This window comes from Streptomyces sp. BRA346 (genome assembly GCF_052851135.1).
On sequence record NZ_JAIWIH010000026.1, the window covers coordinates 1 to 56750 of the forward strand.

At 71.1% G+C, this 56750-nt stretch carries 50 protein-coding genes, 4 tRNA genes and 2 pseudogenes; 28 read left to right on the forward strand and 28 right to left on the reverse strand.

The annotated features are described in order from the left end of the window. The 4 genes from LCH29_RS28360 to LCH29_RS28375 all read left to right on the forward strand — a co-directional run. The coding region (locus LCH29_RS28360) for an NUDIX hydrolase (RefSeq protein ID WP_446464544.1) at window positions 1–379 on the forward strand (379 nt) is incomplete at its 5' end. 57 nt (window positions 380–436) lie between these two features. After that, window positions 437–841, forward strand: coding sequence for an ATP-binding protein (locus tag LCH29_RS28365; protein WP_446464545.1), 405 nt, complete (start codon window positions 437–439; stop codon window positions 839–841). Continuing rightward, entirely contained in the window at window positions 838–1128 is a 291-nt protein-coding gene (locus tag LCH29_RS28370) for a hypothetical protein (protein WP_446464546.1), read from the forward strand. The genes LCH29_RS28365 and LCH29_RS28370 overlap by 4 nt, the downstream gene beginning before the upstream one ends. A gap of 894 nt (window positions 1129–2022) precedes the next feature. Then, window positions 2023–2484, forward strand: coding sequence for a lactococcin 972 family bacteriocin (locus tag LCH29_RS28375; protein ID WP_446464547.1), 462 nt, complete (start codon window positions 2023–2025; stop codon window positions 2482–2484). A gap of 1047 nt (window positions 2485–3531) precedes the next feature. Here LCH29_RS28375 and LCH29_RS28380 read toward each other — a convergent pair. From LCH29_RS28380 to LCH29_RS28390, 3 genes are all read right to left on the reverse strand, one after another. After that, the gene (locus LCH29_RS28380) at window positions 3532–3663 is read right to left on the reverse strand and encodes a hypothetical protein (RefSeq protein ID WP_446464548.1); all 132 of its coding nucleotides are present in this window, start codon (window positions 3661–3663) and stop codon (window positions 3532–3534) included. Between the two features lie 1000 nt (window positions 3664–4663). Next, complete coding sequence (locus LCH29_RS28385) at window positions 4664–5914, reverse strand: helix-turn-helix domain-containing protein (RefSeq protein ID WP_446464549.1); 1251 nt, start codon at window positions 5912–5914, stop codon at window positions 4664–4666. A gap of 298 nt (window positions 5915–6212) precedes the next feature. Beyond that, on the reverse strand, window positions 6213–6581 hold the full coding sequence (locus LCH29_RS28390; protein ID WP_446464550.1) for a hypothetical protein: 369 nt from the start codon (window positions 6579–6581) through the stop codon (window positions 6213–6215). A 262-nt stretch (window positions 6582–6843) separates the two neighbouring features. On the opposite strand from LCH29_RS28390, the pseudogene LCH29_RS28395 reads away from it, so the two are divergent. Both LCH29_RS28395 and LCH29_RS28400 read left to right on the forward strand, forming a co-directional pair. Further along, a pseudogene (locus LCH29_RS28395) lies at window positions 6844–7251 on the forward strand (DUF817 family protein); the annotation flags it as partial. Between the two features lie 8 nt (window positions 7252–7259). Next, window positions 7260–7874, forward strand: a complete 615-nt coding sequence (locus LCH29_RS28400) for a LysE family translocator (protein WP_446464551.1) — start codon at window positions 7260–7262, stop codon at window positions 7872–7874. Between the two features lie 405 nt (window positions 7875–8279). Here the strand turns inward: LCH29_RS28400 and LCH29_RS28405 are convergent, their stop codons facing one another. The 3 genes from LCH29_RS28405 to LCH29_RS28415 all read right to left on the reverse strand — a co-directional run bounded on the left by LCH29_RS28405 (window position 8280) and on the right by LCH29_RS28415 (window position 9605). Further along, window positions 8280–8690 (reverse strand): PIN domain-containing protein, encoded by a 411-nt coding sequence (locus tag LCH29_RS28405; protein WP_446464552.1) that lies wholly within the window; start codon window positions 8688–8690, stop codon window positions 8280–8282. Further along, complete coding sequence (locus LCH29_RS28410; protein ID WP_446464553.1) at window positions 8687–8908, reverse strand: type II toxin-antitoxin system VapB family antitoxin; 222 nt, start codon at window positions 8906–8908, stop codon at window positions 8687–8689. The genes LCH29_RS28405 and LCH29_RS28410 overlap by 4 nt, the downstream gene beginning before the upstream one ends. A gap of 76 nt (window positions 8909–8984) precedes the next feature. Then, window positions 8985–9605, reverse strand: coding sequence for a TetR/AcrR family transcriptional regulator C-terminal ligand-binding domain-containing protein (locus LCH29_RS28415; RefSeq protein ID WP_446464554.1), 621 nt, complete (start codon window positions 9603–9605; stop codon window positions 8985–8987). Window positions 9606–9686: 81 nt separating this feature from the next. Here LCH29_RS28415 and LCH29_RS28420 point away from each other — a divergent pair, with 81 nt between their 5' ends. After that, a complete protein-coding gene (locus LCH29_RS28420) occupies window positions 9687–10721 on the forward strand; it encodes an aldo/keto reductase (RefSeq protein ID WP_446464555.1) in 1035 nt (344 codons plus the stop codon). A gap of 120 nt (window positions 10722–10841) precedes the next feature. Beyond that, window positions 10842–11063 (forward strand): annotated as a pseudogene (locus LCH29_RS28425) (LysR substrate-binding domain-containing protein); the annotation flags it as partial. Between the two features lie 430 nt (window positions 11064–11493). On the opposite strand, the gene LCH29_RS28430 reads toward LCH29_RS28425, so the two are convergent. After that, window positions 11494–11901, reverse strand: a complete 408-nt coding sequence (locus tag LCH29_RS28430) for an ATP-binding protein (protein ID WP_446464556.1) — start codon at window positions 11899–11901, stop codon at window positions 11494–11496. 427 nt (window positions 11902–12328) lie between these two features. On the opposite strand from LCH29_RS28430, the gene LCH29_RS28435 reads away from it, so the two are divergent. Continuing rightward, a complete protein-coding gene (locus tag LCH29_RS28435) occupies window positions 12329–12706 on the forward strand; it encodes a MerR family transcriptional regulator (RefSeq protein ID WP_446464557.1) in 378 nt (125 codons plus the stop codon). A gap of 164 nt (window positions 12707–12870) precedes the next feature. On the opposite strand, the gene LCH29_RS28440 is transcribed toward LCH29_RS28435, so the two are convergent. Next, a complete protein-coding gene (locus tag LCH29_RS28440) occupies window positions 12871–13917 on the reverse strand; it encodes an ABC transporter permease (RefSeq protein ID WP_446464558.1) in 1047 nt (348 codons plus the stop codon). 110 nt (window positions 13918–14027) lie between these two features. Between LCH29_RS28440 and hrpA the strand changes: the two genes are divergently transcribed. From hrpA to LCH29_RS28455, 3 genes are all read left to right on the forward strand, one after another. Beyond that, window positions 14028–17978: an ATP-dependent RNA helicase HrpA gene (hrpA, locus tag LCH29_RS28445; protein ID WP_446464559.1), complete on the forward strand. Its 3951-nt coding sequence runs from the start codon at window positions 14028–14030 to the stop codon at window positions 17976–17978. A gap of 121 nt (window positions 17979–18099) precedes the next feature. Continuing rightward, window positions 18100–18174 (forward strand) — tRNA-Asp (locus LCH29_RS28450). A 122-nt stretch (window positions 18175–18296) separates the two neighbouring features. Beyond that, window positions 18297–18521, forward strand: a complete 225-nt coding sequence (locus tag LCH29_RS28455) for a DUF6274 family protein (RefSeq protein WP_446464560.1) — start codon at window positions 18297–18299, stop codon at window positions 18519–18521. A 413-nt stretch (window positions 18522–18934) separates the two neighbouring features. On the opposite strand, the gene bldC is transcribed toward LCH29_RS28455, so the two are convergent. Both bldC and LCH29_RS28465 read right to left on the reverse strand, forming a co-directional pair. Beyond that, entirely contained in the window at window positions 18935–19141 is a 207-nt protein-coding gene (gene bldC / locus LCH29_RS28460) for a developmental transcriptional regulator BldC (protein WP_003949541.1), read from the reverse strand. Window positions 19142–19703: 562 nt separating this feature from the next. After that, window positions 19704–20540, reverse strand: a complete 837-nt coding sequence (locus LCH29_RS28465) for a hypothetical protein (RefSeq protein ID WP_446464561.1) — start codon at window positions 20538–20540, stop codon at window positions 19704–19706. Between the two features lie 176 nt (window positions 20541–20716). Here LCH29_RS28465 and LCH29_RS28470 point away from each other — a divergent pair, with 176 nt between their 5' ends. Together LCH29_RS28470 and LCH29_RS28475 are read left to right on the forward strand one after the other, a co-directional pair. Further along, window positions 20717–21874 carry a Leu/Phe/Val dehydrogenase gene (locus LCH29_RS28470; protein ID WP_039938210.1) on the forward strand — a complete coding sequence of 386 codons (1158 nt, stop codon included), beginning with the start codon at window positions 20717–20719 and terminating at the stop codon, window positions 21872–21874. 466 nt (window positions 21875–22340) lie between these two features. Then, the gene (locus LCH29_RS28475) at window positions 22341–22595 is read left to right on the forward strand and encodes a DUF3073 domain-containing protein (RefSeq protein ID WP_123100176.1); all 255 of its coding nucleotides are present in this window, start codon (window positions 22341–22343) and stop codon (window positions 22593–22595) included. 101 nt (window positions 22596–22696) lie between these two features. Here LCH29_RS28475 and purM read toward each other — a convergent pair whose 3' ends face one another. From purM to LCH29_RS28490, 3 genes are all read right to left on the reverse strand, one after another. Continuing rightward, a complete protein-coding gene (purM, locus tag LCH29_RS28480) occupies window positions 22697–23767 on the reverse strand; it encodes a phosphoribosylformylglycinamidine cyclo-ligase (RefSeq protein WP_446464562.1) in 1071 nt (356 codons plus the stop codon). A 63-nt stretch (window positions 23768–23830) separates the two neighbouring features. Then, the gene (gene purF / locus LCH29_RS28485; protein WP_446464563.1) at window positions 23831–25390 is read right to left on the reverse strand and encodes an amidophosphoribosyltransferase; all 1560 of its coding nucleotides are present in this window, start codon (window positions 25388–25390) and stop codon (window positions 23831–23833) included. Window positions 25391–25553: 163 nt separating this feature from the next. Next, window positions 25554–26144: a sterol carrier family protein gene (locus LCH29_RS28490; protein ID WP_446464564.1), complete on the reverse strand. Its 591-nt coding sequence runs from the start codon at window positions 26142–26144 to the stop codon at window positions 25554–25556. A gap of 93 nt (window positions 26145–26237) precedes the next feature. Here LCH29_RS28490 and LCH29_RS28495 point away from each other — a divergent pair, with 93 nt between their 5' ends. Next, window positions 26238–26636 (forward strand): nuclear transport factor 2 family protein, encoded by a 399-nt coding sequence (locus LCH29_RS28495; RefSeq protein WP_446464565.1) that lies wholly within the window; start codon window positions 26238–26240, stop codon window positions 26634–26636. 54 nt (window positions 26637–26690) lie between these two features. On the opposite strand, the gene purL is transcribed toward LCH29_RS28495, so the two are convergent. Genes purL through purS form a run of 3 tightly spaced genes read right to left on the reverse strand, consistent with a single transcriptional unit; the run spans window position 26691 to window position 29892 of the window. Continuing rightward, window positions 26691–28940, reverse strand: coding sequence for a phosphoribosylformylglycinamidine synthase subunit PurL (purL, locus tag LCH29_RS28500; RefSeq protein WP_446464566.1), 2250 nt, complete (start codon window positions 28938–28940; stop codon window positions 26691–26693). Continuing rightward, the gene (purQ, locus tag LCH29_RS28505) at window positions 28937–29617 is read right to left on the reverse strand and encodes a phosphoribosylformylglycinamidine synthase subunit PurQ (RefSeq protein ID WP_446464567.1); all 681 of its coding nucleotides are present in this window, start codon (window positions 29615–29617) and stop codon (window positions 28937–28939) included. Before purQ ends, purL begins: the two co-directional genes overlap by 4 nt. Then, on the reverse strand, window positions 29614–29892 hold the full coding sequence (gene purS, locus LCH29_RS28510; protein ID WP_039938212.1) for a phosphoribosylformylglycinamidine synthase subunit PurS: 279 nt from the start codon (window positions 29890–29892) through the stop codon (window positions 29614–29616). Before purS ends, purQ begins: the two co-directional genes overlap by 4 nt. Before the next feature lie 314 nt (window positions 29893–30206). Between purS and LCH29_RS28515 the strand changes: the two genes are divergently transcribed. The 8 genes from LCH29_RS28515 (at window position 30207) to LCH29_RS28550 (ending at window position 34861) form a co-directional block, all read left to right on the forward strand. Continuing rightward, window positions 30207–30524, forward strand: a complete 318-nt coding sequence (locus LCH29_RS28515; RefSeq protein ID WP_123100182.1) for a histone-like nucleoid-structuring protein Lsr2 — start codon at window positions 30207–30209, stop codon at window positions 30522–30524. Between the two features lie 115 nt (window positions 30525–30639). Continuing rightward, a tRNA-Gly gene (locus tag LCH29_RS28520) sits at window positions 30640–30711 on the forward strand. 78 nt (window positions 30712–30789) lie between these two features. Next, a tRNA-Gly gene (locus LCH29_RS28525) sits at window positions 30790–30865 on the forward strand. A gap of 140 nt (window positions 30866–31005) precedes the next feature. Further along, on the forward strand, window positions 31006–31992 hold the full coding sequence (locus LCH29_RS28530; RefSeq protein WP_446464568.1) for an ABC transporter ATP-binding protein: 987 nt from the start codon (window positions 31006–31008) through the stop codon (window positions 31990–31992). Further along, on the forward strand, window positions 31989–32795 hold the full coding sequence (locus tag LCH29_RS28535; RefSeq protein ID WP_446464569.1) for an ABC transporter permease: 807 nt from the start codon (window positions 31989–31991) through the stop codon (window positions 32793–32795). Before LCH29_RS28530 ends, LCH29_RS28535 begins: the two co-directional genes overlap by 4 nt. Window positions 32796–32856: 61 nt before the next feature. After that, the gene (locus LCH29_RS28540) at window positions 32857–34077 is read left to right on the forward strand and encodes a sensor histidine kinase (protein WP_446464570.1); all 1221 of its coding nucleotides are present in this window, start codon (window positions 32857–32859) and stop codon (window positions 34075–34077) included. Then, entirely contained in the window at window positions 34074–34694 is a 621-nt protein-coding gene (locus LCH29_RS28545; RefSeq protein WP_446464571.1) for a response regulator, read from the forward strand. Before LCH29_RS28540 ends, LCH29_RS28545 begins: the two co-directional genes overlap by 4 nt. A 94-nt stretch (window positions 34695–34788) precedes the next feature. Then, window positions 34789–34861: transfer RNA gene (locus LCH29_RS28550), tRNA-Gly, on the forward strand. A gap of 50 nt (window positions 34862–34911) precedes the next feature. Here LCH29_RS28550 and LCH29_RS28555 read toward each other — a convergent pair. The 4 genes from LCH29_RS28555 to purD all read right to left on the reverse strand — a co-directional run bounded on the left by LCH29_RS28555 (window position 34912) and on the right by purD (window position 40955). Beyond that, window positions 34912–35829 carry a phosphoribosylaminoimidazolesuccinocarboxamide synthase gene (locus LCH29_RS28555; protein WP_446464572.1) on the reverse strand — a complete coding sequence of 306 codons (918 nt, stop codon included), beginning with the start codon at window positions 35827–35829 and terminating at the stop codon, window positions 34912–34914. A gap of 64 nt (window positions 35830–35893) precedes the next feature. Beyond that, window positions 35894–37357 (reverse strand): N,N-dimethylformamidase beta subunit family domain-containing protein, encoded by a 1464-nt coding sequence (locus LCH29_RS28560; RefSeq protein ID WP_446464573.1) that lies wholly within the window; start codon window positions 37355–37357, stop codon window positions 35894–35896. Window positions 37358–37614: 257 nt separating this feature from the next. Beyond that, window positions 37615–39441, reverse strand: a complete 1827-nt coding sequence (locus LCH29_RS28565) for a hypothetical protein (RefSeq protein ID WP_446464574.1) — start codon at window positions 39439–39441, stop codon at window positions 37615–37617. A 224-nt stretch (window positions 39442–39665) separates the two neighbouring features. Further along, window positions 39666–40955 (reverse strand): phosphoribosylamine--glycine ligase, encoded by a 1290-nt coding sequence (gene purD / locus LCH29_RS28570; RefSeq protein WP_446464630.1) that lies wholly within the window; start codon window positions 40953–40955, stop codon window positions 39666–39668. 266 nt (window positions 40956–41221) lie between these two features. Here purD and LCH29_RS28575 point away from each other — a divergent pair, with 266 nt between their 5' ends. Next, entirely contained in the window at window positions 41222–41971 is a 750-nt protein-coding gene (locus tag LCH29_RS28575) for an SLATT domain-containing protein (protein ID WP_446464575.1), read from the forward strand. A 27-nt stretch (window positions 41972–41998) separates the two neighbouring features. Here the strand turns inward: LCH29_RS28575 and LCH29_RS28580 are convergent, their stop codons facing one another. The 3 genes from LCH29_RS28580 to LCH29_RS28590 form a co-directional block, all read right to left on the reverse strand. Continuing rightward, window positions 41999–42649, reverse strand: a complete 651-nt coding sequence (locus tag LCH29_RS28580; RefSeq protein ID WP_446464576.1) for a hypothetical protein — start codon at window positions 42647–42649, stop codon at window positions 41999–42001. 104 nt (window positions 42650–42753) lie between these two features. After that, window positions 42754–43440 carry a GntR family transcriptional regulator gene (locus LCH29_RS28585; RefSeq protein ID WP_446464577.1) on the reverse strand — a complete coding sequence of 229 codons (687 nt, stop codon included), beginning with the start codon at window positions 43438–43440 and terminating at the stop codon, window positions 42754–42756. Between the two features lie 177 nt (window positions 43441–43617). Continuing rightward, window positions 43618–44988 (reverse strand): aminotransferase class III-fold pyridoxal phosphate-dependent enzyme, encoded by a 1371-nt coding sequence (locus tag LCH29_RS28590; RefSeq protein ID WP_446464578.1) that lies wholly within the window; start codon window positions 44986–44988, stop codon window positions 43618–43620. A gap of 337 nt (window positions 44989–45325) precedes the next feature. Here LCH29_RS28590 and LCH29_RS28595 point away from each other — a divergent pair, with 337 nt between their 5' ends. Further along, complete coding sequence (locus LCH29_RS28595) at window positions 45326–47146, forward strand: protein kinase domain-containing protein (RefSeq protein ID WP_446464579.1); 1821 nt, start codon at window positions 45326–45328, stop codon at window positions 47144–47146. Between the two features lie 88 nt (window positions 47147–47234). Here the strand turns inward: LCH29_RS28595 and LCH29_RS28600 are convergent, their stop codons facing one another. Beyond that, window positions 47235–48518 (reverse strand): adenylosuccinate synthase, encoded by a 1284-nt coding sequence (locus LCH29_RS28600; RefSeq protein WP_446464580.1) that lies wholly within the window; start codon window positions 48516–48518, stop codon window positions 47235–47237. 214 nt (window positions 48519–48732) lie between these two features. On the opposite strand from LCH29_RS28600, the gene LCH29_RS28605 reads away from it, so the two are divergent. Then, window positions 48733–49776: a hypothetical protein gene (locus tag LCH29_RS28605; protein WP_446464631.1), complete on the forward strand. Its 1044-nt coding sequence runs from the start codon at window positions 48733–48735 to the stop codon at window positions 49774–49776. Window positions 49777–49780: 4 nt separating this feature from the next. Here the strand turns inward: LCH29_RS28605 and LCH29_RS28610 are convergent, their stop codons facing one another. After that, entirely contained in the window at window positions 49781–50344 is a 564-nt protein-coding gene (locus LCH29_RS28610) for a GbsR/MarR family transcriptional regulator (RefSeq protein ID WP_446464632.1), read from the reverse strand. A 101-nt stretch (window positions 50345–50445) separates the two neighbouring features. Between LCH29_RS28610 and LCH29_RS28615 the strand changes: the two genes are divergently transcribed. Then, the gene (locus LCH29_RS28615; RefSeq protein ID WP_446464581.1) at window positions 50446–51414 is read left to right on the forward strand and encodes an ABC transporter ATP-binding protein; all 969 of its coding nucleotides are present in this window, start codon (window positions 50446–50448) and stop codon (window positions 51412–51414) included. Next, window positions 51411–53060, forward strand: a complete 1650-nt coding sequence (locus tag LCH29_RS28620; protein ID WP_446464582.1) for an ABC transporter permease — start codon at window positions 51411–51413, stop codon at window positions 53058–53060. The genes LCH29_RS28615 and LCH29_RS28620 overlap by 4 nt, the downstream gene beginning before the upstream one ends. 138 nt (window positions 53061–53198) lie before the next feature. On the opposite strand, the gene LCH29_RS28625 is transcribed toward LCH29_RS28620, so the two are convergent. The 3 genes from LCH29_RS28625 to LCH29_RS28635 all read right to left on the reverse strand — a co-directional run bounded on the left by LCH29_RS28625 (window position 53199) and on the right by LCH29_RS28635 (window position 56607). After that, window positions 53199–54416: a cytochrome P450 gene (locus tag LCH29_RS28625; protein WP_446464583.1), complete on the reverse strand. Its 1218-nt coding sequence runs from the start codon at window positions 54414–54416 to the stop codon at window positions 53199–53201. A gap of 110 nt (window positions 54417–54526) precedes the next feature. Further along, window positions 54527–55207, reverse strand: a complete 681-nt coding sequence (locus LCH29_RS28630; RefSeq protein ID WP_446464584.1) for a response regulator — start codon at window positions 55205–55207, stop codon at window positions 54527–54529. Next, entirely contained in the window at window positions 55204–56607 is a 1404-nt protein-coding gene (locus LCH29_RS28635; RefSeq protein WP_446464585.1) for a sensor histidine kinase, read from the reverse strand. The genes LCH29_RS28630 and LCH29_RS28635 overlap by 4 nt, the downstream gene beginning before the upstream one ends. Window positions 56608–56750 lie beyond the last annotated feature (143 nt).

Consider the following 56750-nt stretch of genomic DNA (forward strand, 5'->3'; position numbering starts at 1 on the left):
CGCTGGCCGTGCGTTGCTGATCAAGCGACGGGACAACGGTAAGTGGGAACCGCCCGGCGGCGTGCTCGAACGCGAGGAAACCATCCCGGACGCCCTGCAACGGGAAGTCCTCGAAGAGACCGGAATCAAGATCGCGCTTCCCGCGACCCTCACCGGCGTCTACAAGAACATGACCGGCCTGATCGTCTCCATGGTCTTCCGCTGCGAAGCCATCGACGGCGCCCCGACCACCGGAGCGGAAACCCGCGCCCTGCGCTGGGTCACCCGCGACGAGGTCACCGAGCTTGCCGACGAGGCGTACGCCATCCGCGTCCTGGACGCGCTCGATAACGCCAGCCCGCCAGCCGTCCGCGCCCACGACGGCGTGCGACTCATCTAGCACTAACCCACGATCCATAGCCTCTACCAGCACGAAGGAACTTGTATGCACGAGTATATGAGTAGTCCGCGAGTCTGGGGGCTGATGTGCCCAGGATTCCGGGAAGAGGTCACTCGCGCCCGCCGCTGGACCCGTGACATCCTCAGCGGCCACCCCTGCGTGGACGACGCCGAGCTGATCGTCAGCGAACTCGGAAGCAACGCCGTCAACCACACCGCCAGCGGCACGGACTTCGGCACCTTCAACCTCACGCTGACGCTGTCCCCTCGGACCGTCGCGATCTCCGTCAGCGATTCCGGCGGGAGCCCCGAACCCCACCCGACCGAGGCCGACCCATACGACACCCACGGCCGCGGATTAAGCATCGTCATGGCTCTGGCCTGCCGCGTGGACATCACCGGCAACCAGCACGGCCGCACCGTCACCGCCCAGCTCGTAGCCCAACAGAAGGCGGATCGATGACTCATCGCCCCGAGCGCAACGACGGCTGGGACCTGGACCAGCTCCACCGCGACGAGATAACCGTGGCGATGAACTGGGTGATCCGCACGTGCCAGGACATCATCCGCGAGTGCAGCCACAAGACGTTCTGGACCCCCACCGGAACCAGCACCGGCACCGCCCCCACCACGGACCACCTCATCCAGTCAGCCCGCACCGACGTGCTCAACAAGCTCCAACACCAGATCAACGGCGCCGAGACCATCATCAGCATCGCCGAGCAAGAACGCGCCAAGCGCAAGCACTGAGTTACAACCTTCTTTACGGGTTCAAGGCGGCTCGCTCCGCTCACCGCGCGCGGCCCGGCCCCCGGCCGGGCCTGCGCTCATGTCTCCGCCCCGCTCCAGCCCGGCCGGTGCCCGTACCGCGCACACAGCAATCAGCCGCTTGACCCTAGGGATTGATGCCTCCGGCGGGGGCGCTCAGGCTCCGGGATGGCGGGGACACCGTTTGCGCCTGCGGGTCCATCGTTGCGAGCGCGGGGAGCTCCCATCCCGTCGCCGTCGTCCCAGGCAGAGCCGAGCGGACGCGGCCCAGGGCGTCAAGGTCGTTCGTACAGTAGCGCGCTCCACCTTGACGCCCTGAACCACGCCCGCTCCACGGTGTGTGGGACGACGGCGACGGGATGGGAGCTAAGGAGGCGGGGCAATGCGGTCAAGGGATCACTGCGGCACGTGCGCCCCGCTGGGTGGGCCCCTGAGGCTCGTTGGAGGACTACGAGGAAGTTATGGATCAGATTTATCTCGTCAACCGAACCGACACGCGGAAGCGCGTGAAGAGACAAGGGACCTACGCCATCTCACCCATGAAGCACTTGCATACCTGGACTCTGCGGGCGCGTTTTCTCCACAAAGAAAAGATCAAGCCATCTAGTACAGCGCCTGCTGGTGGAGATAGTGACATCAAGGTCACTACAGTCGAGCGGCAAACTAGGACAGTGCGCACCAAAATGCGTGACGGAATGCGAACTTCCCCATTAGGTCCATGAACCAGGCAGGGGTGCTTTTCGGGCAGCTCTCATCGCGGCTGTTGACTGCCACCATTACCCAGTCGAAAATCTTTGCGGAACCCCCACAGGAGGGGTTGAGGAGGGGAATATCGTGAGGATATCCGGTAGATCCATAGCTCTCGGCTTTGCGGGCGTGGCGCTCGCAGTAGGTAGCCTCGCTACGCCGGCCGCCGCAGACAGCCCTCAAGCTGCGACGGTTACCGCGAACGGCACTGTCGTCGCCGCAAACGGTTCCGAGATCGGTCAGGTCACCATCCACAAGCGTGGTGACGGCACGGAGCCGCCCGCAGAGCTGGGTAACCCCTCTGAATGGGGTGTAGTGAAGATCAAAATGGACGCTTCGGCGGACTCCGTCAGACCGATGTCGGAGGCCTGCGTCAATGCCAGTGGCGGAAACTGGTGTTATGGCTGGTACACCACCACGGGCGGTAAGTACTGCTACTCGAACTACTACCACCGCACGAAGGACCACAAGTCCTCGGTGAAAATCGCTGGCACCTTGTACTCCAGCGGTTGGGTGGACGCGGGCGACACCTCCAATGCCAACGCCACGGCGGGCCTGGCCTACACCTGCTACACCTACTACAGCATCTAGTAGATCCTGATACCCACGTCAAGAGGTGACTCCTCGGCAGGTGGGGTAGGTTGGTGCGCCACTCGGAGGCTACTCGGTCACCCGTGCAGCCTCGGAGTGGCGCCACCTCCAAGTCTGACTCAATAGCGGAAATGGGGAAGAGAAATCGCACACTTTCCGCGCACTCGCGTTGCGCCGCTTGCAGGGTCCCTCGGGGCGGGTTTGCTGCTTGGCATACTGGGCCCCGTCGCCGGAAAATGGAACAATGGCGTTTGCGTCGCCCTGAATCTTATATTTTCCGGTGGATGGTCGTGGGCCTGTTATGCATTCTTCGTGGGCTATTTCCGCCGATCCAAAATTGAGTCAGCGTTGCTGTCGTCTTTGGGGTTGGCTATCGGCGTGGTTACATACTACCTATTTAAGGATGCAAGCCCCACCGCCCCGGCCGGGCTGGAATCTGGCGCCTCTGGTGAGGGTCTCCCCTCTAGAATTCTCGTGTGGGGAATAGCAGCTTTCGCCCTTGGAGCACCTGTGGGACTCTTGGGAAATCTGGCGCGAGTGCCAGGCGTTGGCGGCCTCCCATTCCGATTGATTGTTCCGCTCGTAGCCTTTTTCGAGACCTCCATGCGGCTGACCACAGAGGCGGATGGGCAAGGTCCGGTTGTCGGAATGACTTGGAACGTGATTCGGTTCGTCGCAGGAGCTGTTGCGTTGGCTCTAGTGGGTCACACAATCTGGAGTTGGTGGCACGCTCGGCGCACGCGTTCCTCGGGGTCTGACGAGCACCGTGCCAGAGGAGGCACTACGTCTGTGTGACCTTATGAAGCCCCGTACCCCAGTCGCACTTCGTGAATAGCGAGTCGTTGGGGCTGCGGGATTCAGCCGACGTCGGTCGCCTGACGCCAGCCGTGACACCAACGGGCGCGTACGCCGACGCCAGCAGCGGACGTCAGCGGACCGCCGGGCCAGGCGAAACGGGCCGTGGCGGTCAGCGCACCCCGCCTGAAAAGCGGAAGGTCGCCGGTTCGACCCCGGCCCCAGCCACCGCCGAGAAAGCCCCCGACGAGATCACTCGCCGGGGGCTTCTTCGTTGCCGGTGACGCCTACGGCTGACACCAACGCAACGTGCGCGGGGACGCCAAGATCCAGCAGCAGCGTGATGCAGGTGTGGCGCAGATCGTGAAGGCGCAGCTTCCGCACCGGACCCGGCTCCGCCGAAGGTTGCCCGGCTCATGCAGCGTCCCTATCCGAGGTGGGAAGGCCAGCCCGTTTTCCAGCCACGTCGTGCCGACCGCCGCTCGCTCCTGCGCCTGCCGCTCCTGGCTCGGAGCGCGGAGATCGCGAGGGCGGGAGAGGGATGTCCCCGTCCGGCTACAGCTCGTCGTCCTCTTCGACGCCCCGAAGGGGCCTGATCTTCATGCCAACCTCCGACGGATCAAGACGGCGGCCACGAGCCTCGCGGGCGCTCACCGTCAGCGAGTCCGGCAAGGCGGACGGGACCGTCATCGGCCGCGCTCGACGCGGTGGTAGGAGGCGAGGGGCTGCCGTCGAACGGGGCCCGCTGCTGCGGAAAAGTGGGCGCGCAATCGGGGCAGGCGTAGACCGTGCCGCCTCCGGCGCTCGCGCCGTGCCCGAGCGCGACCACGACTGGTTGCCTGGTGGTCGTTTGGCAACGGGCGCAGACCTGGACGCTCACCGGGCCGTCGCCTCCTCGGCAGGCTCAGCGGCAATCGCCCGCGCCAGGGCCTCGCGGAGCCGTTCTGGGGCGGTGAGGTACCGGTCCGGCCCCACAGGGACGCGCCAGTGCAGGCGCGGACCAGACCTCCAGCTCGCGGGCGGCACGCCGACGTACGTGACCTCGGCGCCGTGCGCACCGAGTGCCTGTACATGCGGCAAATCCCGCCAGTGCTGGGCATGGCCCGCTGGGACGAGCCAGTGCATGAGGCCGTAGTCGGCGATGACGGCGCCGGACGCGTCGCCGAGTAACTCCAGCGCCCGTTCACCGATCTCAGCGGGGGCACGCAGGACGTCCCAGTACGGGCCTGACCATCTCGACGTCGCTGCCGCGCGGCGGCGTCCACGGAGTGGGTGTTCTGGGGTGGGTCTGCACGCGGTCTCCCGGCATCATCGGTGAGCAGGTGATGACCGACCGTAAGAGCGCCGGGAGCGGGGTAGGGCAGGATTCCTGCCCCTCGAACATTCAGGCGGCCAATACCCCGATCTTCACCGCGAGTTCGGCGGCGCGACGGCGATGCACCTGAGACTTCGACTCGGTCTCTTCCAGGACGATGCGGCGGGCGTAGCCGTTGTAGCGGATCGTCTCCGGTGCGGCCTCGTACGCCTTGTCCAACGTCGCCAGCGCGGCCTCCGGCTGCCCGTCCAACTGGTAGCCCCTGGCCTCCTCGATCCGGTGCCGGGCTCGCCGCGGCCGCGACGGAATCGTCCTGGCGTCCGCCTTCGCGGCCTGCCGTACGGACTCCCCGCCCGCGTGCAGTTCGACGGCGACCGTGACCGCGTGCGCGCCCATGACGGCCCGGGAGAACGACGTCGCCGGGTGGAAGTAGTCGGCGGGCAGCCGCTTGGCCATCTTGCGGGCGGTGTCCCAGTAGCGCCAGGCGATGCCGGTGTCCCCGCGGCGGGCCGCGGTGTATCCGGCCTCGAACTGCAAGGCACCGGCGATGGCGCGTACGTCGTCCGACGCGTCCGGCAGCAACGGGTCCAGGTAGCGCAGCGTCTTGAGGGTGACCGCGTCGGCCGCGTCGAAACGGGCGGGCCCGCTGTCGCGGTGGGCCTGGGCGGTGAGCCAGGCGGCGACGCCGATCGCGTGCGGGTCCTCGCTCTCCTGAGCGGCCACCATGCCGCGCTCGGCCGCGCGCCACAGCAGGGCGGAGTCGGGCTGGTAGGCGAGGAAGAACTGGCTCAGGCCGTAGACCTCGGCGAGCACGGCCTGCGCCGCTCGCCGCTCGGGGGCACGGTCGGCCTGACGCACGACGAGCTGCGCATCCCGGATGAGGTCCGGGAGGAGACCGCCGATCACCTCGCGGTGATTGGGCGCGGAATGGCGTGCGGACCAGGCGCTCGCGAGGCGAGCGCTCAGGTGTGCGGCCGACGGCGCCTCGCGGTCGGTGGCCAAGGGGAACGCGTCGATCGCATCTCGCACGGCGGGCAGCTTGGCGTGGCCGGGGCCGATGAAGAGGTCCACGGGCATGGTCTGATCGCCCGTGAGTTCACCGAGGTTGCGCACGCGCAGCACCTCGGCGACCCGCAAGATCATGGGCAGTCCCGGAGTGTGGAGCGTGCCGTTCTCCACCTGCTTCACCCAGCTCGGGGACTTGCCGAGCAGACCTGCGAGGACGGTACGGCTCATGCCTCGGCGTGTGCGGAGGACCTGCATGCGCTGGCCGAAGACCAACGGGTGGTTCATCGGGTCCGGAGTGACATCAGATGGCATGGCCTTGCCCCTCTCTGTCCAGCTCGTCGCTGCCAGGGTATGGGGCAAGGCCCTTGTCATGTGAGGCCGTTCACCCGCCGGGCCGACGAAAGCCCCGAAGGCAGCGAGGCAGCGGACGCCGGCGGACCGCCCAGCCAGGCGAAGCGGGTACCGGCGGCGGCCTTACTCGGCCTGAAAAGCGGAAGTCGGCGGTTCGGCGCCGGGCTCGGCCGTCGGCGCTGAACAGCGGAAAAGGCCCTGGCGGTTTTGTCCGTCGGGGCCTTTTGTGCGCGCTGATGCGCGGCTCGCGCCGGGGCGGTCAGACGTCGGCGCAGATGACGAAGACGCTGATGCCCACGTTGTCGGTGGCGGTCTGGCGGCCCAGGCCGATCCAGCCGGTTCCGTCGTCGGTGGGGAAGCTGCCGAGGAGGATCGCGGTGTCGCCGCGGGCCTCGGCGCCGCCGCCGAGGGCCTTCTTGCCGTGGGGGCAGTAGACCGTGCGCCGCTGGAAGTTCGGGACGTTCGCATTGGGCAGGGTGACCAGCTCGTAGCCGGGCACCCCCTCGCCGGGGCGGGGGTCTCCCTGGGAAACGGACCCCTGGCCGCCGCTGCCGTGCGCCGCCCAGGCGGCGCCTGGCGTCAGGGCCATGGCCAATGCTCCGGCAGCGATGACGAGCCTTCCACGCATGCGTGTCTTCCTTTCGTCACGGGCCCCTGGACGGGACCGGCACCGTGAAGAGCGTGACCAGGCAAAGTGGAAAATAAGGCGTAAAAGTGTGTAAATCCTACGTACGAGGGAAGCGTGACGGGGCGTACGGGTGCTCCGGGGCGGAACCGGGCCGGGTCGCCCTGTGGGTGGCGTCGTACGGTGCATGGACGATGGCATCCGGGTTCGCGTGGCCTCTGCCGGGGAGGCGGAGGCGATGGCGGACCTTCACACTCGGGCTCGCTTGTGCCGGGCCTGGCGGCTGCACGACCTGGAGCTGGTGCGTTACCGGCCGTGGCCCACCGCGGTGGTGGCCGCGGGCGTCTATGTGAACTTCTTCAGCCACCACTGGCTGCCCGATGTCCGACGGGTCCTCGCCGTGCTGCTCGTGGCGGTCACCGCCGGTACGTCGGTGCGGTTCACCGTGGGGAGCGTGCGCTACCGCATGCCGCTTCCGCTGTCGTTCGCGCTGATCGGCTTCTTCCTGTGGCTGGCCGAAAACATCGCCACGTACGTGGGGGCCTGGCGCTACCCGAATCAGATGCACGGCTGGCAGCCGGTGGCGGTGGAGAAGTTCGGGGCCTGGGCGCTGCTGGTCAGCGTCACGGTGGTGCTGGTGGCCGCCGTACAGCGGCCCGGAGCAGTGCGATGATGCGACACATGTTCGTCCAGTTTTTCGCCGCCGCCGGTGTGCTCGCCGTCCTGACCGTGGTTCCCGGGCCGGATATGGCCGTGGTGACGAAGCGGGCCGTCTCGTGCGGCTGGCGGGACGGCTTGCGGACGGCCGCCGGGATCACCACCGGGCTGCTGGTGTGGGGTGTGCTCACGCTGGTCGGGCTGGCGGCCGTGCTGGCCGCGTCCGCCGTGGCGTACACGGTGGTGAAGCTGGCGGGGGCCGCGTATCTGGTCGTGCTCGGGGTGCAGTCGTTGCTGCGCAGTCGGCGCGGGCATGCGACCGGGGCACCAGCGGCCGCTCCGGCGGGGAACGCCTGGCGTACGGGGCTGGTCAGCAATGTCTTCAACCCCAAGATCGCCGTCTTCTATACGGGACTGCTGCCGACGCTCGCCCCGGCCGGACTCTCTCCCCACCTGGGGATGGCGATCCTGGTGCTGCTGCATGCGTCGATCACCGCCGTCTATCTCGCCGGCTACGTGATGCTGCTGGCCAAGGCCCGTGGCTTCTTCGAACGGCCCGCCGTGCAGCGGGTCCTGGACCGGGTGACCGGTGTCGTGCTGATCGGGTTCGGGGTCAAGGTGGCCGCGACGCGGCACTGACGGGCATGCGCCCGGAGTTACCGGGGGGAACTCTGTTTCAAACGGAGTCGCTGCCACAGAATCGGAAGCCGCGGGCCGTCAGAGGGAGAAGTGGTATGTCGCGGGGATGGAAGATCGCGCTCATCGTGCTGGTGGCAGGGGTCGTCGGCTGGTTCCTGTGGCCCTGGTTCCTCTACTCCTGGGCGCGCAGGGAGTGAGGTCCCAGCCGCAGCGCAGCGACAGGTCGCCACTACGCGGCCCTGCCCGGTGCTGCTGGTGGCCTTGCGGGTCGTGCAGGGCATCGCGGTGGGCGGCGAGTGGGGCGGGGACCAACCCCAACGTCCGAAAGGGCCGTGAGGACTCGCCGCAGGAGGCCGAGACGGAAACCCAGGCCCTTTGACCGGGCGTCCCGGCCGCACTCCCGCCTCAGGCCAGATCGTGGACGTTGTGTTCACGCAGGTCAGGTGCGTGCCGGGCGACGGCTCGGTAGTCGGCGTCGTCGTGGAGGACGGTCAGGCCGTGGTGGGCGGCGGTCGCGGCGATGATGAGATCCACCGCCGAGGCACTGCGATGCTCGCCGGCTTGGGCCATGCGGTGCTGTACAGAACCGACCCAGCGGCCTGCGTTCTTCGGCACCGACGCGTCGGGGTACAGGTCCGTGAACATCTCCGCGATCTCGTCGTACTCGCGGCGGTTCCGAGCGCTGTACTGGAACTCGGCGCGCTGTGGATAGCAGGACGCCACAACCTGGGCGTCGATCGCGTCGTACCAGGCTGACTGCAGCTTGGGGTCGCGAAGCAATCGGACGAGGCCGGAGGTGTCGAGCAGGTACATCACCGGGTGTGCTTCTCCGCCTGGTGAAGCTGTTCGGCGTCCTCGACGGCGCCCCAGTTCTGCGCACGCTCGAAGTGCCGACTGATGCGTGCCGCCCGCTCCTGCTGCTCGGCATAGAAGTGAAGCGCGAGATTGACCGCTTCCTTCTTGGTCCTGACCTTGGACAGGGCCATGACCCGTTCCAGTGCGTCATCGTCGATATCGATCTGGGTCACGGACATCTGCCCTCCAGGCGATGTTGGTTATGTACATAGGAGCATACGCTGCCAACATCCAGCGGGCAGGGGCGCTCCAGTGCTACGCGTACGCCCCCGCCCGCGCCGCCGCGGCCGCGGCCGCGGCGGCGCGGTCCGCGGCCGCCTCGTCCAGCGGGATGCCGCTGGTCAGCAGGCGGTAGTAGAGGGGCGCGGAGACGGCCCGGATCACCTCGTACGGATCGGTGCCCTCGGGGACTTCCCCGCGGTCGATGGCCTGCTGGACGCAGGGCGCCCACTCCTGGATCCGCAGTTCGTAGAAGCGGTGCAGGGCCTCGGCCGTCCTCGGGTCGCAGGTGGCGGCCGCGATCACCGCCTTGAAAAGGGCGCCCTGCCGCGGATCGGCCAGGGTCCGCCGTACGAGCCGGGCGTTGGCCGTCAGGTCGCCGAGCAGCGAGCCGGTCTCGGTGCGCGGGAGCGACTGCTCGGCCATGTCCATCAGCAGGTCGGCCACCAGACCGGTCACGGTGCCCCAGCGGCGGTAGACGGTCGTCTTGCCCACCTCGGCGCGGCGCGCGATGTCCGCGAGGTCGAGGTGGGCGAAGCCGTGCTCGGCCAGGGTGTCCCCGGTCGCCCGTAGCACCGCCGCCCTGACCCTGGCCGTGCGTCCGCCCGGGCGGACCGTTCCCGGATCCGTGCCACCGTCACCGCCACCGTCCGCCATAACGGGACTCCTGTTCCGTTAGTCGCCTTCCTCTGCTACGTTCAGCTTAACGGAACCACAGAACCGTTAGAGGGGTCGGTCATGGAACACAGACGGCTGGGCGCATCCGGACTCCAGGTCCCGGTGCTGAGCTTCGGAGCGGGCACCTTCGGCGGCCGGGGGCCGCTGTTCGGCGCCTGGGGCAGCACCGACGCGCACGAGGCACGGCGCCTCGTGGACATCTGCCTCGACGCGGGGCTCACGATGTTCGACACCGCCGACGTCTACTCCGACGGCGCCTCCGAGGAGGTGCTGGGCGAAGCGATCAAGGGCCGCAGGGACCGGGTGATCGTGTCCACCAAGACCGGCCTGCCGACGGGCGACGGGCCGGGGGACGCCGGGACCTCCCGTTCGCGGCTGATCGCCGCGTGCGAGAACGCCCTGCGGCGGCTCGGCACCGACTACCTCGACCTGTTCCAGCTGCATGCCTTCGACGCCGGGACGCCCGTCGAGGAAGTCCTGTCCACGCTCGACGATCTCGTCCGGGCCGGAAAGGTCCGTTACACCGGGATCTCCAACTTCTCCGGCTGGCAGGCGATGAAGTCGCTCGCCCTCGCCGACGAGCGCGGCCACCAGCGCTACGTGGCACACCAGGTCTACTACTCCCTCATCGGCCGCGACTACGAATGGGAGCTGATGCCCCTCGGGCTCGACCAGGGGCTCGGGGCGCTCGTCTGGAGCCCGTTGGGCTGGGGGCGGCTCACCGGCAAGGTCCGGCGGGGCGCACCGCTGCCGGAGCACAGCCGACTGCACCGGACGGCCGACTACGGACCGCCCGTCGACGACGACCACCTCTACCGCGTGGTCGACGCCCTCGACGAGATCGCCGAGGAGACCGGCAGGGCCGTCCCGCAGATCGCCCTCAACTGGCTGCTGCGGCGGCCGACCGTCGCCTCCGTCATCATCGGCGCCCGCACCGAGGAGCAGCTCCGCCAGAACCTCGGCGCCGTCGGCTGGGCGCTCACGCCCGACCAGGTGGCGAAGCTCGACGCGGCGAGCGCCGGGACGGCCCCGTACCCGTACTTCCCCTACCAGCGGCAGGAAGGCTTCGCCCGGCTCAACCCACCAGTGTGGTGATCGCCCTGGTATGCGACGGGCGCAGGGGTACGGGCGGCCCGGGTGGGTACGGGCCGCGCAGGAGTCCGGGGCTGACGGAAAAGCGGCCCCGGCGGGCCCACAACGCTCCGGGAGAGACATGGTGTGCCGCTCCCGGTCGACCACCCGCTGACGGATCTGCGGACGATCCCCCTCAGCGCGCTGGCCGACGAGTCCTGGGTGCTGGACGAGGACCGCGACGAGTTCACCGCCGCCTGCGCCCGGGCGGGCTTCGAGCCACGTACCGTCGCCCTCACCAACGACCCCGCCACCGCCCACGACCTGGTCGCCACGGCGTGGGCGCGGCCGTCGCGGAGGGCCTGACCCTGCGCCGCGGCCCGACCCGCGGGTGGTGGCCCGCCCGCTCCGCGGCCGGCCGCCGCGCCGCCTGCACGCCCTGCTGAGGGCGGGGCGACACGGGCCCCCGCGGTGGAGGCGCTGCTCACGGCGCTGCGGGAGGCGGTGGAGGACCATCGCGCGGCGAACGGGGACCCCGCCCCGTTACGGCCGGCGCGGGCGGCGGAGGCCGCGGGGTGACGGCGGGGGCGCCGGGATGGGGTAGAGTAGATCTTGCAACGCCGCCCCGAGGGGCGGAAGTTGATGCGTCGGTCGTCTAAGGAAAGATGCTCGTCTCCAAACGAGAGATGTAGGTGCAAGGCCTGCTCGGCGCTCCATGAAAGATCCCTCTCCTGAGGTCAGGGGAGGGATTTTTTGCGTGTGCGCTGTGCGTCTGCGCGCCGGACGGGGTGTGGGGTCAGCGGGAGAGGGTGGCGTAGATCGTCTTGCCGCGGCCGCGGGTGATGGTCACCTCCCGGGCCAGACGCTGCACCATGTGCCAGCCGAAGCCGCCGGTGCCGGTGTTCAGGTCGGGCGGACGGGCCCGGGGCGCCGCCGGGTTCGGGTCGCTGACGGCGACGGTCACCGTGTCGGGACCGGCGGAGAGTTCGAGGGTGTACCGGCCGCCGCCGTGGCGCAGCGCGTTGGTGACGAGCTCGGACACCACCAGGAGGATGGCGTCGGTCGCGTCGGACCCCGGGGGCGGAGTGAGCCCCCTGGTGAAGGCCTTGGTGACGGCGCGGGCACGGTGAATGCCGCCAGGGCTGTCACCCCGCACCACGGTCGAGGCCGTGGGCCGAGTGTTGGCGATCTTCGTGCCGTTCATACGCGTACACCCCAGGTCGGATCGGATATGCCGCTTTGCAGAGGCTCTTGTGCCCGCTCTGTCGCTCCGCACGCTTGCCTGGCCCGGGAACGCCAGCTCTTCGATCTTGACCGGTCAGGAAAATCTGTCGTGGCGACTGTAGACATGGGCCGCGTCCCGGAGTTAGATTCCCTGTCGTAGTCACGGCGCCCAGTGAGGCGCGGCGGACACACCGACGACAAGGAGGCGGACAGCATCAGGATCCCCCGGGCGAGGAGTTGAGTCCGCTCGGGTACCGCACGCCCCGGAAGGGAAGGTGGTCCCCGGTCAGATATCCGCGATCCCCGCACACCTGTCGTCTCAGACGGGTACGCGGACAATGGTGTTGAACCCCTCGGGGCCCTGGAGCCGATGCGGCGCCAGGGCCCCTCGACGCGCGACCGACGAGATGACGGATGAGGTGTCAGTGGCCGAAGACAAGCAGCACAGCCGACTCGACGATGACGACTACCCCGCGTACACCATGGGCCGTGCCGCCGACCTCCTCGGCACCACACCGGCCTTCCTGCGGGCCATCGGCGAAGCCGGTCTGATAGCGCCGCTGCGCTCGGAGGGCGGCCACCGCCGCTACTCGCGCCATCAGCTGCGCATCGCCGCCCGCGCCCGAGAGCTCGTCGACCAGGGCACCCCGGTCGAGGCCGCGTGCCGCATCGTCGCTCTGGAGGATCAGCTCGAAGAAGCCCAGCGCATCAACGACGAACTGCGGCGCGACGTCCCGGCGCCCCGGCGTGACGGGGATTGCGCGGCAGGCCCCCGGATGGGGTAATGTAGATCTTGCAACGCCGCCCCGAGGGGCGGAAGTTGATGCGTCGGTCGTCTAAGGAAAGATACTCGTCTCCAAACGAGGGATGTAGGTGCAAGGCCTGCTCGGCGCTCCATGAAAGATCCCCCTCCTGATGCCAGGAGGGGGATCTTTTGCGTCCGCTGGGCCTAAGAGGACGGGGTCGCCGCGCCCGGGCGGCCGCCCGGGTGGCGGTGGCGCCAGGTCCAGAAGACGACGACGGAGACGAGCGACCATCCGGCCAGCACCAGGAACGGGAAGCCGTGCTGGTGTCCGCCGAAGTAGACGGCGGTGTGCTGGGCGTTGACCGAGGCGCCCGGCGGCAGCCAGCGGCCGATGGCGCCGAGCAGGGACGGGAGCAGCGGCCAGGAGACCGCGCCGCCCGACGACGGGTTGCCGAGGAGGACCATCAGCCCCCAGGTGGGGATGAGCGCCCAGCGCCCGAACAGGACGTTGAACATGGAGAACACCATCCCCGACGTGAACATCGTCAGGGCGAGGATCGCCCAGGACCCGGCGAAGGGGAGGTCCAGCGCGCCGAGCCCCCAGTCGACGATCGCGGCGATGACGAAGCCGCCGAGCAGCGCGTACGCCACGGTGAAGGCGATCCGCTCGGCCGGGTTCAGCTCGCCCGCGTTGACGCTCAGCTGGACGGCGCCGAGAAAGCCCATGATCACGGCGGCCAGCGAGATGTAGAAGACCGCCAGACCCCGCGGATCGCCCGGCTGGAGCGGCTTCAGGTCCCGTACGGCGACGGGCACGCCCACCGCCCGGCCCACCTTCGCACCGGCCGAGGCGAGCACCTGGGCGACGCCGGCGCCCGCGGCCGAGGACAGATCCAGCTCGACGCCGCGGCCGCGCGTGCGCAGGATCCCGAAGACCTGCTGCTCCTCGACGGCCCGGGCGGCGCGGCCGTACGACGGCTCGTGGTGCAGCCGCAGCGAGGCGTCCAGGGCCTTCTCCATCCCGGCGACGAAGCGCTGCGGCGGGGCGGCGCCCTGCTGGGTGATCACGACGGCGACGGGGATCCGGCGCGGGGTGGGATTGGCGAAGGCGAAGGTGTACGAGCCCGCGAAGAGCCCCGCGCCCGCCGAGATGATCAGCACGATGACCGTGGCCGGGAAGAACGGGCTGTGCTTGAACCGGGTCCACGGGGACCGGGCCCCCGGGGGCTCCGGGGAGTCGTCGTCCGCCATGCGCTCACGCTAGAGGGGACACTCCCGGCATATCGCACGACGTGGCCCGGACAACACCCGGCGGAAATGGTTCGCCAGTCGTTTTGCCGAGGTGAGATCCTGGGGTCCGTATGTCCACGACTCCTGCCCCCGCCCTGTCCGCCCTCCTGGAGCGGCTCCCCGAGCTGATGCTGCGCGACCAGCAGCGGCTGGGGCGCCGGCTCGACGGCGTCCGCCGGATCCGCAAGCCCGAGGCCCGCGCGGCCGTGCTCGGCGAGATCGCCGAGGACGTCGAGCGGGCCGAGCTGAGGGTCGCGAACCGCCGCGCCGCCGTCCCGGACGTCACCTATCCGGAAGAGCTGCCGGTCAGCCAGAAGAAGGACGACATCCTCGCGGCCGTCCGCGATCACCAAGTGGTGATCGTCGCGGGCGAGACCGGCTCCGGGAAGACCACGCAGATCCCCAAGATCTGCCTGGAGCTGGGCCGCGGCGTCAGGGGACTGATCGGGCATACGCAGCCCCGCCGGATCGCGGCGCGCACCGTGGCCGAGCGCATCGCGGACGAGATCGGGACGCCGCTCGGCGAGTCCGTCGGCTGGAAGGTCCGCTTCACCGATCAGGTGAGCCAGGACACCCACGTCAAGCTGATGACGGACGGCATCCTGCTGGCCGAGATCCAGACCGACCGCGAGCTGCGCCAGTACGACACGATCATCATCGACGAGGCCCATGAGCGCAGCCTCAACATCGACTTCCTGCTCGGCTACCTGGCCCAGCTCCTCCCCCGCCGCCCCGACCTCAAGGTCGTGATCACCTCCGCGACCATCGACCCGGAGCGCTTCTCCCGCCACTTCGGCGACGCGCCGATCGTCGAGGTCAGCGGGCGTACGTACCCGGTCGAGGTGCGCTACCGGCCGCTGCTGGAGGAGGGCGGCGAGGACAGCGACCGGGACCAGATCACCGCGATCTGCGACGCGGTGGACGAGCTCCAGGCCGAGGGTCCTGGCGACATCCTGGTCTTCCTCTCCGGCGAGCGGGAGATCCGCGACACGGCCGACGCGCTGAACAAGAAGCAGCTGCGGTCCACCGACGTGCTGCCGCTGTACGCCCGGCTGTCGCACGCCGAGCAGCACCGGGTCTTCCAGAGACACAGCGGCCGCCGGATCGTCCTCGCCACGAACGTCGCGGAGACCTCGCTGACCGTCCCCGGCATCCGGTACGTGATCGACCCGGGCACGGCCCGGATCTCCCGCTACAGCCATCGCACCAAGGTCCAGCGGCTGCCCATCGAGCCGGTCTCCCAGGCCAGCGCCAACCAGCGCAAGGGCCGCTGCGGCCGGACCAGCGACGGCATCTGCGTCCGGCTGTACTCCGAGGACGACTTCCTCACCCGCCCGGAGTTCACGGAGGCCGAGATCCTCCGTACCAACCTGGCCTCCGTCATCCTCCAGATGACCGCGGCGGGGCTCGGCGACATCGAGAAGTTCCCGTTCATCGATCCGCCGGACCGGCGCAACATCAAGGACGGCATCCAGCTCCTGGAGGAGCTGCACGCGCTGGACGGCAAGCAGAAGGACCCGCGCAAGCGGCTCACCCCGATGGGCCGGAAGCTGGCCCAGCTGCCGGTGGACCCGCGGCTGGCCCGGATGGTGCTGGAGGCGGACCGCAACGGCTGCGTCCGCGAGGTCATGGTGATCGCGGCGGCGCTGTCCATCCAGGACCCGCGCGAGCGCCCCTCCGACAAGCAGCAGCAGGCGGATCAGCAGCACGCCCGGTTCAAGGACGAGTCGAGCGACTTCCTGGCCTTCCTCAACCTGTGGACATACATCCGGGAGCGGCAGAAGGAGCTGTCCTCGTCCGCGTTCCGCCGCATGTGCCGCAATGAGTACCTCAACTACCTGCGCATACGCGAGTGGCAGGACATCTACAGCCAGCTGCGCACGGTCGCGAAGACCATGGACATCCAGCTGTCCGAGCAGGACGCGGCGCCGGACCATGTCCACCAGTCGCTGCTGTCCGGGCTGCTCTCGCACGTGGGCCTCAAGAACGCCGGGGGGGAGGGTGGGAAGGACAGCGCGAAGAACGAGTACCTCGGCGCACGCAGCGCCAAGTTCGCCGTCTTCCCCGGGTCGGCGCTGTTCAAGAAGCCGCCGCGCTGGGTGATGTCGGCGGAGCTGGTCGAGACCTCCCGGCTGTGGGCACGGGTCAACGCGAAGGTCGAGCCGGAGTGGATCGAGCCGCTGGCCCAGCACCTGGTCAAGCGCACCTACAGCGAGCCGCACTGGGAGCAGAAGCAGGCCGCGGTGATGGCGTACGAGCGGGTCACGCTCTACGGCATCCCGATCGTCGCCCAGCGGAAGGTCAACTACGGCCGGATCGACCCGGAGACCAGCCGCGACCTGTTCATCCGCAACGCCCTGGTCGAGGGCGACTGGCGCACCCACCACCAGTTCTTCCACGACAACCGGAAGCTGCTGGGCGAGGTGGAGGAGCTGGAGCACCGCGCCCGGCGCCGCGACATCCTGGTGGACGACGAGACGCTGTTCGACTTCTACGACCAGCGGATCCCCGAGCACGTGGTGTCGGGGGCCCACTTCGACTCCTGGTGGAAGCACAAGCGCCGGGACGAGCCGGAGCTTCTCAACTTCGAGAAGTCGATGCTCATCAACGAGCGGGCGCAGGGCGTCTCCAAGGACGCGTATCCGGACTCCTGGCGCCAGGGGAAGCTCAAGTTCAGGGTGACGTACCAGTTCGAGCCGGGGGCGGACGCGGACGGCGTGACCGTCCACATCCCGCTCCAGGTGCTCAACCAGGTCACCCCGGACGGCTTCGACTGGCAGATCCCCGGGCTGCGCGAGGACCTGGTCACCGAGCTGATCCGGTCGCTGCCCAAGCCGGTGCGCCGCCACTACGTCCCGGCGCCGAACTACGCCCAGCGCTTCCTGGACGGCGCCGTACCGCTCCAGGAGCCGCTGACGGCGGCGCTGGGCCGGGAGCTGCACCGGATGGTGGGGGTGCGGATCGAGCCGGAGGACTGGGACCCGGCCAAGGTCCCCGAGCATTTGAAGATCACCTTCCGGGTGGTCGACGAGCGGCGCCGCAAGCTCGCCGAGGACAAGGACCTGGAGGCGCTCAAGCAGCGGCTGAAGCCGAAGACCCGGGCCGCGATCTCCAAGGCGTTCGAGTCCTCGAAGGAGTCCGCCGGCATCGAGCAGCGCGGCGGGCTGACCTCGTGGACCGTAGGCTCCCTGCCGCGCACCTTCGAGACCCGCCGCGGCGGCCAGCCGGTCAAGGCGTACCCGGCGCTGGTGGACGAGGGCGCGTCGGTGGCGTTGCGGCTCTTCGACACCGAGCCCGAGCAGCGGCAGGCGATGTGGCGGGGCACCCGGCGGCTGATCCTGCTCCAGCTGCCGTCCAACCCGGCGAAGTTCGCGCAGGGGAAGCTGACCAACCAGGCCAAGCTGGCGCTCTCCAGCAGCCCGCACGGCAGCATCGCGGCGCTCTTCGAGGACTGCGTCTCCGCGGCCGCCGACCGGCTCATCGCGGCGCGCGGCGGCCCGGTGTGGGACGAGGAATCGTTCCGCAAGCTCTTCGACGCGGTGCGGGCCGACATCGCGGACGCCACGCTGGACACCGTCCGGAAGGTCCAGGAGGTGCTGGCGGCCTGGCAGGCGTGCGAGCGGCGGCTGAAGGGCATCAAGAGCCCGGTGCTGCTGCCGTCCCTCACGGACGTCCGGGAGCAGCTCTCGGAGCTGATGACGCCGGGCTTCGTGACCGCGCACGGCGTACGCCGCCTCCCGGACCTCATGCGCTATCTGGTGGCCGTGGACCGGCGGCTCCAGCAGCTCCCCACCAACGCCGAGCGGGACCGCACCCGGATGGCGAAGGTGAAGGAGATGCGGGACGAGTACGCCTGGCTGCTGGAGCAGTTCCCGGCGGGCCGCCCGGTGCCCGCGGAGGCGCTGGAGATCCGCTGGATGATCGAGGAGCTGCGGGTCAGCTACTTCGCGCACGCCCTGGGCACGGCCTATCCGGTCTCCGACAAGCGCATCGTGAAGGCCATCGACGCGGTGGCGCCATAGCCATCGGCACCGCCGGACGGGCCGGGCGGGCGCGAGTTCGACCGCACCCCCTGACCTGCTGTAGAGTCTGTGACGCACAGCAGCGAGGCACACAGTGAACAGGCTGTGGGGCGTCACTGATGGTCCTGTGGAGCAGTTTGGAGTGCTCGCCACCCTGTCAAGGTGGAGGCCGCGGGTTCAAATCCCGTCAGGACCGCAGAAACGACCGAAGGCCCGGATCCGCACAAGGATCCGGGCCTTCGGTCGTCTTGACGGCACCCGCGCCCGGCGGTACCCAGACTAAAAGGTGGCGTGGGGGTGGCCGGGAGGTGCGGGCACATGACGACGACCGCGAAACATGAGACCAGGGCGCTCCTGAGGGCCCATCTGGCGGCCGCCTCGGGCTACCGCCACTTCACCCGGCACTGCCCCGTCTGCCATCGCCTGCTGCGGCTGGCGATGGAGCCCGCGCCGCCCGCGGAGCAAGCGCCCGCCGGGCCGTCGGCCGGGCCACCGGCCGGGGAGGCTCCACGGGCGGACTCCGACGGATCATCAACTCGGTAAGCCCTTACCGCAGTTCCGGGGAAATCGACAAGCGTTGAACTATGTGACGGGAGTCACCGGCGGTGATCCGGGAGTGGGGTAACTTACACCCGCCTCACAACAGGTCAATTTAATATGTGCAATTGCACCCTCTGTCCGGGCCATTCGCGGACCACCTGATCGCCCCCTGTCCCCTACCCCTCGCGGGCCGTCAAGACGCTCCTCGGCCCCGTCCGGATCCGTCCCGAACACCCCGCGGGGGACCCGTCACGCGGGCATAAAAAAGATCGCGCTGGACCCGGCGGAGTCCAGCGCGATCGACGACGCACCCATGTCGAGCGGTGATGGCCTGTTGGGGCAGGCACCCGTCGTGGTGGAGCCATACAGGCGAAAGCCGGGCTGGGGGGCCCGGATATGCCCGGTTATGCGGTTGTTCAGGCCTCGCTGCGCTGCTGCGGGATGCCCGCCAGAAGTGCGCGGACCTCCGCTTCGCGGTAGCGCCGGTGCCCTCCGAGCGTGCGGATGGACGTGAGCTTGCCAGCCTTGGCCCAGCGCGTGACCGTCTTCGGGTCCACACGGAACATGGTGGCAACCTCAGCCGGGGTCAGCAGCGGCTCGGCATCAGGGGTGCGAGCGGTCATGAGCGGCCTCCTCGGGAGAACCGAACCATCACGGTTCTTTCCTCTAAATTCTGCACCTTGACCCACGTTGCCCGAAATGGCGGACGCGGGCCGAGTCGGTTATAGGACGAACGGCTTGTCCTCGGCACTACAACTACACCATCTGTCCAGCCCCGTCGGCCAAACCGATGGAATTGCCCTCTCAGGTGTCCAACCTCGACGGAAGCCGATGGACCATGCCATAACGGACAGTCACGCGGCCGTGACGATCAGTCACAACAGGATCAGGGGTATCAGATCCGCCAAGGAGTGCAATACCGATGAATCCGCCCATACTTGGGCGGAAGGAGAACTTCCCGGACTCCTTGTCCTATTTTGACACGAGGATGGGGGATTGCCGCAAGACCCGAAGTCAGTGCTTTAGATCACCATTGACGCAATGGCCCGGATCGGGACCTACGTCCCCCACTCCGGCTCTGACGCGCCCGGCCGCCCGATGGATCCGCTTTCCCCGGATCTTCCCCGGATCTTCCCCGGATTTTCCCGGGATCTTCTCCCGGACCTTCACCGGCCCCGGCCCGCCTCAGCTGGCGTTCTGCCGACCCCGGACCTCGCTCCACCGATCGGTCAGCCGCTCGTACGCGCTGCCAGCGCGCTCCCCGTCCCCGTCCTTCAGTGCCGCAAGCCCTTCCGCCACATCCGCCGCCGAGCGGTCGTCCTCCAGCTGCCCGGCGGGCAGCACGTGCACCAGACCGCCGTAGTCCAGCTCGACCAGCGACCGCGGATGGAATTCCTCGAGCCACCGGCCCACGTCCACCAGGCCGTCGATGAGCGGGCCCTCGCCGAGAGCCTCCTTGAGCACCTTAAGCCCGCGCGCGACCCGCCGCCTGGCCTGGACCATCGGGGTGCGGTAGCGCAGGATGAGGCTCTCGTCACCCTTGGTGTACTCGCGCTCCTCGTCCGCGAAGAGGACGAACCAGCGGACCGGGACGTGCCAGGTCGCCGAGCGGATCCACGGCCGGGCGTCCGGGTTGCGCTCCAGCCACTGCTCGTAGTCCGAGGCGGCCTGCCGGCGCACCACGGGGGGCAGCGCGGCGTCCAGGAGAGGGCCGGGAAGGCTCTCGGGCAGCTCTTCCAGGGCCAACCAGCCGCGCAGCCGCGTCCGCCACGGACAGACGCACGTGACGCCGTCCACGACCGCCACAAAGGCGTCCGCGCTCTCGTGCACCGGAACCGGCACCGGCGGCACCGGCAGCAGGTCGGCCAGGGAGCGCCGCAGCTCGTCCTGGGCGCTGGGGAGGTCGTCGCGCTTGGCATAGGTCGCCCAGTGCGTGCGCTCCGGCTCGGGAAAAGCGGCCAGAGGCTCATAGACGCGGAGATACGCCGTATATGGGACAATCACCGAAGACGCCAAGGTCACACGCGCTCCCTCAAGGCCGAAACCACCGCCAGGAGTTGCCTACCCCCTGCTCACGGCATCGTCCCACGACCACCATGCGGACTCGGCGGGGACATGGCCGCTCCCGCGCCCTCCCAGGGCTTACGCTCGTGCCCACCGGCCCTCCCCACCAGCACGGAGGGCGCCTTACCCGACCTATGGGAGTCACCACCGTGACCGACGTACGTCACACCGTCAGCGTCGACGGTCCGACGGAGAGTCGCGTGCCGAACCCTCTCTCACCCCTCTCGATACTGTTCCGCACCGATCTGGGCGGCCATGAGCAGGTCCTGCTGTGCCAGGACCGGGAGAGCGGCCTGAAGGCCGTCATCGCGATCCACTCGACCGCCCTGGGCCCCGCGCTCGGCGGCACCCGTTTCCACGCCTACAGCGCCGAGGAGCACCCCGAGGAAGCGGCGGTCCTCGACGCGCTCAACCTCGCCCGCGGCATGTCCTACAAGAACGCGCTGGCCGGGCTCGACCACGGCGGCGGCAAGGCCGTGATCCTCGGCGATCCCGAAGAGATCAAGACCGAAGCGCTGCTGCTCGCCTACGGCCGTTTCGTGGCCTCCCTGGGCGGCCGCTACGTCACCGCCTGCGACGTGGGCACCTACGTCGCCGACATGGACGTGGTCGCCCGCGAGTGCCCCTGGACCACCGGCCGCTCCCCCGAGAACGGCGGCGCCGGCGACTCCTCGGTGCTGACCGCCTACGGAGTCTTCCAGGGCATGCGGGCCAGCGCCCAGGCCTCCTGGGGCGCGCCCACGCTGCGCGGCCGCCGGGTCGGCATCGCGGGCGTCGGCAAGGTCGGCCACCACCTGGTGGAGCACCTGCTGGAGGACGGCGCCGAGGTCGTCGTCACCGATGTGCGCGCCGAGTCGGTCGACCGGGTGCTCGCCCGCCACCCCCGGATCGAGGCGGTCCGGGACACCGGTGCGCTGATCCGCGCGGACCTCGACGTGTACGCGCCGTGCGCGCTCGGCGGCGCGCTGGACGACGACACGGTGCCCGCCCTCACCGCGAAGGTGGTGTGCGGCGCGGCCAACAACCAGCTCGCCCACCCGGGCGTCGAGAAGGACCTCGCCGACCGCGGGATCCTCTACGCGCCGGACTACGTGGTGAACGCGGGCGGAGTGATCCAGGTCGCGGACGAACTGCACGGGTTCGACTTCGAGCGGGCCAAGGCCAAGGCGTCAAAGATCTTTGACACGACCTTGGCCATTTTTGATCGGGCACGGACCGATGGCATTCCGCCCGCGGCCGCCGCCGACCGGCTCGCCGAACACCGGATGGCGGAGGGTCACGACGCCGCATGAGTGTCATCTGAGTGCCGCCTGAGCACTGCCTGAGCGCCGCCCGGGGGACACCCGGGCGTCGCTCGGGCGCCGCCCGGGCGACGCTCGTCCGATGCCGGAACGGCGCCGGACCGACCCCGGATCGACGCGGAGAGCCCCCGCGACAGGCCGTTCGGGGGCCGCAAATCCCCTTCGGAGCGGGCCGTACCGGCCGGTGAGGGGCACCTCGGCGAGAGATCCCTCACGGCCCGTCGGCGGGTCGGCCCCTGAGACAGGTTAAAATCGCAGCTGACCAGCGGGGACGGGGCGCCCCGCGGGTTCTGCCTCGTGGCACGTCGTGTGGGCGACGTACCGTATGGCCACAGAAGCAGGTACCGTTGAAGCCCTACGGACCGGGTTCTCTTTGGGGAGTCCGCTCCGATTCATGAACGTGAACGCGTGTCAAGACTCTGGGGCCGTCGAGCCCCGTCGTTGAGGGGGTCGAGCCATGGGGCGCGGCCGGGCCAAGGCCAAGCAGACGAAGGTCGCCCGCCAGCTGAAGTACAACAGCGGTGGGACGGACCTCTCACGCCTGGCCGAGGAGCTGGGCGCATCGACATCGAGCCAGCCGCCGAATGGCGAGCCGTTCGAGGACGATGAGCTGGACGATGACCCGTACGCACAGTACGCGGATCTGTACAACGACGATGACGACGAGGACGACGACCGGTCCGATCCGTCCGCGCAGCGTCGCCGCGCCTGAACGACCCGTTCAAGGCGCTCGGCAATCGCCGCACCTCTGCCGGTCCGGGGCACCCGCCTCGGACCGGCTTCTGTGCTGTCCGCGCGCCGGGCGCGGCCGACTCAGCTCGCGTAGTCACCGGTCAGCGTCACCGCTTCCGTGTCACCTGCCTTGACGTCGGTGATCTCACCGCTGACCCAGGCGTGCACCCCGCGGTCCGCCAGGGTCGTGAGGGCGGCGTCCACCGACTCGCCCGGCACGACGGCCATCATGCCGACGCCCATGTTGAGGGTCTTCTCCAGCTCCAGCCGCTCGACCGAGCCGAGCTTCCCCACCAGGTCGAAGATCGCGCCGGGGGTCCAGGTCGAGCGGTCCACCACCGCCCGCAAGTCCTCCGGGACGACCCGGGCCAGGTTGTTGGCGAGCCCGCCGCCGGTGATGTGCGAGAAGGCGTGCACCTCGGTCGTCCGGGTGAGCGCGAGGCAGTCCAGCGAGTAGATCCGGGTCGGCTCCAGCAGCTCCTCCCCCACCGTCCGGCCCAGCTCCGGCACCTCGCGGTCCAGCGCCCAGCCGGCCCGGTCGAAGAGCACATGGCGGACGAGCGAGTACCCGTTCGAGTGAAGTCCGGACGAGGCCATGGCGATCACCGCGTCCCCCGTACGGATGCGGTCCGCGCCCAGCACCTGGTCCGCCTCGACCACGCCCGTACCGGCCCCGGCGACGTCGAAGTCATCGGCGCCCAGCAGGCCCGGGTGCTCGGCGGTCTCGCCGCCGACCAGCGCGCAGCCCGCGAGGGAACAGCCCTCGGCGATGCCCTTGACGAGGGCGGCGACCCGCTCCGGGTGGACCTTGCCGACGCAGATGTAGTCGGTCATGAACAGCGGCTCGGCGCCGCACACCACCAGGTCGTCCACGACCATGCCGACCAGGTCGTGGCCGACCGTGTCGTACACGCCCATCCGCCGGGCGATGTCCACCTTGGTGCCCACGCCGTCGGTCGCGGACGCCAGCAGCGGGCGCCGGTAGCGGGCGAGCGCGGAGGCGTCGAAGAGGCCCGCGAAACCGCCGAGGCCGCCCACGACCTCGGGGCGGGACGCCTTCTTGACCCACTCCTTCATCAGCTCGACGGCGCGGTCGCCCGCCTCGATGTCGACGCCCGCGGCGGCGTAGCTGGCACCAGTGGACTCAGACATGACCTTGAGTTCTTTCGTTTCGGGTAGCGCGTACGAGGGCCGGGTGCCCCGGGGGCTACGGGCCTACGGGCGGCGGAGCGCGTCCGCGCCGCCGACACCGGCGGTCAGCGTCCGCACGCCGTCGGCGTCGGCACTGCTCGGGGCCTGCGTCTCCGACTCCAGCAGATGCTTGCCCAGCAGCTCCGGGTCCGGCAGGTCCATCGGGTACTCGCCGTCGAAGCAGGCGCGGCACAGATTCGGCTTGGCGATCGTGGTCGCCTCGATCATGCCGTCCGTGGAGATGTACGCCAGGGAGTCGGCGCCCAGCGACTTGCCGATCTCCTCGGTCGACAGCCCGTTGGCGATCAGCTCGGCGCGGGTCGCGAAGTCGATGCCGAAGAAGCAGGGCCACTTGATGGGCGGGCTGCTGATCCGGATGTGCACCTCGAGCGCACCGGCCTCGCGGAGCATCCGCACCAGGGCCCGCTGGGTGTTGCCGCGGACGATCGAGTCGTCCACGACCACCAGCCGCTTGCCCCGGATGACCTCCTTGAGGGGGTTCAGCTTGAGCCGGATGCCGAGCTGCCGGATGGTCTGCGAGGGCTGGATGAAGGTCCGGCCGACGTAGCTGTTCTTGACCAGCCCGGAGCCGTACGGGATCCCGCTCGCCTCGGCGTACCCGACGGCGGCCGGGGTGCCGGACTCCGGTGTCGCTATGACGAGGTCGGCGTCGGCCGGGGACTCCTTGGCCAGCCGGCGGCCCATCTCGACGCGGGAGAGGTAGACGTTGCGGCCCGCGATGTCGGTGTCGGGGCGCGCCAGGTACACGTACTCGAAGACGCAGCCCTTGGGCCGGGCGGCGGCGAACGTCGTGGACCGCAGGCCGTTCTCGTCGATCGCGACCATCTCGCCGGGCTCGATCTCCCGGATGAAGGACGCGCCCACGATGTCGAGGGCCGCCGTCTCCGACGCCACCACCCAGCCGCGCTCCAGGCGGCCGAGCACCAGCGGGCGGACGCCCTGGGGGTCCCGGGCGGCGTACAGCGTGTGCTCGTCCATGAAGCAGAGGCTGAAAGCGCCCTTGACCTTCGGCAGCACGATCGGAGCGGCCTGCTCGACGGTCAGCGGCTTGCCGTCCTCGTCGACCTGCCCCGCGAGGAGGGCGGTGATCAGGTCGGTGTCGTTGGTCGCCGCGACCTGGGTGGCGCGGCCCTTGTCCCTGGGCAGGGCCTCGACCAGCTCCGCCAGCTCGGCGGTGTTGACCAGGTTCCCGTTGTGGCCCAGCGCGATCGAGCCATGGGCGGTCGCCCGGAAGGTCGGCTGCGCGTTCTCCCACACCGAGGCTCCGGTGGTGGAGTAGCGGGCATGACCGACCGCGATGTGGCCCAGCAGGGAGCCGAGGGAGGTCTCGTCGAAGACTTGTGAGACCAGGCCCATGTCCTTGAAGACGAGGATCTGGGAGCCGTTGCTCACTGCGATGCCCGCGGATTCCTGACCGCGGTGCTGCAGCGCGTACAGCCCGAAATAGGTGAGTTTGGCGACCTCTTCGCCCGGCGCCCAGACTCCGAAGACGCCACAAGCGTCCTGGGGGCCCTTCTCGCCGGGGAGCAGGTCGTGGCTGAGTCGTCCGTCACCACGTGGCACGGCATCGAGTCTAGGCCAGTTCCGCGGTGCGTCCGAACGAGGGACCCGATGGGGGGCGTATGTCACATCTCGCGACGCCCGCTCCCGGCCGCCCCCGATCCCGGATCCGGCCTGCGTACGGCGACTTCCGGCCAGTCATGGACATGCATGGCTGGGGCATGGATCACACCTGGCGCAGCGCCGTGTCGCCACGGCTCCCGCCGAGCACGGGGAGGTGCGCGGCGAGGTCGGCGCGCTCGCCGCTCGCCGTCACCTCACCGGCCTCCAGCGCCTCGGCCCAGCCGATCCGTCCGGTGGCCAGCCGGACCCAGGTCAGCGGGTCCGTCTCGACGACGTTCGGCGGCGTGCCGCGGGTGTGCCGCGGCCCCTCCACGCACTGCACGACGGCGAACGGCGGGATGCGCAGCTCGACCGACCCGCCGGGCGCCTTCGCCGCGAGCCCGTCGGCCAGCGACCGGACGGCGGTGGCCAGCGCCTGGCGGTCGTACGGCACGGCCACTCCCGTGGCCGCCGCCAGATCGTCGCTGTGGACGACCAGCTCGACGCAGCGGGTGACCAGGACGTCGTCCTCGTCGGCCGCGGTCGGCAGCTGCGCGATCAGCTCGCGGACCGACCGGCCGCCGACCCGGGTGGGCGCCCCGAGCCGCTCCTCGTCCAGCCCTCGCACCGCCTCCTGGACGTGCCGCTGCTGCGCGGTCACGGCGGCGCGGGTCTTGGCGGGGTCGTAACGACGGGCGCGGGCACGGGGCGGCATGGCGCCGAGCCTATCGACAGCCGGACGGGCTGGACGGAGGATGGGAGAAAGAGGATAGAGAGTTATCTATTGGCACGAAAGGTGTGAATGACCATGGGCGAGCACCCCGATGCCGCCGTGGTGCGCCGTGCGTGCACCGCGTTCCAGCAAGGTGACCTGGACACCCTCGCCACGCTGCTGACGGCGGACGTCGTCCAGCATGTGCCCGGTGACAACATGCTCTCCGGACACCACAAGGGCCGGGACGCGTGTATGCAGCTGTACCGCACCGAGTACGAGGAGACCGGCGGCACGCTGCGGGTCGATGTGGAGTCGGTGATGCCCGACGGGCGCGGGCATGTGATCTCCGGTCACCGCTGCCGTGCCGAGCGCGGCAACCGCACGATGGACATGAAGACCGGGCTGTTCTTCACCATCGTCGGCGGGAAGATCACCGACATCGACCAGTGCGTCGAGGACATCGACGCCGCCGACGCCTTCTGGGGGAAGTGACCCCGGAGCATGCGCGTGGCCCCGCCCACCGGGGCGGGGCCACGCGACGTGCGCTCAGGCCAGCAGGCCCGGGATGGTCGCCTCGTAGGACTCCCGCAGCTCCGCCAGCGGGATCGAGAACTGGCCCTGGACGTCGATCGTCTCGCCGTCCACGACACCGATCCGGGTCGCGGGAAGCCCGCGCGCCCCGCACATGTCGTTGAAGCGGATCTCCTCGCTGCGCGGGACGGACACCACGGCCCGGCCGGCGGACTCGGAGAACAGCAGCACGAAGGGGTCCGTGCCGTCGGGGACGACGATCCGGGCGCCCTTGCCGCCGCGCAGGCACGACTCCGTCACGGCCTGGATCAGGCCGCCGTCGGACAGGTCGTGGGCCGCGTCCACCATGCCGTCGCGGGAGGCCGAGATCAGGATCTCGGCGAGCAGCCGCTCACGCTCCAGGTCCACCTTGGGCGGCAGCCCGCCCAGGTGGTCGTGGACGACCTGCGACCAGGCCGAGCCGCCCAGTTCCTCGGCGGTGTCGCCGAGCAGGTACAGCAGCTGGCCCTCCTCGGCGAACGCCATCGGCGTGCGCCGCGCGACGTCGTCGATCACGCCGAGCACGGCGACGACGGGCGTCGGGTGGATGGCGGTCTCCCCGGTCTGGTTGTAGAGGGAGACATTGCCGCCGGTCACCGGGGTGCCCAGGGTCTGGCAGCCGTCGGCCAGGCCGCGGGTGGCCTCCGCGAACTGCCACATGACCGCGGGGTCCTCCGGCGAGCCGAAGTTGAGGCAGTTGGAGATCGCGAGCGGCTTGGCGCCGGACGCGGCGACGTTGCGGTACGACTCGGCGAGGGCGAGCTGCGCGCCCGCGTACGGGTCGAGCTTGGCGTAGCGGCCGTTGCCGTCGGTGGCGACGGCGACGCCGAGCCCGGTCTCCTCGTCGACCCGCACCATGCCGGAGTCCTCGGGCTGGGCGAGGACCGTGTTGCCCTGCACGAAGCGGTCGTACTGGTCGGTGACCCAGGACTTGGACGCCTGGTTCGGGGCGGAGATCACGCGCAGCACCTGCTCGCGCAGCTCGTCCGCGGTGGCCGGACGGGGCAGCTTGCCCGCGTCGTCGGCCTGGAGGGTGTCCTGCCAGTCGGGGCGGGCGTAGGGGCGCTCGTACACCGGGCCCTCATGGGCGACGGTGCGCGGCGGCACGTCCACGATCTGCTCGCCGTGCCAGAAGATCTCCAGCCGCTCCCCGTCGGTGACCTCACCGATCACGGTGGCGATGACGTCCCACTTCTCGCAGATCTCCAGGAAGCGGTCGGCCTTCTCCGGCGTCACGATCGCGCACATGCGCTCCTGCGACTCGCTCATCAGGATCTCCTCGGGGGAGAGCGAGGAGTCGCGCAGCGGCACGGTGTCGAGTTCGACGCGCATACCGCCGGAGCCGGCGCTGGCCAGCTCGCTGGTGGCGCAGGAAAGACCGGCGCCGCCGAGGTCCTGGATGCCCTCGACCAGGTCTTCCTTGAAGATCTCCAGGGTGCACTCGATGAGCAGCTTCTCCTGGAACGGGTCGCCGACCTGGACGGCGGGGCGCTTCGCGGGCTTCGAGTCATCGAACGTCTCGGAGGCGAGCACGGAGACGCCGCCGATGCCGTCGCCGCCGGTGCGGGCGCCGTAGAGGATGACCTTGTTGCCCGTGCCGGACGCCTTGGCCAGGTGGATGTCCTCGTGCTTCATGACGCCCACGCACAGGGCGTTGACCAGCGGGTTCCCCTGGTAGCAGGCGTCGAAGACGACCTCGCCGCCGATGTTGGGCAGGCCCAGGCAGTTGCCGTAGCCGCCGATGCCCGCGACGACACCGGGCAGCACCCGCTTGGTGTCGGGGTGGTCGGCGGCGCCGAAGCGCAGCGGGTCCATGACGGCGACCGGGCGGGCGCCCATCGCGAGGATGTCGCGGACGATGCCGCCGACGCCGGTGGCCGCGCCCTGGTAGGGCTCGACGTACGACGGGTGGTTGTGCGACTCGACCTTGAAGGTGACCGCGTACCCCTGGCCGACGTCGACCACGCCCGCGTTCTCGCCTATGCCGACGAGCAGGGCGTCGGTCTCCGGGGCCTTCTCGCCGAACTGCCGCAGATGGACCTTGCTCGACTTGTACGAGCAGTGCTCGGACCACATGACGGAGTACATGGCCAGCTCGGCGCCGGTGGGCCGGCGGCCCAGGATGGCGCGGATGCGCTCGTACTCGTCCTGCTTCAGTCCCAGCTCGGCCCAGGGCTGCGCGGTGTCCGGGGTCTGGGCGGCGTGCTTCGTGGTGTCCAGGGTCATGCGCTGACCAGCCTCTTGAGGATCGAGGTGAAGAAGCCGAGCCCATCGGTGCGACCGGTGCCGATCAGCGGCTCGACGGCGTGCTCGGGGTGCGGCATGAGGCCGACGACATTGCCCTCCGCATTGGAGATCCCGGCGATGTCGCGCAGGGAGCCGTTGGGGTTCAGCTCCTGATAGCGGAAGACGACGCGCCCCTCGGCCTCGAGTTCATCGAGGACGCGCTCGTCGGCGACATAGCGGCCGTCGATGTTCTTCAGCGGGATGCTGATCTCCTGGCCCTGCTCGTACGAGCGGGTCCAGGCCGTCTCCGCGTTTTCCACTCGCAACTTCTGGTCGCGGCAGATGAAGTGCAGATGGTTGTTGCGCAGCATCGCACCGGGGAGCAGATGGGTCTCGGTGAGAACCTGGAACCCATTGCAGATGCCAAGCACCGGCATACCCGCCTTCGCCTGGGCGATGACGGTCTCCATTACCGGGGAGAAGCGGGAGATCGCTCCGGCTCGCAGATAGTCGCCGTAGGAGAAGCCGCCCGGCAGGATCACCGCGTCGACCTGCTTGAGGTCCTTGTCGCGGTGCCACAGCGGTACGGCTTCGAGACCGGCGGTACGGACCGCGCGCTGGGTGTCGCGGTCGTCGAGGGTTCCCGGGAAAGTGACGACTCCGACGCGTGCGGTCACGACTCCGCCTTTGCGGCGGCGTCGGCCTCGGCGGCCTCGACCTTCACATCGAAGTCCTCGATCACGGTGTTCGCGAGGAAGGTTTCGGCGATCTCGTGGATACGGGCGAGGGCGGCGTCGTCGACGGGGCCCTCCACTTCGAGTTCAAAGCGCTTGCCCTGACGGACGTCGGCGATGCCCTCGAAACCAAGACGGGGCAGTGCGCGCTGCACCGCCTGGCCCTGGGGGTCGAGGATCTCCGGCTTGAGCATGACGTCGACTACGACGCGTGCCACTGGCACTCCCGATGGTGTGGTGCTGGTGCGTAAGGCGGTGGCCCAAGCCTACCCCGAGCAAAAATCTACGCGAGTAGATATCTCTTCGAGGGCACGCGCGCGCATCATCCGCGACTCATCCGCGACAACCACCAGGGAAAGATCCAGCAAAAACGCATGGTCCGGATTGTGATGTGACACGCTGACGGAATTACCGGGGCTTCACAATGCAATGCCGGTCGCTGTACAAATGAAAAAGCATTGTTCGCTAACAACTGGACAGCTGACATCTTTGCACGTCAACGCAACGATGCAGCCCGAAAGGACCGATATCCGTGGCACAGCGCGTAGTAGTCACGCTCTCCGACGACCTCGACGGAGGGGCGGCCGAGGAGACGGTCACGTTCGGTCTGGACGGCAAGTCGTACGAGATCGACCTCACCGCCTCCAATGCATCGAAACTTCGCGACGCCCTCGCCCCGTATGTCGAGGCGGGCCGCAAGCGCGCCCGCTCCGGCAAGACCTACCGCCGCACCTCCGTGGCCCCGGACCCGGCCGCGGTGCGCGCCTGGGCCCGGTCGCACGGCATGGAGGTGCCGCCGCGCGGGCGCATCCCCAAGAAGGTCTACGAGGCCTTCAACGAGTCGCGCTGAACCCCTCGTTCAGGCGGCGTTCAGCCGAGTTGCACAACACCCCGGGTGGTCCGCTAGAGTCTGGAGCACGCCGAGGGGCGAGGCGAGAAGGCCAAAACCCCGAGGAACACACCATGCGGGTGTAGCTCAGTAGTAGAGCGCCCCCTTTCCAAGGGGGAGGCGCAGTGTGCGATCCCTGTCACCCGCTCTCATCACTCCCCATTCACCTTCGGGCGATCCGGTAGAGTGATGCGCGCGCCGATCGGTGAAAGCCGGTCGGAGGCATGCGGACGTAGCTCAGTTGGTAGAGCGCAACCTTGCCAAGGTTGAGGTCGCGAGTTCGAGCCTCGTCGTCCGCTCCACAGAGGCTTGAGGCGCCGGTCGAATCGACCGGCGCCTCAAGCCTTTTCGGTGTCCGACCCGCCGCCCCGATGACATTTGTCATCGGGGCTCATGACAGCGCGCACTACAAGGCTCCCCCGGGCGGCGAAAGCCTGGAGCCATGGATCTGAAAGAGAGCGCGATCGCGGTCGACGGGCTGCGGCGGAGATACGGGCCGAGCGGGAGCCGGGGGTACGACGCGGTACGGGGCATCTCGTTCTCGGTGGCGCGCGGCGAGCTGTTCGCGCTGCTGGGCACGAACGGCGCGGGCAAGACCTCCACCGTCGAACTGCTGGAGGGGCTCGCCGCCCCGACCGGCGGCGCGGTGCGGGTCCTCGGCCACGACCCGTACAAGGAGCGGGGCGAGGTGCGGCCGCGGATCGGGATGATGCTCCAGGAAGGCGGCCTCCCGCCCGAGCTGACGGTCGCCGAAACCGCGCGGATGTGGGCGGGGTGCACCAGCGGCGCCATGCCCGTCCGGGAGAGCCTGGGCCTGGTGGGGCTGGCCGGACGGGCGGACGTACGGGTCAAGATGCTCTCCGGCGGCGAGCGGCGCCGGCTGGACCTGGCGCTCGCCCTGCTCGGCCGCCCCGAGGTGCTGTTCCTCGACGAGCCGACGACCGGTCTGGACGCCGAGGGACGGCGGGACACCTGGGAGCTGGTGCGGGCGCTGCGCGACCAGGGCACCACGGTCCTGCTGACCACCCACTACCTGGAGGAGGCCGAGGCGCTGGCCGACCGGCTCGCGATCATGCACGCGGGGCGGATCGCCACCTCCGGCCGGGTCGCGGACATCGTCGCAGCGCGCCCCTCGAACCTCTCCTTCACCCTGCCCGACGGCGTCTCCGCCGACGACCTGCCCCCGCCCGCCGCACTGGGCGCCCTCGAACGGGACTCGCTGGGCCAGACCGTACGGCTGCGCACCCGCCACCTCCAGCACACCGCGACCGAGGTACTGCTGTGGGCGCGGGAGCGGCGGATCGGGCTCGAGGGGCTCGACGCCCGGTCGGCCTCGCTGGAGGAGGCGTTCCTGCACATCGCGAGCACCGTCGACACGGCACAGGTCGGCACGCCACACATCGGCACGGCACAGGGGGAGACACGGTGAGCACGACGACCACCACGGCACCGGCCACCACGGCGCCGACCACCGCCGCACGGGGGCGGGTGTTGGCCCTGGCGCGCGCCGAACTGACCCTGCTGGCCCGTAACAAGGCCGCGCTGACGTACGCGCTGCTGCTGCCCGGCATGCTCACGTACAGCATGAAGACGGCGGTCGAGGGCGTCGATCTGAAGGGGACCGGGCTGGACCTGGGCACCCTGCTGCTGCCCGGTTCGATCGGCATGGCGCTGGTGCTGGCCGTCTACATGAACCTCGTCGGCGTCTATGTGATCCGCCGTGAGGACCTGGTCCTCAAGCGGCTGCGCGCCGGGGAGCTGACCGATCCGGAGATCCTGTCCGGGGCCGCGCTCCCCGCCGTCCTGCTCGGGCTCGCGCAATGCGTGCTGCTGGTGGCGGGAGTGAGCCTCGCGCTCGACGTGTCCGCGCCGGAAGCCCCGTACCTGGCCGTCGTCGGGTTCGCGGTCGGCGTGGTGCAGATGGTGATGCTGGCGGCCGCGACCGCCGCGTTCACCAAGACCTCGGAGTCCGCGCAGCTGACCCCGGTGCCGATGATGATGATCTCGATGGTGGGCTCCGGTCTGTTCGTGCCGCTGGAGGTGATGCCGGACCAGGTCGCCTCGGTGTGCGGGCTGTTGCCGCTGACCCCGGTGGTCGACCTCGTACGGGCCGGCTGGACCGGGGACATGAGCGCGGTCGACGCCCTGGGCACCCTGGCGACGGCGCTGGCCTGGACGGTGCTGGCATGGTGGGCCGTGCGCAAGCGGTTCCCCTGGGAACCGCGGCGCTGACCGGACGAGGGGGTACGGGACCGTGATACGGCGATGGCGCGGGGCGGCGCGGCTGACGCGGGTGGAACTGTTCAGCCGGTGGACGCTGTACGCGGTGCCGTGGTTCGTGACCATCTCGGTGGTCGGCGAGCTGACCCTGGGGCTGCGGAACGCACCAACCGCGCTGGTGTGGTCGCTGTTCGGGCTGACCGTCGCCCAGAACGTGGTCGCCATCCCGCTGTTGTGGCGGGGGCTCGACCTCTATCTGCGCGGCCGCCCGACGGGCCGTCGGCTGCCCGCGCTCGCCACCGCGCTGGCGGTGGCGGGGCTGGCCGCCGGGATCGTGCTCCAGGGGATCGGCGGGCCGTACGGGACGGGGACGGCCGTCCGGGCCGCCGTGCTCACCGTGTCGCCGTTCGCCATGGTGTACGCGCTGCTGGTGCCGGTCCGTACCTTCTTCGCCCTCCACACGGGGCTCGGGGCGGTGCTGGCCGTGGCGGAGGCGGCGGTCCATCCGGGGGCCGCGGCCTCGGTGTGGACGTTCATCGCGGTCCTCGGCACCAGTGCGCTGTGCCTGTTCTCGATCCGCTGCTCGGGATGGATGCTCCAGGTGATGTACGAGGTGGACGCCAACCGGGAGGTGCAGGCGCGGCTGGCGGTCGCGGAGGAACGGCTGCGGTTCGGCCGCGATCTGCACGATGTGATGGGACGGAACCTGGCGGTGATCGCCCTCAAGAGCGAGCTGGCGGTGCAGCTGGCCCGGCGGGAGCGGCCCGAGGCCGTGACGCAGATGGTGGAGGTGCAGCGGATCGCGCACGAGACCCAGATGGAGGTCCGGGGCGTGGTGCGCGGCTACCGGGAAGCGGACCTCCAGGTGGAGCTGGCCGGGGCGCGTTCGGTGCTGCGCGCCGCCCGGGTCGACTGCCGCGTGGACTTCCCGGCCGAGGACGACGGCGGGGCGCCGCTGCCCGAGGCGGTGCGGTCCGCGCTGGGCTGGGTGGTCCGGGAGGGGACGACGAACGTGCTGCGGCACGCGGACGCCGGACGGTGCGCCGTCCGGGTCCGGGTACAGGCGGGGACGGCGGTGCTGGAGATGGAGAACGACGGGGTGCCCACGGAACTCCGGACCGGTACGGGGGCCGGTACCGGGGACGGAGCCGGGACCGGAACAGAAGAGGGCAGCGGGCTCAAGGGACTGCGGGAGAGGCTCGCGGCGCTCGGCGGCACGCTGGAGTCCGGTCCCGGCGACGGCGTCGGGACGTACCGGCTGCGTGCCGAACTCCCGCTGGAGGGCACCGTATGAACGACGCCGGGGTGATCCGGGTGCTGCTCGCCGACGACGAGCATCTGATCCGCGGCGCGCTCGCCGCCCTGCTGTCCCTGGAGGACGACCTGCTGGTGGTCGCCGAGGCCGCCTCCGGCCCGGAGGCGCTGGCCATGGCGCGGGCGCACCGGCCCGATGTGGCGGTGCTGGACCTCCAGATGCCGGGCACGGACGGGGTCGGGGTCGCGGCGGCGCTGCGGTCCGAGCTGCCGGACTGCCGCACCATGATCGTGACCAGCCACGGCAAGCCGGGCCACCTCAAACGGGCGCTGGAGGCGGGGGCGCGGGGGTTCGTACCGAAGACCGCATCGGCGCAGCAGCTCGCCGAGATCATCCGGGCGGTGCACGGCGGCAGCCGGTACGTGGACCCCGACCTGGCCGCGGACGCGATCAGCGCGGGCGACTCCCCGCTCACCGCGCGCGAGACGGAGCTGCTGGACCTGGCGGCGGACGGGGCGTCCGTCGCGGAGATCGCCCGGCGGGCGGCGCTGTCCCCGGGGACGGTACGGAACTATCTGTCCGCGGCGGCGGCGAAGCTGCACGCCGAGAACCGCCACGCGGCGGTGCGCCGGGCCCGCGAGCGGGGCTGGCTGTAGCACGGTTCGTGGGGGTTCGTTCCCGGTGGTGGTGGCGACGGCCGGAGGTTTGGTTATAGTAGAGGCGCGCCGGACGGGAAACCGAGCGGCGCAGGCGGACGTAGCTCAGTTGGTAGAGCGCAACCTTGCCAAGGTTGAGGTCGCGAGTTCGAGCCTCGTCGTCCGCTCCGGATCGAGGGCCCCGGTCGATGCGACCGGGGCCCTCGGCGTGTGCCGCCTACCAGCTGATGCCGGTCAGCCGCTCGTACGCCTCCACGTACTTCGCCCGCGTCTGCTCCACGACCTCCGCCGGGAGCGGCGGCGGGGGCTGCTCGCCGTGGCGGTCCCAGCCGGAGGCCGGGGAGGTCAGCCAGTCGCGCACGAACTGCTTGTCGAAGGACGGCTGGGCGCGGCCCGGCTGCCAGGTGTCGGCGGGCCAGAAGCGGGACGAGTCGGGGGTCAGCACCTCGTCGGCGAGGACCAGCTCGGCGCCCTCGGTGTCCGCGGTCGCCGCCGCGTAGCCGAACTCGAACTTGGTGTCGGCGAGGATGATCCCCCGCTCCCGGGCGATGTCGCGGGCCCGCGCGTACACCGCGAGGGTGGTCTGGCGCAGGTTGGCGGCGGGCTCGGCGCCGATCCGGCGGGCGACCTCCTCGTACGACACGTTCTCGTCGTGCTCGCCGACCTCGGCCTTGGTCGCCGGGGTGAAGATCGGGGCGGGCAGCTCGGAGCCGTCGGTCAGCCCCTCGGGCAGGGCGAGACCGCAGACCGTGCGGCTGCGCTCGTACTCGGCGAGGCCCGAGCCGGTGAGGTAGCCGCGGGCCACGGCCTCGACCGGGATCATCCGCAGCGAGCGGCACACCAGGGTGCGGCCCTGCCAGTCGGCGGGGGCGCCGGGGGGCAGCTCGGTGGACAGCACGTGGTGCGGGACCAGGTCGGAGAGCAGGTCGAACCACCACAGCGAGAGCTGGGTGAGGACCCGGCCCTTGTCGGGGATCTCGGTGGGCAGCACCCAGTCGTACGCGGAGATCCGGTCGCTGGCGACCATGACGAGATCGCCCTGTTCGGTCCGGTAGAGGTCGCGCACCTTGCCGGTGTGCAGGTGCTCAAGGCCCGGAACCTCGACCGGTTCGGGCTTTTCGACGAATCCGGACACGCTTCCTCCTGGTGGTTCTGTCCAAGCCACCACGATTCTGCCCCACGTCATCCCGGCGGTGCCGTCAGCCCCGCTTGCAGATGCGGTCCAGGAGGTTCGCCGTGGCCCGCTGCACCCGCTCGTCCGTATGACCCGGCCGATCCAGCGCCGGAGACCAGGCGAAGGTGCCCGAGGCGAACACCAGGGCGCCGCTGGGGGCGCGGTAGAGGGAGGTGTCCTGGTGGCGGGTGGTGCCCTCGCCGTCCTCGTACGGGGAGTGGGCGAGCAGGATCCGGCGCAGGTGCTCGGGCAGCGGGGTGCGCGGGAAGTAGCGGTCGGCCTCGCCCGCGACCAGGCCGGGCAGCTCGTCGCCCTCGGCCGCCCCGGTGGCCTCCCACAGCCAGTGGCCGCCGTTGCGCACGATCAGCGGGCGCGGTTCGGGCACCCGGCCCGCGTACTGGATGCCGATCAGCTGCTGCTCGGGCGCCGACTCGCGCCACAGCGCGGCACGGCCGGGGCCACGCCGCTTGCGGCAGGTCAGCAGCCGGTCCGGGCCGGAGGGCGAGGGGGCCAGCTCGACCTGCCAGTACATGGTGTTCGCGGAGAGGAAGACCAGCGAGGTGCCGCTGTCCCGGGCCCGCTCGACGGTGCGCCGCAACGCGGCCGACCAGTACTCGTCGTGGCCGGGGAAGACCAGGCCGCGGTAGCGGGTGGGGTCGACGCCGCCGGCGTGCAGATCGCGGGTCTCGGCGTAGGCGAGGTCGTACCCGTAGCGCTCGGCCCAGCGGATGACGTCGTACGCGTGGCCCACGTGCAGCGGCAGCCCCGCGCCCGCGTACGGCCGGTCGAAGGAGACCGTGACGGCCGCCTCGGACTCCCCGAGCAGCCGCCCCTGCTCGTCCCAGGCGTGGTAGAGGCTGGCGCCGGTGCGGCCGTCCTCCGGGTAGAGGTTGTACGCCTGCCAGGTGAAGTCGGGGAGGACCAGGAGCAGATCGGCGGGGCGGGTGTCGCGGACCGTGAACGGGATGTGGCTGCGGTAGCCGTCCACGGTGGTGAGCACGGCCACGTACGCCCCGAGCTTCCAGTACGAGGGGATCTGGAGCCGCCAGGACAGCCACCAGTGGTGGCAGGAGACGGTGCGGTCGGCGGTGAGCGGCGGCGGCTGCACGATGCCGGACAGCCGCGGACTGGTGGTGATCTTCGCCGCACCGTCGCCGCCGTAGTGGCCGATGCGGTAGATGTCCACGCCGAACTGCTGCGGCGGGTCGACCGTGATGCGGAAGTCGATGGCCTCGCCGGGGGCGGCGGCGGAGGTCGAGGTGAAGCCCTTGATCTGGCGGCGCACGTCGTCGGCGGTGCGCGGGCCGGGGATCCTGACCGCGGTCCCGGGGGCGTGGGCATGGTCCACGTACCAGGGGACCACATGGCCCGTGTCGTCGAAGTAGTTCTCGCTGGTGCGCAGCCAGGGCAACGGGCCCTGGCCGAAAGGATCCGTCACCGCGTGGGCCAGCGCCCCGGACTCCCAGCGCCGGATCTGGTCCGTCCCCATCCTCGTTCCCCTCCCTGCCTGCCCCGGCGGCGTCCCGTCGCCTCGCTGCCGTGCGTTCCCGTCCCGCCGGTCCGGACCTTGTGGGTCCGGGTCCGCGGGTCCGGTCGGTGAACCGGGCTGGTGGCCCGGTCCGCTGGGCCGGGTGGCAGCGACCGGTCCCAGCACATCACATTACGCACCCGCTCCGTCACCGATCGTCGTGAATTCTTCAACCGAAAACTATTCGCAAGCCCTGATTCCGTGCCGGGGCGGACGAATCAGACGAGCCGCACCGGCTTCTCGGGGCGGACGCCGACCTCGGCGAGCCAGCTGCGCAGCGGGGCCGCGTCCCCGTCCTCCACCAGGGTCAGCACCGGTTGGGACAGATCGGCGCGGCGGCGGCCGGCCACCAGGAGCGCCGGACCGTCGAGCCAGTCGAGGCCGGGGGCCGCGCCCGCGGTGTCCACGGCGGCGCAGCAGACCATCGCCGTCACATGGTCGGCGAGCAGCTCACGGCCCGTACGGGGCGGCTGGAGCGGGAGCAGCGGCGCGAACCCGTCGATCCAGGGGTCGCCGCCCGCGCCCTCCGCCGTACGCGCCTGACGGGCCTGTGCTGTGGCCCGGTGGGCGGCGGCCTCCTCGCGGGCCAGCTCCACGGTGAGCCGGGCCGCCAGGTCCTCGCCGAGCCCGTCGCCTCCGGTGGCGGTGCCGTCGGCGTCGGCGCCTGCGGGGGCGGTGGCGGTGAGCCGGTCCATGACCCGGGCCAGGGTCGGCGGGGTGGGGGTGCTCGCGGGGGTCGGCGGCGGGCCTGAGGGGTCCGTGCGCTCGTCGAGGACCCGGTGGAGGCGGGCCGCCTCCTGGCGCCACTTGCGGTCCACGACCTCCTCCGGATATTGCCCCCAGTCGACCGGGGACCAGTCCGGGCCCGGCTCCGGCGGGCCGCCGTGGAAGAGCCGCGCCGCCAGCAGCGATGTGGCCTCGTCGATCAGGCCGGGCTCCTCCAGCAGATCGCAGGCGGGCCGCTCGCTGAGCCGGGAGGCGAACCCCTCGGCGAGCCGGTCCCGGCGGGACAGCTCGGTCAGCGCCGCCACCACGCCCGCGTCCAGCCGGGACGGCCAGCGGCCCATCCGCCAGGCGGGCAGCGCGACCCGGGTCAGCAGCCGGTCCCAGCCCGCGTACGCCAGGCCCACCTGCTCCTGGGCGACGATCCGCAGCCCGTAGTCGACGGCCTGGGCGCGCTCGGAGGCGGCCGCGGCGACCGCGCGCTCCATCTGGGCGGCGTGGTCGCGGCAGCCGCGCAGCAGCAGCCGGGCGATCCAGCCGACGAAGCCGAGGGCGGGGCGGCGGACGGCCCGGCCGAGCGGGGAGCCGGTGCCGCCGCCGCTCACGGGGTCGTCGTCGCGGGACGCCGCGACCGCCACGGCGGCGTCCAGCCCGCGCACGAAGCGGCGGGCGGCGGCTATGTCCGGATGGACGGAGGGGCCGGTGCCCGCCACCACGGGCGCGAGCAGCGCGCGCAGCTCGGCGACCCGCATCCACCACAGGAACGGCGATCCGATCACCAGGACCGGGGGCCTGGGGGCACGGCGCTCCTTACGGTCCGCGCCCGGCGGCCCCGCGGTGTGCTCCGCGCGGGACTCCTCGGGCGGATGCCGGTCCTTGCCGCCACCGCCGCCGCGCACCGCATGGGCACGGTCCTCCAGCCAGCTGTCGCAGTCCGGGGTGAGCGCTATCGCGGACGGCGCGGGCACCTCCAGCCGCTCCGCCAGGTCGCGGACCAGCCGGTACAGGTCAGGGGCCGTCTCCTCGGCGATGGGCACCGTGGGGGTCAGCGCCGGTTTCGCCCGGACGACCACGGCGGCCACCCCCGCCGCCAGCAGCAGGACCAGCAGGGCACCGCCGATCACCGCCCAGCGCAGCGCGGTCCAGCCCTCGTCGTGCGAACCGCCGCCGATGCGCCCGGTGGCGCTGCCCGCCAGCAGTACGACCGCCACCGCGGCCGGAAGGAGGGCGACCGCGAGCGCGGCGCCCCGGATGCGCAGTACGGCGAGGGCACGGGCGCGTGCCGCCAGTGCTCCTGCTTCCGGACCTGCCACGGTTCTCATCACCCCCTACTGTCCGGCCGGTGGTTGAACAGCGGACGACGGCGGCGTTGTCTATCCCCCCACTGTGGCACCGGCCGCCCGCTCCGCAATGCCGATGGGCCAGTTGCCGCACCTCGCCTGAGCGGCACAGTAGTTGGAGCCCGGGCGTGCGTCAGCAGGATGCGGAAGCCCTCACCCGATGGAATGGCCTTGGGGAGAACCGGGAACTCCGCGGCCCCGCGGCCTCAGGCGCCGTCGGCGCTGTCCGCACCGCCTGTGCTGTCCGTGGCCGCCTTCGCCGCGATGTCGGTGCGGTGGTGGGAGCCGTCGAGCCCGATCCGGGACACCGCCCGGTACACCCGCTCCCGGGCCTTGGCCAGGTCCGAGCCGGACGCGGTGACGGACAGCACCCGGCCGCCCGCGCTCAGCACGTCGCCGGACGCGCCGTCCCGCTTGGTGCCCGCGTGCAGCACGTACGCCTTGGGCCCGTCCTCGGCGGCCACCTCGTCCAGCCCGGTGATCGGGTCGCCGGTGCGCGGGGTGCCGGGGTAGTTGTGCGAGGCGATCACGACGGTCACCGCGGCGCCGTCGCTCCAGCGCAGCGGCGGCTCGGCGGCCAGCGCCCCGGTCGCTGCGGCCTTCAGCAGACCCGCCAGGGGGGTCTTCAGCCGGGCCAGCACGACCTGGGTCTCCGGGTCGCCGAAGCGCGCGTTGAACTCGATGACCCGCACCCCGCGCGAGGTGATCGCGAGGCCCGCGTACAGCAGCCCGGAGAAGGGCGTACCGCGGCGGCGCAGCTCGTCGACGGTGGGCTGGCAGACCGTGGCCACGATCTCGTCCACCAGGGCCGGGTCGGCCCAGGGCAGCGGGGAGTAGGCGCCCATGCCGCCGGTGTTCGGGCCCTCGTCGCCGTCGTACGCCCGCTTGAAGTCCTGGGCGGGCTGGAGCGGCACCACGGTCTCGCCGTCGGTCACGGCGAACAGCGACACCTCGGGGCCGTCGAGGAACTCCTCGATCACCACGCGGCCGCAGGCCAGCGCGTGCTCGCGGGCCGCCGCCAGGTCGCCGGTCACCACGACGCCCTTGCCCGCGGCCAGGCCGTCGTCCTTGACCACGTACGGCGGGCCGAAGGCGTCGAGGGCCTCGTCGACCTCGGCGGGGGTGGTGCAGACGTAGGCGCGGGCGGTGGGCACGTTCGCCGCGGCCATGACGTCCTTCGCGAACGCCTTCGACCCCTCCAGCTGCGCCGCCTCCGCGGACGGCCCGAAGGCCGGGATGCCGCGGGCGCGCACGGCGTCGGCGACGCCCGCGACGAGCGGCGCCTCCGGGCCGACGACGACCAGGTCGGCCCCCAGCGCGGCGGCCAGGTCGGCGACGGCGGTGCCGTCGAGGACGTCGACGGCGTGCAGCTCGGCGACCTCCGCGATACCGGCGTTGCCGGGCGCGCAGTGCAGTGCGGTGACGTCGGGATCGAGGGAGAGGGAGCGGCACAGGGCGTGTTCGCGGGCGCCGCCGCCGATGACGAGGACCTTCACGGTAGGCACCCTACGGCCTCCCCCGTCCGGCCGGCCCCGCGCCCCCGTCGCGCCCCGTGACGCCGGACAGGGCGGGGGCGGGCCGTGGTCCCGGGCGGGCGGGCACTCTTTCGGGTGAGCGGGGATGGGGCCCTATATCCGATGTCCACCACTTATGGACGGAATACCCGTGATCGTGGCCTCGTGGCCAGCCGTTCGGCGGTAGGAATGGTCGTTGCGCATCAGCCGCGCGCCAGGAGATACACCGCCGCAGAGGGAGTGCACGGGTGAGTCAGCCGGAGATGCAGCCCGAGGAACTCCCTCGGCAGGAGGGGGCGAGGGCACGGGAGGACCTGCTCGGCCGGACGTTCCCGCACGGCGACTGGGGGGAGCCCGCCGAGCGGCTCGACGAGCTGTACCGGTGGGTCGAGGAGGGTGCGCTGCGGGTGGGCGCCTGGTACCTGGCCGACCGGCTGTGGAAGCGGCGGGCCGCCCGGGCGCTGCGCGCCGGGGCCGCGGTGGGGGCGGTGGCCGGGGCCGTGCTGCCGCTGCTTGAGCTGACCGGGGCGCTGGGCGGCGGCGCCGGGTGGGGCGCGCTGGCGCTGCTGCTGGCCGTCGCGTGCGTGGGCTGCGACCGGTATTTCGGGCTGACGTCCGGCTGGATGCGGGACGTGGCCACGGCGCAGGCGGTGCAGCGGCGGCTGGAGTCGCTCCAGTTCGACTGGGCGTCGGAGAGCGTCCGGGAGGTGCTGGGCCCGACCGAGGGCACCGCGTCCGAGGCCGTGGAGCGGTGCCTCGCGGTGCTGCGGCGGTTCTGCGAGGACGTGTCGGAGCTGGTGCGGACGGAGACCGCGGGCTGGATGGTGGACTTCGCCTCGGGGTCGGCGCCGCTGTTCACCCATGCGCTGTTCACGCAGTCCCTGGTGGCCCAGGGCTCCCGCCCGGACGGCGGGAGCCCCGCGCACCGCTTTCCGCTGCCGCCGGGCAGCGCCCGGCCCAATATGCCGCGGCAGCGTCCTCCCGAGCCGCCCCGCTGACCCGCGGGGCGCGGCTAGGGCCGGGGGTCAGCTGAAGAGGATCATCGATCCCTGGCTCAGGCTGCGGGTCGCGGCCGCGTGCAGCCCCAGCCAGACATGGCGTTCCCGGGCGAACGGGCTGTCCTCGTACGGCCCGGGCACGGCCGGCTCCTCCAGGCTGGTCGGCCGGGTGGGGGGCGTGGGGGCGGCCGGGGGGTTGGACGGGTCGATGCCGAGCGCCGGGGCGACCGCCTCCAGTTCGCGCAGCAGCCCGTGGCTGGAGCCCAGGGGGCCGCCGCCCTCCATGAGTTCGTCGTTGGCGAGCGGGCCGGGGAAGTCGACGGGGACGTAGGCGCCCGCGTGGTCGTAGTGCCACACCAGGTGCGACTGCTTGGCCGTGGGCTCGAACATCTCCAGCAACTGCTCGTAGTCCCCGCCGAGTTCGTCGACCGGCGTGACCGCGAGCCCGCACAGCTGGAGGAGGTAGGCGCGGCGGAGGAAGTGGAGTGCGTCGTAGTCGAATCCGGCTACCGGGGCGACGTCCCCGGACAGGCCCGGCATGTAGCCGAGGACGGGCACCGGCGGCAGACCGGCCTCTCCGAGTGCCTTGTCGTAGGTTGCGATCTCGTCGGCGAAGGGATTGTCGGGGCTGTGGCACAGCACGTCGACAAGGGGGACCAGCCAGAGGTCACAGGCCACGCGATCTCACTCTCGTATCCGTATGGTCGCTGGTCGCTTCAGCGTAGTGCCCCGGGTACGCGGCGCGAAGAGCGCTGACGGCAGCTGTCCCCTCCCGGGTGCCGTCAGGGCGCGTCGGTCACCAACCGCTCGATCAGCGCACGGAAGTGCGCGTTGTACGCCGCTATGAGCCGCTCGGAGGTCTTGGGGTCACCGCGGGTGACGGCCGCGGTCAGCTCGCAGTGGCCCGCCCACAGCTCGCCGCGCAGATCGGGGACCCGGCGCAGATAGGGCACGGTGAACACCCAGGTCTGCATCCGCAGCCGCTGGAGGAAGTCGGTGATGTAGGGGTTGCCGACCAGCCCGCATATCTCGCGCCAGAACCGCAGGTCGTAGCCGATGAGGATGTCGAGGTCGCCGCCGCGTGCGGCCCGCTCGGCGGCCTCGGCCCGGCGCCGCACCGAGGCCAGGGACTGCGGGTTCAAGGTGTTCAGCGTCTGCTCGACGGCGTGCCGGAACAGCCCTTCGACGACCATGCTGCGGGCGTCGACCATGTGCCGGAAGTCCTTGATGGTGAACTCGTGGACCTTGAAGCCACGGTGTTCCTCGACGTCCAGCAGCCCCTGGGAGCACAGGTCGAGCAGGGCCTCGCGGACCGGGGTGGCGGAGACGCCGTAGTGGTCGGCCATCTCCTTGACGGTGAACTGCCGCCCCGCCGGCAGTCTGCCCGCGAGCACCTCGTCACACAGCGCGTCGGCGATCTGCTGCCGCAGGGTGTTCCGCTTGACCGGGCTGGTGCCGGGCACGGGCATCGAGGACCGTCTCCTTCCGCGGCCGTCGTGTCATGTCATCCGGAAGCGGACGGCCCTCGCATCACGATATGCGAGGGCCGTTGCGCAAAGTACGCAGAGTCAGGTGGTGGTCTACACCGGACGGCTATATGTGGCTATGGGGCGTGAAGAGGACGTGACGCCTCGGTGAGGGTGTGACTACACGGTGTGGGCGTCCGCCGCGCCCAGCGCCTCGTCCAGGATGGCCAGCCCCTCCTTGGCCTCGGACTCGGTGACCGTGCAGGGCGGCACCACGTGCGTACGGTTCATGTTCACGAACGGCCACAGCCCGCCGCGCTTGCAGGCGGCCGCGAAGTCGGCCATGGGCCGGCCCGCGGGGCCGCTCGCGTTGTACGGGACGAGCGGTTCGCGCGTCTCCTTGTTCTTGACCAGATCGAGCGCCCAGAAGACGCCCAGACCGCGCACCTCGCCGACGGAAGGGTGGCGCTCGGCGATCTCCTTCAGGGCCGGGCCGATCACGTTCTCGCCGATCGCGGCCGCGTTCTCCACGATGCCCTCCTCCGCCATCGCGTTGATGGTGGCGACGGCGGACGCGCAGGCCAGCGGGTGGCCGGAGTAGGTGAGGCCGCCCGGGTAGGGCCGCTGGTCGAAGGTGGCGGCGATCTCGGCCGAGATGGCGACGCCGCCGAGCGGCACATAGCCGGAGTTGACGCCCTTGGCGAAGGTCAGGAGGTCCGGCGTGACGCCGAAGTGGTCGGCCGCGAACCAGTGGCCGGTGCGGCCGAAGCCCGCCATGACCTCGTCCAGGATGAAGACGATCCCGTACCGGTCGCAGATCTCCCGGACCCCGGCCAGATAGCCGGGCGGCGGCACCATGATCCCGGCGGTGCCGGGGATGGTCTCCAGGATGATCGCGGCGATGCCCGCCGGGCCCTCGTAGGCGATGGTGTCTTCCAGGTGGCGCAGCGCGCGCTCGCACTCCTGCGCCTCGTTCTCGGCGTGGAACGGCGAGCGGTAGAGGAACGGCGCCCAGAAGTGGACGACACCGGCCGAGGCCGTGTCGGAGGGCCAGCGGCGCGGGTCACCGGTCAGGTTGATCGCGGCGGCGGTGGCGCCGTGGTACGAGCGGTAGGCGGAGAGCACCTTGGAGCGGCCGGTGTGCAGCCGGGCCATGCGGACCGCGTTCTCGACCGCCTCGGCGCCGCCGTTGGTGAAGAAGATCTTGTCGAGGTCGCCGGGGGTGCGCTCGGCGACCAGCCGCGCCGCCTCGGACCGCGCGTCCACGGCGAAGCCGGGCGCGATCGTGCACATCTTCGCCGCCTGCTCCTGGATGGCGGCGACGACCTTGGGGTGCTGGTGGCCGATGTTGGTGTTGACCAGCTGACAGCTGAAGTCGAGGTACCGGTTGCCGTCGTAGTCCCAGAAGTACGAGCCGTCGGCGCCCGCGATCGCGAGCGGGTCGATGAGCCCCTGCGCGGACCAGGAATGGAAGACGTGTGCGCGGTCGGCAGCCTTGACGGCGGCGCCGGCGGCAGGATCGGGGCTGGGGTGCGTGGGCTGCACGGACACGTTCGCTACCTCTGATCGCTCGCGGGTCTGGGGCAGCCCCCAGCGTACGGAGCCCCCGGACCGGCCGCACACCGCCAAGGTGTACGGCTTCGGCGCCCCGACCCGGCAGAGTGTCGGGGCGTCCCCGACACCGCGTCACGAAGGCCACACCGGAGGATCTGCGCGAGGCGGGAACCCCACTCGCCTTCACCGCGTCTGGAAAGGACGAGCTCCGCGTCGTGTATGAAGACCCGGACAGCTTCAGCGATGAGACCATGACCCAGACCTTCACCCGTCTCAACTGATCGGCCGATCGGCGTACGGGGACCATCGGCACACGGACAGGAGCCACACCGCGATGGAAAACCTCGGGGCCCAGGACCCGCGGTGGATCGGCGAGTACCAACTGCTCGGCAGGCTCGGCGAGGGAGGAATGGGCAAGGTGTACCTCGCCCGTTCCTCCCGTGGCCGCACCGTCGCCGTGAAGCTGGTGCAGGCCGAACTCGCCCGGCAATCGGATTTCCGGGGCCGCTTCAAGCGTGAGGTGGAGGCGGCGAGACGGGTGGGCGGCCAGTGGACCGCGCCCGTGCTCGACGCCGACACCGAGGCCGCCGTGCCCTGGGTGGCCACGGGGTACATCGGGGGACCGTCCCTGCACGAGGTGGTGGCCGAGGACTTCGGGGCGCTGCCCGAGCAGTCGGTGCGGGTGCTGGCGCACGGACTGTCGCTGGCGCTGCGCGACATCCACGGCGCGGGGCTGATCCACCGCGACTTCAAACCGTCCAACATCCTCATCACGATCGACGGCCCGCGGGTCATCGACTTCGGCATCGCCCGCGCCCTGGACGCGGTGGGCGGCGGCAACAGCAATCTGACCGCGACGGGTGCGGTCGTCGGCTCGCCGGGCTTCATGTCGCCGGAGCAGGTGCGCGGCGAGACGGTGACCACGGCGAGCGATGTGTTCTGCCTGGGGTCGGTGCTCGCGTTCGCGGCCACCGGGCGGCAGCCGTTCGGCCGGGTGGACAGCGGCATCCACGCGCTGATGTACCGAATAGCCCAGGAGGAGCCCGATCTGGAGGGGCTGCCCGAGGGGCTGCTGGGCCTGGTCACCGCCTGTCTGAGCAAGGACCCGGCGCAGCGTCCGTCCGTGCCGGACCTGATCGCGTACACCGAGGCGGCCGCGCCCGACCCCGCCGAGCCCTGGCTGCCGGGCGGGCTACTGGCCCGGCTCGGCCGGGACGCGCTCCAGCTGCTGGAGGCCGAGAACCCGCATCAGCAGGCGCCGGCCCCGGCGCCCACCCCGCCGCAGAGCGGCTACGCCACCCCGAGCGCGGGCGGGCCCGCCGCGGCGGGCGGGCCCGCCACCCCCAACCCCCCGTCGGCGTACGGCGTGCCGAGCGCCCCCGCGGCGTACGGGTACCCGGTGGGTGGGGCGTGGCCGCAGCAGGGCGGCGGGTACCAGCCCCCGGCAGGCCCGCCGGACCAGGGCCGGAAGGTGCGCTCGGTGCGCGCGCTGGGGAACTCCCTGGTGACCGTGTTCGTCCTGTGGATGCTGCTGACGATCAGCGATCTGTATCTGCGGATGTCGCAGTTCGGCGCGCTCCGCGACCTGGCCGAAGACGAGGGCAGCGCCGCCGCGGTCGACCGCAGGGCGGAGGCGGTCGCCTCGCTGGACGGCGCCCTGGGCATGTGCGTGGTGACGCTGGTCATCCTGTGGCTGGTGTGGTTCCGGCGTACGTACGTCAACGCCACGGCCCTGTCCCCCGGCCGGTTGCGGTTCGGCAGCGGCTACGCCGTCGGGGCGTGGTTCATCCCGATCGCCCTGCTGTGGATCCCCAAGCAGATCGCGAACGACATCTGGACCGCCAGCGCTCGCCCGGGCCCCGGACGGGTGCCCCGCGCGGCGCTGCACTGGTGGTGGACGGGGTTCGTGCTGATGTGCTTCTCCGCCCCGTCCGCCGGGATCCTGGAAGTGGCCGCCGACGGCAGCAGGAGCCTGGACGAGCGGGTCGGGGTCGCCGGTCATATCGCTGACGACGGCATCTCGCTGCTGACCGCGGTGCTGGCGATCACCGTGGTGGTGAAGCTGACCGGGATGCAGGAGCGGCGGCGGGCGGCGCAGCGGCAGCAGCAGCAAACGCCCGTGCCCGCCGGGGTCTTCGGCCCGCCCGTGACCTGACGCGGCGACGGCCCGCCGACGACGACGGCCCGCACGCGGCGCGATGGACGCCGTCGTGCGGGCCGTGCCGCAATCCGTGAGCCGTGGCTCAGAGGAACGAGTTGATCTGGATCGTCTCGTCGCGGCCCGGGCCGACGCCGATCGCCGAGATGGGCGCGCCGGACATCTCCTCCAGCGCCTGCACGTACCGCTGGGCGTTCTTCGGCAGGTCGTCGAAGGTCTTGGCCTGGGTGATGTCCTCCGACCAGCCCGGCAGCGTCTCGTAGATCGGCTTGGCGTGGTGGAAGTCGGTCTGGCTGTACGGGAGTTCCTCGACGCGCTTCCCGTCGATCTCGTACGCCACGCACACCGGGATCCGCTCCCAGCCGGTGAGCACGTCGAGCTTGGTGAGGAAGAAGTCGGTGAGCCCGTTGACCCGGGTCGCGTAGCGCGCGATGACCGCGTCGAACCAGCCGCAGCGCCGGTCGCGGCCGGTGGTCACGCCGCGCTCGCCGCCGATGGTGCGCAGCTTCTCGCCGTCCTCGTCCAGCAGCTCGGTCGGGAAGGGGCCCGCGCCGACGCGCGTGGTGTAGGCCTTCAGGATCCCGATCACCCGGTTGATCTTCGTCGGCCCGACGCCGGTACCGGTGCAGGCGCCGCCCGCGGTCGGGTTGGAGGAGGTGACGAAGGGGTACGTGCCGTGGTCGACGTCGAGCAGGGTGCCCTGGCCGCCCTCGAAGAGCACGACCTGGCCCTGGTCGACGGCGTTGTTGAGGATCAGGGTGGTGTCGGCGACGTAGCCGCGGAGCTGGTCCGCGTAGCCGAGCAGCTCCTCGACCACCTGGTCCGCGGCGATGGCGCGGCGGTTGTAGAGCTTGGCGAGCACCTGGTTCTTGAAGTCGAGCGCGGCCTCGACCTTCTGCCGCAGGATGGACTCGTCGAAGATGTCCTGGACCCGGATGCCGACGCGGTTGATCTTGTCGGCGTAGGACGGGCCGATGCCACGGCCGGTGGTGCCGATCTTCCGCTTCCCGAGGAAGCGTTCCGTCACCTTGTCGATCGTGGTGTGATACGGCGTGATCAGGTGGGCGTTACCGCTGATCAGCAGCTTGGACGTGTCGACGCCGCGCTCGTTCAGCCCGCTCAGCTCGGAGAGCAGGACCGCGGGGTCGACGACGACGCCGTTCCCGATGACGGGGGTACATCCGGGCGAGAGGATGCCGGACGGGAGCAGGTGCAGGGCGTACTTCTGGTCGCCGACCACCACCGTGTGGCCAGCGTTGTTGCCGCCCTGGTAGCGGACCACGTAGTCAACCGAGCCACCGAGCAGGTCGGTGGCCTTTCCCTTGCCCTCGTCACCCCACTGAGCACCGAGCAGCACAAGTGCGGGCACAGGCGTACACCCCTTCCGGGCGGGGCATGTCCAACGTGCGTGGTGGCGTGCGTCACCACAAGAGCCGTCGAACCGGTGCCCCGGATAGACGAAGCCCCTGGCGCAACAGCGACAGGGGCTCTTGCACCGAGAGATTACCTGAGGAAGGACCGAGGTGTCGGCTCCAGATCCCTGGCACTCTCCGCCGGACACCGTCCGGGGGCGCCGCCTGCTCATGGTCATCGACCCCAACGCCCGGCGAACGGACGGGGAGTCGGTGCGCATCGCGAAAGATGTGCTGTGTGCGGGCGCGCAAACGAAAATCTGCCTGCCGGACGGCCCGGAGGAAGTCGAGCGGGCACTGGCCCGGCGCGGCGGCCGACGGCCCGTCGTGGTGGGCGACGACCGGGCCCTGCTGCGGGTCGTGGAGCTCCTCCACCGGCAGCGCGAGCTGGCGGACGCGGCGCTGTCGGTCGTGCCCGTGGGCGGGGCGGCCACGGTCGCCCTCGCCCATGCGCTCGGCGTGCCGACGGACGCGGTCGCGGCGGCGCGCACCGTGCTCGACGGGGCCGCCCGCCCGCGTGACCTGCTGGTGGACGAGAGCGGCGGGGTGGTCCTCGGCGGCCTGCGCATCCCCGGCGGGGACGGCGCGGGCGGTACGGCGCCACCGGGCCCGGCCGGGCCCTCCCGCACCGGTCCCGGCACCGCGGACGGCGGCGTGACCGGCGCCCCGGGCGGGGGTGCGGCGGGCGGCTGCGACTGCGGCTGCGATCCGTACGCCGAGGACCCCGCCGCGGCCGGGCCGGGGCCCGGGGCCGGGCCCGGCGGCGCGGCGGGGCCACGGCACCCGGGCGGCTGCGCCGACGGCGGCCACCACCCCTGGTGGACCCCGGCGGCGCGCACCGCGCGGACGGCGCTGACGCTGCTGTCGCTGCCGGTCATGGGGCTCGGCGGGGGCGGCCGCGGGCGCCGGGCGCAGCCGCCGCCGCAGCGGCTGCGGGTCGAGGCGGACGGGGTGCTGCTGACCGATCTGGACCGGCAGGTCGAGGGCGTCTCGGTGTCGACGGCCGCGCCGGGCGGCGGGCTGGCCGAGGTGGTGGTGCATCCGCACGCGGACGACGGCGCCGAGGGGCCGGTGCGGGCGCGGGCCCGCGCCGTGACCGTCTCCGGCCAGGACTTCCGCTACCACTCGGACGCGCTGGTCCGCGGCCCGGTGCGCAGCCGGACGTGGACGGTGCTGGCCGGGGCGTGGAGCCTCACCCTGCCGCACCTCCGCTGACCGCTCAGCGCTCCTCTGCCCGGTCGGCGCGGGCCGCCTGGTGGGCGCGCCAGCGCTCCAGCATGGTGCGCAGCTCGTGCTGCATGAACTCGAAGAACTCGGCGGTCTCGGAGGCCCGCTGTCCGGCCGCGGTGCCGGGACCGAGGATCTTCGCGCCGTCCCGCATGGTGGACTCCCAGCGCGTGAGCACCTGGTCGCGGCGGGTCATCGTCTCGTACCAGACCTCGTTGTAGAGCCGGTAGCGCTCGCGGCGGGAGCCCGGTTCGCGCTCCCGCGCGACCAGGTCGACCTGGGCGAGGTAGCGGATCGCACCGGAGACCGCGGCCGGGCTGATCTGGAGCTGCTCGGCGAGTTCGGCGGAGGTGAGCGCGCCGGAGTCGGAGACGAGCAGCGCGGCGAAGACGCGGGCGCCCATCCGCTGCATCCCGGCCTCGACGAGGTCGGCGGCGAACCGCTCGACGAACCGGGAGACCGCCTCGTCGTCACGTACGTCGTGTGCTGTGTCCTGCGCTGCGTCTTCTGGTGCCGCGCCCTGGGCCGCGTCGTGCGCGCGGTCCGATTCGATCATCTCCCTCACCGGCTCATCATCTCCCCTCTTCGTCACATCATCATAAGTTTATACGGTTCCTTAACTTCACAAATTTGTGAAAGTAGCGTAGCTTCGAAATCATGAAGACGGCAATCTCCGTGTCCGGCCTGCACAAGTCCTTCGGCCGGACCCACGCGTTGGACGGCCTCGACCTCGAAGTCGAGGCAGGTGAGGTCCACGGCTTCCTCGGCCCCAACGGCGCCGGGAAGTCCACCAGCATCCGGGTCCTGCTCGGACTGCTGCGCGCCGACTCCGGTGCGGTCCAGCTCCTCGGCAAGGACCCCTGGCACGATGCGGTCGACCTCCATCAGCACATCGCGTACGTCCCCGGAGACGTCACCCTGTGGCGCAGCCTGAGCGGTGGCGAGGTCATCGACCTGTACGGGCGGCTCCGCGGCGGTCTCGACCAGACCCGGCGCGCCCAGCTGCTGGAGCGGTTCGAGCTGGACCCGACCAAGAAGGGCCACACCTACTCCAAGGGCAACCGCCAGAAGGTCGCGCTGGTCGCCGCCTTCGCCTCCGAGGTCGACCTGCTGATCCTGGACGAGCCGACCTCCGGGCTCGACCCGCTGATGGAGGAGATCTTCCGCGAGTGCGTGGCCGAGGAGCGCGATCGCGGGCGCACCGTGCTGCTCTCCAGCCACATCCTCAGCGAGGTCGAGGCGCTGTGCGGCCGGGTCAGCATCATCCGCAAGGGCAGGCGGGTCGAGTCCGGCACGCTCGCCGAGCTGCGCCATCTGACCCGTACGTCGGTGACCGCCGAGCTGGCCGCCGCGCCCACCGGGCTGTCCGGGCTGCCCGGGGTCCACGGCCTCGACGTCCAGGACCGGCAGGTCAAGCTCCAGGTCGACAGCGACAAGCTGGACGCCGTGCTGCGCCGACTCACCGAGGCGGGCGTGCACAGCCTCACCTCCACCCCGCCCACCCTGGAAGAGCTGTTCCTGCGCCACTACCAGGAGGACATCGGCCGCACCGGCACCGAGACGGGCGCGGGCACGGGCGCGGGCACCGGCACCGGCACCGGCACCGAAGAGGCGGTCGCCCGATGACCGCCGTAGCCGACGCCCGGGTCACCGGCCGGGCCCGCGGATCGTCCCGCGATCTGACCGGCACCGGCACCCTGCTGCGGCTCGCGCTGCGCCGCGACCGGATCATGATGCCGGTATGGGTGCTGTGCCTGGGGCTGACCGCCTCCAGCACGGTCGGCCGCCTCGACAGCGCCTACGAGACCCCCGCCCAGCGCACCCAGCTCGTCCAGGACATGAACGGGAACGGGGCGACCCGCGCGCTGTTCGGCACCGCCTTCGGCGACTCGCTCGGCGCGCTGACGGTCTGGCGGGTGGGCGCCTTCCTCACCGTGTTCGCCGCGATCATGAGCCTGCTCATCGTCATCCGGCACACCCGTGAGGAGGAGGAGACCGGCCGCCAGGAGGCGCTGTCCTCCTGTGTCGTCGGCCGCCGCGCGGGCCTCACCGCGGCCCTGCTCACCGTGGCCATCGCCAACGGCGCCGTCACGCTGCTCGTCGCGGGCGGTCTCGCGGCCCAGGGCGGCAGCGGAGCGGTCGCCTTGGGGCTGGCCGTCGGGCTGTCCGGGATGGCCTTCGGCGGTCTGGCCGCCGTCGCCGCCCAGCTCACCGAGAGCGCGCGGCTCGCCCGGGGGCTGTCCGCGGCCGCCGTCGGCGTGGCGTTCGTGCTGCGCATGGCGGGCGACGCCGCCGAGGACGGCTCCAAGGGCTCCGGTCATGTCCTGACCTGGCTCTCGCCGCTGGGCTGGGCCGAGTACGCGCGGCCGTTCGCGGCCGAGCGCTGGTGGCCGCTGCTGCTGATCGCGGTGCTGGCCGCCGCGTCCATCTCCGTCGCGTACTCCTTGGCCGGGCGGCGCGACGTCGGCGCCAGCTTCTACGCGACCCGCCCCGGGCCGCGCGCCGCGGGGCCGTTCCTGAAGGGCGTCTTCGGCCTGGGCTGGCGCCTCCAGCGCGGCGCCCTGGCCGGATGGGTCGCCGGGTTCGTCTTCGCGGGCGCCATCTTCGGCGCCATCTCGGACGGCGCCGACGACTTCCTCGGCGACAGCGACCAGACCCGGGAGATCATCGAGCGCATGGGCGGCGCCCAGGGGCTCAACGACGCCTTCCTGGCCTCCATGGTCGGCATCCTCGGCACCATCCTCACCGTCTACTCCGCGAGCTCCGTGCTGCGGCTGCGCAGCGAGGAGACCGACCAGCGGGCCGAACCGCTGCTGTCCAACGCCGTCAGCCGGCTGCGCTGGGCCGCCAGCCACCTGGTCATCTCCTACCTCGGCCCGGTCGCCGTGCTCGCCGTCGGCGGGCTGGCGCTCGGCCTCGGCTACGGGATGGCGTCGGGCGACGTGGGCGGCTCGCTGCCGCGCGTCCTGGGCGCCGCGATCTCCCAGGTGCCCGCGGTGTGGCTGGTCACCAGCCTGACGGTGCTGCTCATCGGGGCGCTCCCGAAGTACTCGTCCGCCGCCTGGGGCCTGGTCGGCTGGGTCGTCGCCCTCGGCTGGATGGGCCCGGCGCTCAAGGTGTCGCAGTCCGTCATGAACACCTCGCCGTTCAGCCATCTGCCGAAGCTGCCCGGTGAGCACGTCACCGCGGCGCCGTATCTGTGGATGGTGCTGCTGTCGGCCGTCCTGACCGCCGGAGGACTGGTGGCCCTGCGCCGCCGCGACATCGGCTGACCCTTCCGTCAGCCCCATCCCCGGCATGCCTCTCGGCGCCGGGCCCGCACTCCCCCTGTGGCGGGCCCGGCGCCGAGTCGTGTGCGGGGGCAGGTGCGGTGCTGGTCGGGCTGTCGACCAGTCCTCAGACCTCAGACCTCAGATCTCCACCAGTAGCTCCGTCAGCCCGCGGATCACATAGCCGGGCCGCCACTCCGGCTCCCGGACCAGCCGCAGCCCCGGCGCGGCGCGCAGCAGCGCGCCGAAGGACGCGGCGAGTTCGATACGGGCCAGCGGGGCGCCCAGGCAGTAGTGGATACCGGCGCCGAAGCTGAGGTGGGGATTGTCGGCGCGGGCGAGGTCGAGGGTGTCGGGCCGCTCGAAGCGGGCCGGGTCGCGGTTGGCCGAGCCGAAGAGCAGGGCGACCTCGCTGCCGCGCGGGATGAGGGTGTCGCCGACCCGGATGTCCTCCAGGACCCAGCGCTCGAACAGCTGGAGCGGGGTGTCGTAGCGCAGCAGCTCGTCCACAGCGGTGGACAACAGCGCGTCCGGGGCGTCCCGCAGCCGGGCCAGCTGGTCGGGGTGGCGGAAGAGGGTCCACCAGCCGTTGCCGGTGGTGTTGACGGTGGCCTCGTGGCCCGCGTTCAGCAGCAGCACACACGTGGACACCATCTCCTGCTCGGAGAGCCGGTCCCCCTCGTCGTGCGCGGCGATCAGCGCGCTGATCAGATCCTCGCCCGGGTCCTTGCGGCGGGCGGCGATCAGCCCCCGCAGATACGCCGAGAACTCCTCCGACGCCCGCACCGCGCGGCGCGCCGTCTCCTCGCCCGGGTTCAGCTCGAACATCCCGCAGATGTCCGCCGACCAAGGGCGCAGCGCCGGGCGGTCGGCATGCGGAATGCCCAGCATCTCGGCAATGACCTCGACCGGCAGCGGTTCGGCGACCGCCGCGATGAGGTCGCCACCGCCGGAGGCGGCGAACGACTCCGCCAGCCCGGCCGCCAGCCGCCGGATCGTCGGCACCAGCCCCTGGACCGTGCGCGGGGTGAACGCCTTGGAGACCAGCCGCCGCAGCCGGGTGTGGTCCGGCGCCTCCAGGTCCAGCATGCCGTTGCCGTTGAGGGTGTGGAACGGCTCGTGCTCGGGCGGCGGGGCGGTGCGGCCGAACTCCTCGTGGGTGAAGCGGTGCAGATACGTACGGCCCAGCCGCCGGTCGGTCAGCAGAGCGCGCACGTCCTCGAAGTGCGGGATCAGCCACTGGCGGGAGGGCGCGAACCAGTGCGCCCTGCCTTGCTCACGCAAGCTCGCGTAGGCCGGGTAGGGGTCGGCGACGAACGACGGCTGCCACGGATCGAAGGCAGGGGCTGGGCTGGTCATGACCGGACCGTATCGCCGGACCGGCCCGTCCTCCAGAGCGCTTCGGGTGGCGTCGGCGGTCGGCTCGCGTGATCGGCTCGTGCGGTCGGCTCGCGTAGCCGGCTCGGCCGTCAGCCTCCCGGGGTCACGAGCCGCGCCTCGTACGCGAAGACCGCGGCCTGGGTGCGGTCCCGCAGGCCGAGCTTCACCAGGATCCGGCTCACATGGGTCTTCACCGTCGACTCGGCCACCACCAGATGCTGCGCGATCTCCGCGTTGGACCGGCCCTGCGCGACCAGCACCAGCACCTCGTTCTCCCGCTCGGTCAGCTCGTCCAGCCGCGTCTGCGGGCCCGGCCGCGCCGCCCCGGCCAGCGCGCCGCCACCGGCCTGCGAGAACGTCGCGATGAGCCGCTTGGTGACCGTCGGCGCCAGCAGCGCCTCCCCCGCCGCCACCACCCGCACCGCCTCGCCGAGCTGATGGGCCGAGGCGTCCTTGAGCAGAAAGCCGCTCGCCCCGGCGCGCAGCGCCTGGTAGACGTACTCGTCCAGGTCGAAGGTGGTCAGCACCAGGACCTTGGCGTCGGCGTCCGCCGCCACGATCTCCCGCGTCGCCTCCAGCCCGTTCAGCACCGGCATCCGGATGTCCATCAGGACCACATCCGGGCGCAGCGCCGCGACCTGGGCGATCGCCTCGCGGCCGTCGACCGCCTCACCGACGACCTCGATGTCCGGCTGGGCGCCCAGCAGCACGGAGAAGCCCTCGCGGACCATCATCTGGTCGTCCACGATCAGCACGCGGATGGTCGTCATGCCTCCGGCTCCGCCGCCGTCTCCGGGACAGCCGTCTCCATCACCGATGGCTCCGTCACCGCCGTCTCCGGGGCCGGGATGAAGACGGTGACCTCATAGCCGCCGTCCTCCTCCCGCGCCCCGGCCCGTATCTCCCCGTCCAGCATCGCGACCCGCTCCCGCATGCCGAGCAGCCCGTGGCCCATGCCCGGCGAGGGCGGCACCGCCTTGGTGGGCGGGCCGTTGACGACGCGCAGCCCGAGGCCGCCCAGCACATACGACACCTCGACGCGCGCCGTGGAACCCGGGGCATGGCGCAGCGCGTTGCTCAGCGCCTCCTGAACGATGCGGTACGCGGACAGCTCCACGCCCTGCGGCAGCGGGCGCACCGCGCCCGTCGTGACGTGGTCGACCGCCAGTCCCGCCGCCCGCACCCCCGCGAGGAGGCCGTCGAGCGCGGCCAGCGTGGGTTGGGGCGCCTCGGGGTCGGCGTCCGTATCGATGTCGTCGGCCCGCACCACCCCGAGGACCCGGCGCAGCTCGGTGAGGGCGATCACCGCGTTCTCCCGGATGGTCGCGAAGCTCCTGGTCAGCTCCTCGGGCGGGTTCTCCACCCGGTACGGGGCGGCCTCCGCCTGGATGGCGATGACGGACATGTGGTGCGCGACGACGTCATGCAGCTCCCGCGCGATGGTCGCGCGCTCCTCCAGGGTGGTGCGGCGGGAACGCTCCTCGACGGTCACCGACTCCTGCACCGCTATCCGCCGCTTGCTCTCGCGCAGGCTGCGCGCGGTCACGACGGCGCAGAGCAGCAGCCCGGAGACGAACAGCACCTGGAAGGAGTCCGAGGTGAGCTGGCTGTCGGCCAGCATCTGGAGGGAGTCCGAGGTGTACCGGCTGTCGGTGTCGACGTACGCGGCGACAGCCGCGAGAAGGGCCGTGAGCAGCCATATCTCGGCGGCCGCCCGGGGACGCGTCCGGGCCGCCGTCACCACCATCACCAGGACGTGCGAGATGGCCAGCGGAATGGGCCACGGCCAGCCCACCGTCTGATCCAGACCCAGCAGCCCCAGCCCCGTCACGGCGCTCGCCCCGAACGACAGCCACCAGGCGCCGACCGGCCGGAACAGCGTCAGCAGCAGCGGCACCCCGCACAGCAGGGCCAGGACCAGGCTCATGTCGTCGTCCACCAGGAAGACCGACATGGCCATGACGTAGAACGCGCAGGCCGAGAGCGCGGCATGCGGCAGCCAGCCCACATAGCGCCGGGCCCGCTCCGGGGCCCGGCGCATCAGCGGATGCCCGGAACTCAGCGGCGGCAGCGGGCGGATGGCGAACGCGTCGTCGATCAAGTCCTGCCGCAGGCCGGACAACGCGCTGCGGGCGATGCGGAGTTCGGTCCGCGGAAGGGTCTGGGTCACGCCTCATACCGTAGGCAGCGGGCGGGCCCGCGTCGTCCCCAGCAATGGTGATTGTCCGGCGTCCCTCTCAAGTACTACGCGTACTACTCGGCGAGCCCGGCGATCTCGTCGGCGACCGTGCGGGCGGCGTCGGTGGCCGGGTC

Excerpts from the sequence above, each read along its gene's own strand:
- LCH29_RS28530 (WP_446464568.1), top strand. The coding sequence starts at position 31,006 with ATGGATCTGAAAGAGAGCGCGATCGCGGTCGACGGGCTGCGGCGGAGA.
- LCH29_RS28410 (WP_446464553.1), bottom strand. The coding sequence starts at position 8,908 with ATGTCCGTGACCCAGATCGATATCGACGATGACGCACTGGAACGGGTC.
- LCH29_RS28470 (WP_039938210.1), top strand. The coding sequence starts at position 20,717 with ATGGGAGTCACCACCGTGACCGACGTACGTCACACCGTCAGCGTCGAC.
- LCH29_RS28585 (WP_446464577.1), bottom strand. The coding sequence starts at position 43,440 with ATGCCCGTGCCCGGCACCAGCCCGGTCAAGCGGAACACCCTGCGGCAG.
- LCH29_RS28560 (WP_446464573.1), bottom strand. The coding sequence starts at position 37,357 with ATGGGGACGGACCAGATCCGGCGCTGGGAGTCCGGGGCGCTGGCCCAC.
- LCH29_RS28440 (WP_446464558.1), bottom strand. The coding sequence starts at position 13,917 with ATGGCGGACGACGACTCCCCGGAGCCCCCGGGGGCCCGGTCCCCGTGG.
- LCH29_RS28630 (WP_446464584.1), bottom strand. The coding sequence starts at position 55,207 with ATGACGACCATCCGCGTGCTGATCGTGGACGACCAGATGATGGTCCGC.
- LCH29_RS28495 (WP_446464565.1), top strand. The coding sequence starts at position 26,238 with ATGGGCGAGCACCCCGATGCCGCCGTGGTGCGCCGTGCGTGCACCGCG.
- LCH29_RS28385 (WP_446464549.1), bottom strand. The coding sequence starts at position 5,914 with ATGCCATCTGATGTCACTCCGGACCCGATGAACCACCCGTTGGTCTTC.
- LCH29_RS28605 (WP_446464631.1), top strand. The coding sequence starts at position 48,733 with ATGGTCATCGACCCCAACGCCCGGCGAACGGACGGGGAGTCGGTGCGC.
- LCH29_RS28435 (WP_446464557.1), top strand. The coding sequence starts at position 12,329 with ATGACGGATGAGGTGTCAGTGGCCGAAGACAAGCAGCACAGCCGACTC.
- LCH29_RS28490 (WP_446464564.1), bottom strand. The coding sequence starts at position 26,144 with ATGCCGCCCCGTGCCCGCGCCCGTCGTTACGACCCCGCCAAGACCCGC.
- LCH29_RS28625 (WP_446464583.1), bottom strand. The coding sequence starts at position 54,416 with ATGACCAGCCCAGCCCCTGCCTTCGATCCGTGGCAGCCGTCGTTCGTC.
- LCH29_RS28475 (WP_123100176.1), top strand. The coding sequence starts at position 22,341 with ATGGGGCGCGGCCGGGCCAAGGCCAAGCAGACGAAGGTCGCCCGCCAG.
- LCH29_RS28565 (WP_446464574.1), bottom strand. The coding sequence starts at position 39,441 with ATGAGAACCGTGGCAGGTCCGGAAGCAGGAGCACTGGCGGCACGCGCC.
- LCH29_RS28370 (WP_446464546.1), top strand. The coding sequence starts at position 838 with ATGACTCATCGCCCCGAGCGCAACGACGGCTGGGACCTGGACCAGCTC.
- LCH29_RS28610 (WP_446464632.1), bottom strand. The coding sequence starts at position 50,344 with ATGATCGAATCGGACCGCGCGCACGACGCGGCCCAGGGCGCGGCACCA.
- LCH29_RS28430 (WP_446464556.1), bottom strand. The coding sequence starts at position 11,901 with ATGAACGGCACGAAGATCGCCAACACTCGGCCCACGGCCTCGACCGTG.
- LCH29_RS28390 (WP_446464550.1), bottom strand. The coding sequence starts at position 6,581 with ATGCGTGGAAGGCTCGTCATCGCTGCCGGAGCATTGGCCATGGCCCTG.
- LCH29_RS28415 (WP_446464554.1), bottom strand. The coding sequence starts at position 9,605 with ATGGCGGACGGTGGCGGTGACGGTGGCACGGATCCGGGAACGGTCCGC.
- LCH29_RS28620 (WP_446464582.1), top strand. The coding sequence starts at position 51,411 with ATGACCGCCGTAGCCGACGCCCGGGTCACCGGCCGGGCCCGCGGATCG.
- LCH29_RS28545 (WP_446464571.1), top strand. The coding sequence starts at position 34,074 with ATGAACGACGCCGGGGTGATCCGGGTGCTGCTCGCCGACGACGAGCAT.
- hrpA (WP_446464559.1), top strand. The coding sequence starts at position 14,028 with ATGTCCACGACTCCTGCCCCCGCCCTGTCCGCCCTCCTGGAGCGGCTC.
- bldC (WP_003949541.1), bottom strand. The coding sequence starts at position 19,141 with ATGACCGCTCGCACCCCTGATGCCGAGCCGCTGCTGACCCCGGCTGAG.
- purM (WP_446464562.1), bottom strand. The coding sequence starts at position 23,767 with ATGTCTGAGTCCACTGGTGCCAGCTACGCCGCCGCGGGCGTCGACATC.
- LCH29_RS28615 (WP_446464581.1), top strand. The coding sequence starts at position 50,446 with ATGAAGACGGCAATCTCCGTGTCCGGCCTGCACAAGTCCTTCGGCCGG.
- LCH29_RS28420 (WP_446464555.1), top strand. The coding sequence starts at position 9,687 with ATGGAACACAGACGGCTGGGCGCATCCGGACTCCAGGTCCCGGTGCTG.
- LCH29_RS28400 (WP_446464551.1), top strand. The coding sequence starts at position 7,260 with ATGTTCGTCCAGTTTTTCGCCGCCGCCGGTGTGCTCGCCGTCCTGACC.
- purL (WP_446464566.1), bottom strand. The coding sequence starts at position 28,940 with ATGACCCTGGACACCACGAAGCACGCCGCCCAGACCCCGGACACCGCG.
- LCH29_RS28455 (WP_446464560.1), top strand. The coding sequence starts at position 18,297 with ATGACGACGACCGCGAAACATGAGACCAGGGCGCTCCTGAGGGCCCAT.
- LCH29_RS28365 (WP_446464545.1), top strand. The coding sequence starts at position 437 with ATGAGTAGTCCGCGAGTCTGGGGGCTGATGTGCCCAGGATTCCGGGAA.
- LCH29_RS28595 (WP_446464579.1), top strand. The coding sequence starts at position 45,326 with ATGGAAAACCTCGGGGCCCAGGACCCGCGGTGGATCGGCGAGTACCAA.